The sequence below is a fragment of the Saccharothrix syringae genome (genome assembly GCF_009498035.1).
Taxonomy (GTDB): Bacteria; Actinomycetota; Actinomycetes; order Mycobacteriales; family Pseudonocardiaceae; genus Actinosynnema; species Actinosynnema syringae.
In genome coordinates, this window is record NZ_CP034550.1 from 9,176,578 (window position 1) to 9,234,248 (window position 57,671).

Annotated in this window: 42 protein-coding genes and 1 pseudogene (1 of these 43 running past the window's edge); 9 read left to right on the forward strand and 34 right to left on the reverse strand. The window is 73.6% G+C overall.

The window, feature by feature from the left end:
• Positions 1 to 23 precede the first annotated feature (23 nt).
• From EKG83_RS38325 to EKG83_RS38390, 14 genes are all read right to left on the reverse strand, one after another.
• Complete coding sequence (locus tag EKG83_RS38325) at positions 24 to 278, reverse strand: hypothetical protein (protein WP_033430635.1); 255 nt, start codon at positions 276 to 278, stop codon at positions 24 to 26.
• Complete coding sequence (locus tag EKG83_RS38330; protein WP_033430745.1) at positions 275 to 1,639, reverse strand: GH1 family beta-glucosidase; 1,365 nt, start codon at positions 1,637 to 1,639, stop codon at positions 275 to 277. The genes EKG83_RS38325 and EKG83_RS38330 overlap by 4 nt, the downstream gene beginning before the upstream one ends.
• 56 nt (positions 1,640 to 1,695) lie before the next feature.
• Entirely contained in the window at positions 1,696 to 2,559 is an 864-nt protein-coding gene (locus tag EKG83_RS38335; RefSeq protein WP_051765543.1) for a carbohydrate ABC transporter permease, read from the reverse strand.
• 5 nt (positions 2,560 to 2,564) lie between these two features.
• The gene (locus EKG83_RS38340; protein WP_084716331.1) at positions 2,565 to 3,545 is read right to left on the reverse strand and encodes a carbohydrate ABC transporter permease; all 981 of its coding nucleotides are present in this window, start codon (positions 3,543 to 3,545) and stop codon (positions 2,565 to 2,567) included.
• Positions 3,542 to 4,825: an extracellular solute-binding protein gene (locus tag EKG83_RS38345; RefSeq protein WP_051765545.1), complete on the reverse strand. Its 1,284-nt coding sequence runs from the start codon at positions 4,823 to 4,825 to the stop codon at positions 3,542 to 3,544. The genes EKG83_RS38340 and EKG83_RS38345 overlap by 4 nt, the downstream gene beginning before the upstream one ends.
• A gap of 627 nt (positions 4,826 to 5,452) precedes the next feature.
• Complete coding sequence (locus tag EKG83_RS38350; RefSeq protein WP_033430636.1) at positions 5,453 to 7,954, reverse strand: ABC transporter permease; 2,502 nt, start codon at positions 7,952 to 7,954, stop codon at positions 5,453 to 5,455.
• Between the two features lie 4 nt (positions 7,955 to 7,958).
• Positions 7,959 to 8,711: an ABC transporter ATP-binding protein gene (locus EKG83_RS38355; RefSeq protein ID WP_033430637.1), complete on the reverse strand. Its 753-nt coding sequence runs from the start codon at positions 8,709 to 8,711 to the stop codon at positions 7,959 to 7,961.
• A gap of 348 nt (positions 8,712 to 9,059) precedes the next feature.
• Positions 9,060 to 12,038: a helix-turn-helix transcriptional regulator gene (locus tag EKG83_RS38360; protein WP_033430638.1), complete on the reverse strand. Its 2,979-nt coding sequence runs from the start codon at positions 12,036 to 12,038 to the stop codon at positions 9,060 to 9,062.
• 11 nt (positions 12,039 to 12,049) lie between these two features.
• A complete protein-coding gene (locus EKG83_RS38365; RefSeq protein WP_153278709.1) occupies positions 12,050 to 12,223 on the reverse strand; it encodes a hypothetical protein in 174 nt (57 codons plus the stop codon).
• Between the two features lie 153 nt (positions 12,224 to 12,376).
• Positions 12,377 to 14,707, reverse strand: a complete 2,331-nt coding sequence (locus EKG83_RS38370; RefSeq protein ID WP_051765572.1) for a chitinase C-terminal domain-containing protein — start codon at positions 14,705 to 14,707, stop codon at positions 12,377 to 12,379.
• A gap of 173 nt (positions 14,708 to 14,880) precedes the next feature.
• Complete coding sequence (locus EKG83_RS38375) at positions 14,881 to 17,739, reverse strand: AfsR/SARP family transcriptional regulator (RefSeq protein WP_033430640.1); 2,859 nt, start codon at positions 17,737 to 17,739, stop codon at positions 14,881 to 14,883.
• Positions 17,740 to 18,271: 532 nt separating this feature from the next.
• On the reverse strand, positions 18,272 to 18,925 hold the full coding sequence (locus EKG83_RS38380; protein WP_033430641.1) for a DedA family protein: 654 nt from the start codon (positions 18,923 to 18,925) through the stop codon (positions 18,272 to 18,274).
• Positions 18,926 to 19,338: 413 nt separating this feature from the next.
• On the reverse strand, positions 19,339 to 19,530 hold the full coding sequence (locus EKG83_RS38385; protein ID WP_033430642.1) for a DUF397 domain-containing protein: 192 nt from the start codon (positions 19,528 to 19,530) through the stop codon (positions 19,339 to 19,341).
• Positions 19,531 to 19,547: 17 nt separating this feature from the next.
• Complete coding sequence (locus EKG83_RS38390; RefSeq protein ID WP_033430643.1) at positions 19,548 to 20,396, reverse strand: helix-turn-helix domain-containing protein; 849 nt, start codon at positions 20,394 to 20,396, stop codon at positions 19,548 to 19,550.
• A gap of 182 nt (positions 20,397 to 20,578) precedes the next feature.
• Here EKG83_RS38390 and EKG83_RS38395 point away from each other — a divergent pair, with 182 nt between their 5' ends.
• On the forward strand, positions 20,579 to 20,899 hold the full coding sequence (locus tag EKG83_RS38395) for a hypothetical protein (protein ID WP_051765547.1): 321 nt from the start codon (positions 20,579 to 20,581) through the stop codon (positions 20,897 to 20,899).
• A 168-nt stretch (positions 20,900 to 21,067) separates the two neighbouring features.
• Here EKG83_RS38395 and EKG83_RS38400 read toward each other — a convergent pair whose 3' ends face one another.
• The 3 genes from EKG83_RS38400 to gndA form a co-directional block, all read right to left on the reverse strand.
• Positions 21,068 to 23,272, reverse strand: coding sequence for a SulP family inorganic anion transporter (locus EKG83_RS38400; protein ID WP_033430644.1), 2,205 nt, complete (start codon positions 23,270 to 23,272; stop codon positions 21,068 to 21,070).
• 327 nt (positions 23,273 to 23,599) lie between these two features.
• The gene (locus EKG83_RS38405) at positions 23,600 to 24,208 is read right to left on the reverse strand and encodes a rhomboid-like protein (RefSeq protein ID WP_033430645.1); all 609 of its coding nucleotides are present in this window, start codon (positions 24,206 to 24,208) and stop codon (positions 23,600 to 23,602) included.
• A 24-nt stretch (positions 24,209 to 24,232) separates the two neighbouring features.
• The gene (gene gndA, locus EKG83_RS38410) at positions 24,233 to 25,672 is read right to left on the reverse strand and encodes an NADP-dependent phosphogluconate dehydrogenase (RefSeq protein WP_033430646.1); all 1,440 of its coding nucleotides are present in this window, start codon (positions 25,670 to 25,672) and stop codon (positions 24,233 to 24,235) included.
• Between the two features lie 135 nt (positions 25,673 to 25,807).
• On the opposite strand from gndA, the gene EKG83_RS38415 reads away from it, so the two are divergent.
• Both EKG83_RS38415 and EKG83_RS38420 read left to right on the forward strand, forming a co-directional pair.
• Entirely contained in the window at positions 25,808 to 26,815 is a 1,008-nt protein-coding gene (locus EKG83_RS38415; RefSeq protein ID WP_033430647.1) for a LacI family DNA-binding transcriptional regulator, read from the forward strand.
• 156 nt (positions 26,816 to 26,971) lie between these two features.
• Complete coding sequence (locus tag EKG83_RS38420) at positions 26,972 to 28,846, forward strand: ricin-type beta-trefoil lectin domain protein (RefSeq protein WP_051765548.1); 1,875 nt, start codon at positions 26,972 to 26,974, stop codon at positions 28,844 to 28,846.
• A 235-nt stretch (positions 28,847 to 29,081) separates the two neighbouring features.
• Here the strand turns inward: EKG83_RS38420 and EKG83_RS38425 are convergent, their stop codons facing one another.
• Entirely contained in the window at positions 29,082 to 30,938 is a 1,857-nt protein-coding gene (locus EKG83_RS38425; RefSeq protein WP_033430648.1) for a sigma-70 family RNA polymerase sigma factor, read from the reverse strand.
• A gap of 261 nt (positions 30,939 to 31,199) precedes the next feature.
• Between EKG83_RS38425 and EKG83_RS38430 the strand changes: the two genes are divergently transcribed.
• Positions 31,200 to 32,582: a pyridoxal phosphate-dependent decarboxylase family protein gene (locus EKG83_RS38430; protein WP_033430649.1), complete on the forward strand. Its 1,383-nt coding sequence runs from the start codon at positions 31,200 to 31,202 to the stop codon at positions 32,580 to 32,582.
• An 18-nt stretch (positions 32,583 to 32,600) separates the two neighbouring features.
• On the opposite strand, the gene tesB is transcribed toward EKG83_RS38430, so the two are convergent.
• On the reverse strand, positions 32,601 to 33,527 hold the full coding sequence (gene tesB / locus EKG83_RS38435) for an acyl-CoA thioesterase II (protein WP_033430650.1): 927 nt from the start codon (positions 33,525 to 33,527) through the stop codon (positions 32,601 to 32,603).
• An 8-nt stretch (positions 33,528 to 33,535) separates the two neighbouring features.
• A complete protein-coding gene (gene pyk, locus EKG83_RS38440) occupies positions 33,536 to 34,960 on the reverse strand; it encodes a pyruvate kinase (RefSeq protein ID WP_033430651.1) in 1,425 nt (474 codons plus the stop codon).
• Between the two features lie 82 nt (positions 34,961 to 35,042).
• Here pyk and EKG83_RS38445 point away from each other — a divergent pair, with 82 nt between their 5' ends.
• Positions 35,043 to 35,387, forward strand: coding sequence for a VanZ family protein (locus EKG83_RS38445; RefSeq protein WP_033430652.1), 345 nt, complete (start codon positions 35,043 to 35,045; stop codon positions 35,385 to 35,387).
• Here EKG83_RS38445 and EKG83_RS38450 read toward each other — a convergent pair.
• A complete protein-coding gene (locus tag EKG83_RS38450; RefSeq protein ID WP_033430653.1) occupies positions 35,365 to 36,018 on the reverse strand; it encodes a DUF2461 domain-containing protein in 654 nt (217 codons plus the stop codon). The genes EKG83_RS38445 and EKG83_RS38450 overlap by 23 nt on opposite strands.
• A 93-nt stretch (positions 36,019 to 36,111) precedes the next feature.
• Between EKG83_RS38450 and EKG83_RS38455 the strand changes: the two genes are divergently transcribed.
• Positions 36,112 to 38,064 (forward strand): helicase-associated domain-containing protein, encoded by a 1,953-nt coding sequence (locus EKG83_RS38455; protein ID WP_153278710.1) that lies wholly within the window; start codon positions 36,112 to 36,114, stop codon positions 38,062 to 38,064.
• 115 nt (positions 38,065 to 38,179) lie between these two features.
• On the opposite strand, the gene EKG83_RS38460 is transcribed toward EKG83_RS38455, so the two are convergent.
• Positions 38,180 to 38,560, reverse strand: a complete 381-nt coding sequence (locus tag EKG83_RS38460; RefSeq protein WP_033430655.1) for a carboxypeptidase-like regulatory domain-containing protein — start codon at positions 38,558 to 38,560, stop codon at positions 38,180 to 38,182.
• Positions 38,561 to 38,614: 54 nt separating this feature from the next.
• Entirely contained in the window at positions 38,615 to 39,586 is a 972-nt protein-coding gene (locus tag EKG83_RS38465; protein ID WP_170191823.1) for a trypsin-like serine peptidase, read from the reverse strand.
• 216 nt (positions 39,587 to 39,802) lie between these two features.
• Between EKG83_RS38465 and EKG83_RS38470 the strand changes: the two genes are divergently transcribed.
• Positions 39,803 to 40,567: a maleylpyruvate isomerase family mycothiol-dependent enzyme gene (locus EKG83_RS38470; RefSeq protein ID WP_033430656.1), complete on the forward strand. Its 765-nt coding sequence runs from the start codon at positions 39,803 to 39,805 to the stop codon at positions 40,565 to 40,567.
• 51 nt (positions 40,568 to 40,618) lie between these two features.
• Here the strand turns inward: EKG83_RS38470 and EKG83_RS38475 are convergent, their stop codons facing one another.
• The 3 genes from EKG83_RS38475 to dctA all read right to left on the reverse strand — a co-directional run bounded on the left by EKG83_RS38475 (position 40,619) and on the right by dctA (position 48,566).
• On the reverse strand, positions 40,619 to 42,124 hold the full coding sequence (locus EKG83_RS38475) for a glutamate synthase subunit beta (RefSeq protein WP_033430657.1): 1,506 nt from the start codon (positions 42,122 to 42,124) through the stop codon (positions 40,619 to 40,621).
• A complete protein-coding gene (gltB, locus tag EKG83_RS38480; protein WP_033430658.1) occupies positions 42,117 to 46,655 on the reverse strand; it encodes a glutamate synthase large subunit in 4,539 nt (1,512 codons plus the stop codon). Before gltB ends, EKG83_RS38475 begins: the two co-directional genes overlap by 8 nt.
• 531 nt (positions 46,656 to 47,186) lie before the next feature.
• Positions 47,187 to 48,566 carry a C4-dicarboxylate transporter DctA gene (gene dctA / locus EKG83_RS38485; RefSeq protein ID WP_033430659.1) on the reverse strand — a complete coding sequence of 460 codons (1,380 nt, stop codon included), beginning with the start codon at positions 48,564 to 48,566 and terminating at the stop codon, positions 47,187 to 47,189.
• 140 nt (positions 48,567 to 48,706) lie between these two features.
• Here dctA and EKG83_RS38490 point away from each other — a divergent pair, with 140 nt between their 5' ends.
• Positions 48,707 to 49,636: a TAXI family TRAP transporter solute-binding subunit gene (locus EKG83_RS38490; protein WP_228122367.1), complete on the forward strand. Its 930-nt coding sequence runs from the start codon at positions 48,707 to 48,709 to the stop codon at positions 49,634 to 49,636.
• 287 nt (positions 49,637 to 49,923) lie between these two features.
• On the opposite strand, the gene EKG83_RS38495 is transcribed toward EKG83_RS38490, so the two are convergent.
• Positions 49,924 to 51,294 (reverse strand): sensor histidine kinase, encoded by a 1,371-nt coding sequence (locus EKG83_RS38495; protein WP_033430660.1) that lies wholly within the window; start codon positions 51,292 to 51,294, stop codon positions 49,924 to 49,926.
• Positions 51,295 to 51,533: 239 nt separating this feature from the next.
• Between EKG83_RS38495 and EKG83_RS38500 the strand changes: the two genes are divergently transcribed.
• Positions 51,534 to 52,055 carry an AMIN-like domain-containing (lipo)protein gene (locus EKG83_RS38500; protein ID WP_033430661.1) on the forward strand — a complete coding sequence of 174 codons (522 nt, stop codon included), beginning with the start codon at positions 51,534 to 51,536 and terminating at the stop codon, positions 52,053 to 52,055.
• 70 nt (positions 52,056 to 52,125) lie between these two features.
• On the opposite strand, the gene EKG83_RS38505 is transcribed toward EKG83_RS38500, so the two are convergent.
• The 7 genes and pseudogenes from EKG83_RS38505 to EKG83_RS38535 form a co-directional block, all read right to left on the reverse strand.
• Positions 52,126 to 52,791: a response regulator transcription factor gene (locus EKG83_RS38505; RefSeq protein WP_033430662.1), complete on the reverse strand. Its 666-nt coding sequence runs from the start codon at positions 52,789 to 52,791 to the stop codon at positions 52,126 to 52,128.
• 4 nt (positions 52,792 to 52,795) lie between these two features.
• Positions 52,796 to 53,842: a prolipoprotein diacylglyceryl transferase gene (gene lgt, locus EKG83_RS38510; protein WP_033430753.1), complete on the reverse strand. Its 1,047-nt coding sequence runs from the start codon at positions 53,840 to 53,842 to the stop codon at positions 52,796 to 52,798.
• 34 nt (positions 53,843 to 53,876) lie between these two features.
• Positions 53,877 to 54,272 (reverse strand): annotated as a pseudogene (locus EKG83_RS38515) (Uma2 family endonuclease); the annotation flags it as partial.
• A 215-nt stretch (positions 54,273 to 54,487) separates the two neighbouring features.
• On the reverse strand, positions 54,488 to 55,273 hold the full coding sequence (gene trpA, locus EKG83_RS38520) for a tryptophan synthase subunit alpha (protein WP_033430663.1): 786 nt from the start codon (positions 55,271 to 55,273) through the stop codon (positions 54,488 to 54,490).
• Complete coding sequence (gene trpB / locus EKG83_RS38525) at positions 55,270 to 56,493, reverse strand: tryptophan synthase subunit beta (protein WP_033430664.1); 1,224 nt, start codon at positions 56,491 to 56,493, stop codon at positions 55,270 to 55,272. The genes trpA and trpB overlap by 4 nt, the downstream gene beginning before the upstream one ends.
• 8 nt (positions 56,494 to 56,501) lie before the next feature.
• Positions 56,502 to 57,314 (reverse strand): indole-3-glycerol phosphate synthase TrpC, encoded by an 813-nt coding sequence (trpC, locus tag EKG83_RS38530; protein WP_033430665.1) that lies wholly within the window; start codon positions 57,312 to 57,314, stop codon positions 56,502 to 56,504.
• 189 nt (positions 57,315 to 57,503) lie between these two features.
• A protein-coding gene (locus EKG83_RS38535; protein ID WP_228122368.1) for a Trp biosynthesis-associated membrane protein crosses the window boundary here: on the reverse strand, positions 57,504 to 57,671 show its 3' end. 411 nt of this gene lie beyond the right edge of the window; the window shows 168 of its 579 coding nt (coding positions 412-579); its start codon lies beyond the right edge, outside the window; the stop codon is at positions 57,504 to 57,506.

The following is a 57,671-nucleotide window of genomic DNA, read 5'->3' on the forward strand; positions in this document are numbered from 1 at the left end:
CCGGGCCGGGGCCTGCCCGCGGGTCAGCTCGTCGACAGCGACCGCTCCACCCGTTCGTGGGCGATCCTGATGGGGTTGCCCGCCCGGCCCTCGTGGACGCCGGCCTCGCGGGCGAGGCGCAGGAACGCGTCCTGCGGGTCGCGGGTCGCGGGTTCCGGGCCCGGGAGGAGGCGGTGGCGGAGGACTTCGACGGCCGGCGGCGCGTTCCGCGCCGGCCGGGTGCCACCGCGCGAGGGGGCCGCCCGGCCACCACCGGACGGCCCCCTCGCGGACCTCACCCCAGGTCGTACCCCTCCGCCGGCACCGCGTTGGCCGCGATGACCTTCGCCAGCGTGCGGCCGCTCCGCTTGACCGTCCGCACCTGCGTCCCGTAGTCCACGTGCACGACCCCGAACCGCTGGCTGTACCCCGCCGCCCACTCGAAGTTGTCCAGCAGCGACCACGCGAAGTACCCGCGCACGTCCACCCCCGCCTCGACGGCCCGGTGCACCGCGCGCAGGTGGTCGACCAGGTAGCGGGTCCGCTGCTCGTCCTCCACCTCGCCGTCCACCACGGTGTCCGGGAACGCCGACCCGTTCTCCGTGACCACCAGGGGCACGGCCACGTCCCGCCCCAGCCGCACGAGCAGGTCGGTGAACGCCGACGCCCGCACCTCCCAGCCGAACCCGGTCACCTCCCCCCGCGGCGGCAGGAACTCCACGCCCCGCAGGCCCGGGAACGGCCCGTCGGCCACCACCGACTCGGCAGCGGCCGCCACGCGGGTCGGGCTGTAGTAGTTCACGCCCATCCAGTCGATCGGGGTGGCGATGACCTCCAGGTCACCGGGCCGCACCACCGCCGCCCAGTCCCCCAGCCACGCGGTCTCGGCCAGCACGTCCTCCGGGTACCCCCGGCCGGCCAGCGGGTCGAGGAACAGCCGGTTCTGCAGGCCGTCGACCTTGCGGGCGGCCTCCTCGTCCTCCGCCAGCACCGCGCAGAAGTTGAGCACGATGGAGAACCGGTGCCCCGGCCGCGCCCGCGCGCGCATCGCCTGCAACGCCAGCCCGTGCCCGAGCAGCAGGTGGTGCGCCGCCTCCAGCGACCCCTTCGGGTCGACCACGCCCGGCGCGTGGATGCCGGTGGCGTAGCCCAGGAACGCCGAGCACCACGGCTCGTTGAGCGTGGTCCACTCCGCGACGCGGTCGCCCAGGCGCGCGTGCGCCAGCTCCGCGTACTCGGCGAACCGGTACGCGGTGTCGCGGTTGCGCCAACCGCCCGCGTCCTCCAGCGCCTGCGGCAGGTCCCAGTGGTACAGCGTCACCACCGGCTCGATGCCGCGCCCCAGCAGCTCGTCCACCAGCCGGTCGTAGAACGCCAGGCCGCGCGGCTCGACCGGGCCCGCGCCCGTCGGCCGGATGCGCGGCCACGCCAGCGAGAACCGGTACGAGCGCAGCCCCAGCCCCGCCATCAGCGCCACGTCCGAGGCGTAGCGGTGGTAGTGGTCGCACGCGGGCTCGCCCGTGTCACCCCCCAGCACGGCACCGGGCCTGGCCGCGAACGCGTCCCAGATGGACGGACCACGACCGTCCACAGTGGTCGCGCCCTCGATCTGGAACGCCGCCGTGGCCGCGCCCCACCGGAAGTCCGGCGGGAAGCGCAGCAGGCCGGTCCCGACCGCCGGGTCGGCGGTGGTCGGCGTCGAGTTCACCGAAGAATTCACCCCTTCACCGCGCCCTGCATGATCCCGCCGACGACCTGGCGGGCGAGCAGGACGAAGATCGCCACCACCGGCAGCACCGCGAGCGACGCGCCGGACAGCATCAGCGAGTAGTCCGTGTAGTAACCGCTGGCCAGCGCCGACAGCGCCACCTGGACGGTGGGGCTGTCGTTCGGGTCCAGCACGATGAGCGGCCAGAAGAAGTCGTTCCAGGCGGTCATGAACGTGAACATGCCCATCACCGCCGCCTGCGGCCGCACCGCCGGGAACGCCACGTGCCAGAACGTGCGCAGCACACCGCACCCGTCCACCCGCGCCGCCTCGACCAGCTCGTACGGCACCGACTCCTCGCACGCCTGGCGCATCCAGAACACCGAGAACGAGCCGATCAGCGCGGGCACGACCACCGCCTGGAGCGTGCCGTACCAGTCGAGGTCGGACATGAGCATGTAGAGCGGGACCACGCCGAGCTGCGTGGGCACCATCGCGGTGCCGACCACGACCAGGAACAGCGAGTCGCGCCCCCGGAAGCGCAGCCGCGCGAACGCGAAACCGGCCAGCGTGCCCAGCACGACGTTGCTGATCGCCACCGTGCCCGCGACCACCAGCGAGTTCTGCATGGCCAGCCAGAAGTCGACGGTGTCGAACACCCGGGCCAGGTTCGCCACCAGGTTCCCGCCCGGCACCAGCGACGGCACCGCCTCGCCCAGCGCCGAGTTGTCCTTGCTGGCGATCAGGAACGAGTAGTACAGCGGGAACACCGACGCGACCAGCACCACGACCAGCAGGGCGTAGGTGAACGGGCCCGCGTTCGCGACGGAGAAGCGCGAGGCGGACCGCCTGCGCGCCACCGCGGTCGTCATCCGCCTCACCCCTTCGACGCGATGCGCCGCGTCAGCGCGAAGTTGACCAGTGCCACCACCAGCACCAGCAGGAACAACATCCAGGCGATGGCCGAGGAGTAGCCCGCGTCGAACAACCGGAAGCCCTTCTCGTACAGGTACATCACCAGGGTCTGGAACTGCCGGTCGTTGCCGCCGGTGCCGGTGGCCGTGCCGCCCGGGTCGAACAGCTGCGGCTCGACGAACAGCTGCATGCCGCCGATGGTGGACACCACGACGGTGAACAGGATCGTGGGCCGGATGCTGGGCACGGTGATCGACCAGAACACCCGCCAGCGGGACGCGCCGTCGAGCATGGCCGACTCGTAGGTGTCCTTGGGCACCGACTGCATGGCCGCGAGGTAGATCAGCGCGTTGTAGCCGGTCCACCGCCACACCACCATCGAGCTGATGGCCAGGTGCGAGGCCCACGTCTCGGCGCGCCAGTCCACCGGGTCGATCCCCACCAGCCCGAGCAGGGAGTTGACCACGCCGAAGTCGCGGCCGAACAGCTGGGCGAACACCAGCGCGACCGCCGCGACCGAGATGACGTTGGGCAGCAGCACGCCGGCCCGCCAGAACGACCGGCCGCGCAGGCCGCGGTCGAGCAGGGCGGCCAGGCCGAGCGCGGCGAGCAGCTGCGGGACGGTGGAGAGCAGGAACAGGCTGATCGTGTTGACCAGCGCGTTCCAGAAGTTCTCGTCGGAGAGCAGCTCGGCGTAGTTGGCCAGGCCCACGAAGCGCTCGGCGCCGTCAACGAGCTGCCAGTCGTGCAGCGACACCCACGCGGTGTAGAGCAGCGGGTAGAGCCCGAACACGCCGAACACCACGAAGAACGGCGCGACGACCAGGTACGGCGTGTACCTGGTGTCCCACCGGTCGAGCCGGTCCCGCCACGGCGGCCGCCGCGCGGGCGGGACGGGGTCGACGCCCCGCCCCGCCCGCGCCCGTTCCGGTGCGACGGTCACTTGACCGCGTCCCCGGCCTCTTGCACGGCCTGGGCGAACGACTCGGCGGTGCCCTGCTTGCCGGTCTCCACGCGGGAGAGGGCGTTGTTGAACACCGGGGTCACCTTGGCGTCCTTGGTGCCGCGGTAGGTCGGCTTCAGGTTCTCCGCGGAGTTGCCGAAGATCTCGCCGACGGGCGCGGAGTTGAAGTACTCGTTCTTCGTCGCGGTGACCTCGGGGTCCTTGTACGCGGCGGGCTCGCTGGGCAGGTTGCCGGTCTCCTTGAAGATCCGCTTCTGCTGCTCGGGCGCGGTCAGCCACTTGGCCAGCTCGTAAGCCTCCTCGGGGTGCTTGCCCTGCTTGGGCACGGCCAGGAACGAGCCGCCCCAGTTGCCGCCGCCACCGGGCGCGGCGGCCACGTCCCACTTGCCCGCGGCCTCGTCGCCGGCACCGGCCTTGATCAGCGCGAGCGCCCACGCGGGGCACGTCGTGGTGGCGAAGGACGCCTGCTTGAGGGCGACGTTCCAGTCCTGGCTGAACGGGGTCAGCGCGCTGGTCTGCTTCTTCTCGCCCAGGCTCGCGGCCAGCTCGAAGGCGTCCGCCACCTTCTCGTTGGTGCCGGCGATGAACGAGTCGTCGGCCTTGGCGAAGTAGCCCTCCTCGGTCTGGTCGAGGATGGCCTTGTAGACGTTCTGGGCGGTGTCGACGAACTTCACGCCCGGCGTGGCCGCGGTGAAGGTGTCGGCGACCTTGAGGTAGTCCGCCCAGGTCGGCCACAGCTTGCCGACCTCGTCGCGCTCGGTGGGCAACCCGGCGGCCTGGAACAGGTCGCGGCGGTAGCACAGCGCGAGGCTGCCCATGTCGGTGCCCAGGCCGAGCACGAAGTTCCCGTCGTCGGTGGTGCCCTGGTTCCACTTCCAGGGCGCCCACCGGGACTCCAGCTCCTTGGCGCCGTGGTCCGCGAGGTTGACGAACTTGTCCTTGGACTGGCGGAACTGGGCGATGTTGCCCTCTTCAATGGCCACGATGTCCGCGGCACCGCGACCGCCGGCCAGCTGGGTGGCGAGCTGCGTGTGGTGCTGCTCCATCTTGACCGTGCGCTGCTCGACCTCGACGTTCGGGTGCGCGGCCTGGTACTCCTTGATCAGGTTGGTGAAGCCGAAGTCGGAGAAGACGCCGATCGACAGCTTGACCTTGTCGTCCCCGGCGCCACCTCCCCCGCCACCGCACGCGGTCACCAGCGCGGCTGCCACGGCGACCGCCGCGGCGGCCTTCGTCCGTCCGACCGGGGTCCTGCTCATCCGTCCTCCTCGACGTGCCCGCCGGCTCTCGCCCGACGTCATGAGAGCGCTCTCATGAGAGCGCTCTCACAGTCGGGGGGCCGGGCCGGGATGTCAACGGGGACCGGAACCAACGAGATCGTTCCGCAACTTTCTGAAGCGCTTTCGTACGCTCGCCGTCACCGGATTGTCACTTCACGTGAGGGGTTCGGCGGCCGGACGCGGCGTGGCCCGGCCCTCGCTCGGGCCACGCCGCACCTGGTTAGAGGGGAGGTGCGCGGGGTTATGACGCGCGCTCGGGATATTTTTTGTGACCCGCACCGCACCGGCCGGCCTGCCCCGTCCGCACACCCGCCGACGACACGCGCCCGGCACCGGAGCCGCTTTCGCCGTCGCCCGGATGCGCCACGACCCGCCTGTCGGGCAGGTTGTCGGGCGGCGCCCCGCGCCCGGTGCGGCCGGACGGGGTGACCGCCACCGCGTCGCCCGCACCCGGTGAGGCGTGGCGGTCGGTGGGCGCCGGGTTCGCGGGCGCGGTGCGTGATGGCGGCGTTCTGGCTGCTCCCGCTCCTGCCGGACCCGCCGACCCGAGCCACGCGCGCGGGCGGCCCGCTCCTCCCCCGAAGAGGAGCGGGCCGCCTCCCCCTGCTACGCCTCGGCGATCCCCGCGATCACCGAGGTCCGGGCGGCGCGCCGCGCGGGCAGCGCCGCCGCGAGCACCGCGGCCACCACGGCGGCCGCGAGCATCACGCCCAGCTGCCCGAAGGGCACCACCAGGTCGATCGACACGTCCTCGGTGGACACGGCCCGGTTGATCACCCAGCCGAACCCCACGCCCAGCGCCACCCCGATCACCGCGCCCATGAGCGCCATCAGGATCGACTCGACCACCAGCATCAGCCGCAACTGGCCGCGGGTCAGGCCGAGGGCCCTGAGCAGCGCCGACTCGCGGGTGCGCTCCAGCACCGACAGCGTCAGCGTGTTGGCGATGCCGAACAGGGCGATCACCACCGCCAGGCCGATCAGCGCCCAGATGAACGCGAGCACCTGGTTGAGCTGCTGGTCGAGCTGGTCCTTCGTCTCCGCCGCGCTGTCGAGCACGGCCAGCGGCGACGCGTCGGTGACCTCCTCCACGGCCGCCCGGCCGTCGACCGCGCCGTCGCGCAGCTTGATCAGGACGCTGTCGTAGCCCTCGCGGGCGCCGGGGAACCGCTGCGAGGTCTCCAGGGTCATCACGCCGTCGGCCATCCGGTTGCCGCTGACCACGGCCACCACCTTCAGCGCCTGCTCCGCGTCCCCCGCCTTGACGGTCACCGTCGAGCCGACCCCCAGGCCCTGCTCCTGCGCGTACTCCTGGCGCAGCGCGATCGTGCCCTCGGTGAGGTCGTCGAGCGAACCGCTGACCACCGCGGGCCGGAACAGGCTGCCCAGCGCGTCGCGGCCGATGCCGGTGAAGTACGCGCGGTCGCCGTACACGGTGGTGGTCGGCGCGACCTCGGCGACCTCGGGCAGGGCGGCCAGCTGCTCGGCCAGCTCGCGCGGCAGCGGCCGGTCGTAGAGGGCCGAGGTGACCGTGTAGTCGGCGGGCATCCGCTGCTCGACCTCGGCGGCGGCGGTCTCCCGGGCGCTGTTGGCGACCACGGTCACCATCGCCACGATGGTCACGCCGATCATCAGCGCGGCGGTCGTCGCGGCGGTGCGCCTGGGGTTGCGGCCCGCGTTGGCCGAGGCCAGCTTGGCGGGCACGCCGAACAGCGCCCGCGGCAGCGCGCCGAGCACGCCGTTGACCGGGCCGACGAGCAGCGGTCCGAGCACCACGACCGCGGCGAGCAGCGCCATCGTGCCCGCGCCGCTGAGGTAGGCGCCCATGTCCTCGCCGTTCATGCCCAGCCCGGCCACGACCAGGCCGACGCCGCCCGCCCCGAGCAGCGCGGCGGCCAGCACGCGCGGCACGCCGGTGCGCCGGACCTCCTCGCCGCTGTCGGGCTGGCTGCGCAGCGCGGCCACCGGTGCGACCCGGGTGGCCTTGCGGGCGGGCAGCACCGCGGCGAGCACGGTCACCAGCGTGCCGACGGCGAACGCGGCCAGCACCGTGGTCACCGACATGGGCAGGCGGACGCCGGTCGAGCCGTCCTCGAACGAGTTGATCACGACCTGGAGCAGCGCGGACACGCCGAGCCCGGCGAACAGGCCGATCACCGACGCCACCAGGCCCATCACCACGGCCTCGACCAGCACGCCCCGGAACACCTGGCCGCGGCTCGCGCCGACGCACCGCATCAGGGCCAGCTCGCGGGTCCGCTGGGCGACCAGGATGGTGAAGGTGTTGTAGATGACCATGGCCGCGACGACCAGCGCGATCAGCGCGAACGCCAGCAGCACCGAGGTGAACTCCGCGGCCTGCGAGCCGATCTGCGCCAACTGCTCCCGCGTCAGGTCCTCACCGGTCTGGAACCCGAACCCGGTGTCCCCGAGGGCGCGGCGCAGGTTCTCCACCAGCTGCTGCTGCGAGACGCCGGGTGCCGCGGCGACCACCACCTGGTAGGGCAGCAGGTCGGGTTCGACGGTCCGCAGCGCGCCGGTCGTGAGCGCCACGTGGTCGCCGCCGCCCAGCACGGCCTCGGTGCCGCCCTGCGTGTAGGTGCCGACGAGCTTGAACGTGTGGCGGGCGTCGTCCTCGCCGAGCAGGACCACGGTGCCGCCGACGGTGAGCTTGGCCGACTTGGCGGTGCGCTCGTCGACCGCGATCTCGTCGTCCGCGGTCGGGTGGCGGCCCTCGGCGACGTCGACCTCGCGCAGCTCCGGCGTGGTGGCCACGGACGCGGCCCACGCGGGCCGGGCCTTGCCGTCGGTGCCGATCAGCGGCACCTGCGTGCTGACGCGCGCGTCGGCCCCGGCCACGCCCGGTGCCCGCCGGACGGCCTCCAGCGCCTCCGGGGTGATGCCCCCGTCCCGGTCCGAGCCGGTGTAGGTGACGGAGGCGTCGACGTTGCGGGCGCCCCGGGCGAACTCGTCGTTCAGGCTCGCCTTCATCGCGTCGCCGAGCACGAGCGTGCCGGTGACGAACGCGACGCCGAGCGCGATGGCGACCGAGGACAGCACGAGTCGCGCGGTGCGGGCCCTGATGCCCGCGAGGATGGTGCGCAGCATCAGGTCACGCGCCCAGGTGCTTCAGGGCGGACAGCACGGAGTCAGCGGTGGGGTTGTCGATCTCGCCGGCCAGCCGGCCGTCGGCGAGCAGCACCACGCGGTCGGCGTAGGACGCGGCGACCGGGTCGTGCGTCACCATGATCACGGTCTGGCCGAGCTTGCGGACCGACATGCGCAGGAAGTCCAGCACCTCCGCGCCGGAGCGCGAGTCGAGGTTGCCGGTCGGTTCGTCGGCGAACACCACGTCGGGGCGGGCGACCAGGGCGCGGGCGCAGGCCACGCGCTGCTGCTGGCCGCCGGACAGCTCGCTGGGCTTGTGCCGGAGCCGGTCGCGCAGGCCCAGCACGTCGACGATGGTGTCGAACCACTCGCGGTCGGGCTTGCGGCCCGCCAGCTCCAGGCCGAGCAGGATGTTCTGCTCCGCGGAGAGCGTGGGCAGCAGGTTGAACGCCTGGAAGATGAACCCGACCCGGTCGCGGCGCAGCCTGGTCAGCTCCTTGTCGCCCAGCGAGGTGATCTCGGTGCCGCCGATCTGGACCGTGCCGCCGTCGACGCCGTCCAGCCCGGCCAGGCAGTGCATGAGCGTGGACTTGCCGGAGCCGGACGGGCCCATGATGGCGGTGAACCGGCCCGCCTGGAACGCGACGCTGACCCCGTCCAGCGCCCGGACGGCCGTGTCGCCGCTGCCGTACACCTTGACCAGGTTCGCGGCCGCGGCGGCGGTGCCGGTCCCGATGTCGGACACCAGTGCGGACATGCTCCCTCATTCCCTAGACCTGCCTGAACGGGAACGAACCTACGAGCGCCGCGCCTCACCGATCGTCACCTCACCGACCGAACCCCCCATCCACCGCCGGTATGACCCGCCTCCCCCTCCAGTCTGACCCCGCGCGAGTCATGCCCCCAGCCCCCGCGTGTCATGCACTCAAGCCCGGCGTGTCATGCACTCAAGCCCGGCGTGTCATGCACTCAGCACCCTCGAACTCGACATTTGACGCCGCTGCCGGGCCGCGAATGCAGAACTCATCGGGTCTGAGTGCATGACACGCGGGTGCTGAAGGCATGACACGCCGGGGCTGGAGGCATGACACGCGCGGAGGTGGGGTTATTCGGGGAGGTCGAGGAGACCTCGGTCGAAGGCGTTGGCGACGGCCTCGGCTCGGCGGCTCGCGCCCAGCTTGGACATGATCCGGCTCAGGTGGACGCTGACGGTCTTCTCCGAGATGTAGAGCTCCTCGCCGACCTGCCGGTTGGTGCGCCCCCGCGCCACCAGCTCCAGCACCGACCGCTCCCGCGGCGTGAACGGGTCCACCCGGTCGCGCGGCGCGGTGTCCCGCAACGCCACCCGCGCCCGCCGCGCCACCAGGTCCAGCGCCTCCCGCAACGGCTCCGCGCCCAGCCGGTCGGCCACCGCCGCGGCCGGCCGGAGCTGCGCCACCGCCTCCTCGCGCCGGTCGACGGCCAGCAGCGCCTCGGCCGCCCGCCACCGGCACACGGCCTGCTCGAACACCGCCCCGTAGCCGAACCCGTCGACCGCCGCCAGCCACGCACCCGGGTCCCCCGGCCCGGTCAGCCGCGACTCCTCCGCCGCCGCGCGCGCCAGCCACGCCAGGCCCTCCGGCCCCAGCCGGCCCGTGCGCGGCGTGCCCAGCTCGGCCGTGGTCCGCGCGTACGCCAGCAGCTCGCGGCCCGCCGCCACCGCCGCGTCCTCGGCCGGCCGGTCCCGCCGCCTGCGCGCCCGCGCGGCCAGGTCGGCGTACCCGGCGATGCCCAGCGCCGCGAGCCGGATGCCCGCCAGGGACCACTCGCGCTCCCGGCCGGACCACTCGATGGCGTCCGCGACCCGCTCCACGGCCACCTCCGGCTGCCCGCGCCACAGCGCCAGCTCGGCCCCGGTGCCGCCGGTGATCAGCGCGATCTGGAGGTCCCGGTGCCAGTCCGAGCGCAGCTCCCGGATCATCCGCTCGGCCTGCTCGAACTCGCCCCGGCTGACCGTCACGTGCGTGCCCGCCGCCGCGAGCCGCGCGGACACCGTGCTGGACACGCGCAGGCCGGGCGGTTCGGCGGCGGCCGCCGCACCGTCCCACCCGCCGGTGTAGTAGCCGGTCAACACGTGCAGGACGCGCAGCTCCAGGCCGTAGGAGCTCCAGGTCAGCCCGGTCTCCCTGGCCCGCGCCACGCCCTCGTCGAACACCCGCGCGGCCTCGGCCAGCTCGCCCAGGTCGTAGTGGTGCAGGCCGAGGAAGTACCGGGCGCGCAGCTCGGTGCCCGCCGCGTCGGCCTCCATCGCGCACGCCACCGCCGCGGTCAGGTGCTCCCGCGCCCGCGCCACCTCGCCCTCGGGCTCCTCCAGCAGGCCCAGCGTGGTCAGCGCGTCCGCCACCGCCGACTCCGCGCCGGACGCGCGGCCGTCCGCCACGGCCAGCTCGGCCCGCTCCCGCGCCTCGGCGTACTCGCGGTCCTGCCGCAGCGCCGCCGCCCACACCGCCAGCACCCACGCCCGCGCGTACGACGCCGGCCGTTCCCGCACCAGCCGCCACGCCTGCCGCACCGCGTCGTACATCTCGTCGTCGTTGCCGTCGAGCACCTGCAACGCCTGCGCGAAGCGCCGCCACACCTCGGCCGCGCCCTCGGGGTCCGACTCGTCGACGATCCGGGTGGCGGTCCGGGCGAACGCGATGGCCCGCTCCGGCTGCCCGGCCGTCCCGGCGGCCCAGGACGCCCGCCGCACCAGCACCAGCTCGGTCACGTCCGCAGGCCGCGCGTCCCCGGGCACCGCCGGCCACAGCTTGAGCGCCTGCTCCAGGTGCCGCAGCGCCTCGGCGGGCGCACCGGCCGCCTGCGCCTCCCGCGCCGCCTCCACCGACGCCCGCAGCGCCCGCGGCAGGTCGTGCGACTCCAGGCTGTGGTGGGCCAGCGCGGCGAACGTGCCCCGCCCGCCCGCGGACGCCAGCCGGTCGGCGTACGCGGCGTGCAGCCGCACCCGCTCGCCGGGCAGCAGGTCGCCGTGGACGGCCTCGCGCAGCAGCGCGTGCCGGAACGTGTAGACCTCGTCCCGCTGGACCAGCAGCACGTGGTGCTGCACCGCCTCGCGCAGCGCGCCGTCCAGCGCCACGTCGTCCAGCCCGGCCACGTCCCGCAGCAGGTCGTGCCGCACCGACCGGCCGCCGACCGACGCGACCCGCACCACGTGCTGCGCGTCCGCGCCCAGCCGCTCGATCCGGGCCAGCAGCACCTCGGCCAGCGTCCACGGCACCCGGCCGTCGCCGCAGGTGGCGACCGCGATCAGCTCCTCGGCGAAGAACGGGTTGCCGTCCGAGCGCTCGGCGACCTCCAGCACCACGTCGTCGGGCAGGTCGTCGGCCAGCGCCGCGACGAACGACCGCGAGTCGATCGCGCTCAGCGGGGTCAGGTCGAGCCGCTGCACGGCGGGCAGCCGCACCAGCTCGTTGAGCAGGGGCCGCAGCGGGTGGTTGCGGTGCAGGTCGTCCGACCGGTAGGTGGCGACCACCAGCAGCCGCTGCGCGCGCAGCCGGGACAGCAGGAACTGCAGCAGGTAGCGGGTGGAGGTGTCGGCCCAGTGCAGGTCCTCCAGGACCAGCAGCACCGGCCGCTGCTCGGCCAGCTCGCCGAGCAGCCCGTGCACCGCGTCGAACAGCCGGAGCTGGCCCACGTCCTGCTCGGGGCGGCGCCCGATCAGCACCGAGGGCAGGCCCGAGACGGCGCGGCCGCCGTCGGGTCCGACCGGCAGCGCCAGCTCCGGCAGCAGCAGCCCCAGGGCGGGCCGGGCGGCCACGTCCAGCAGGCCGGCCTCCCGCACCTGGCCCAGCGCCTCGGTGAAGGGCAGGTACGGCAGGCCGGTCTCGCCCACGTCCAGGCACCGCCCGGTGAGCACGAGCGCGTCACCCGCGACCGCGGCCAGCTCGTCCACCAGGCGGGTCTTGCCGACCCCGGCGTCGCCCGCGACCAGGACCGCGCCGGCCTGGCCGCGGGCGGCCTCGTCGAGGGCGACGCGCAGCCTGGTCAGCTCCCGGCCACGCGCCACCAGGGGGATTCCGGAACCGAGGCGTGCCACACCTGGCATGTTGTCACACCTCAGGCGGCCTCACGGCGACCATTTCGCGGCTCGGGCACCTCCGGGTGCCGGCGCCACCACGGGCGCTTCGACCGCGCGGGCCGCCGGGAGACGCGGTCGCGGGCGGCCTCCTCGCGCAGCGCGGCCTGCCGGTAGTCGATCTCCGCCTTCAGGGCCTCGGGCGTCCACTCCATGACTTCCTCCTCGTTTCGGTACCGAGGAGGTTCGCCCTGAGGCGCACGGCGGGACATCGGTGGTTCACGTGGTCCGGGAGGTGGATCCCCTTACCCGCCGGCGTAAGGGACCGCAGCCGGCGGGTAAGGGGTGCCTGAGGGCGCCGACGAGGGTCAGCAGGCGCCCAGGTCGCGCCACACGCCCCACTCGCCCGTGGTGCCGGGCTCCTCGCCCTGCGTCCACCACTTGGCCTGCCAGCGCTTGCCGCGGTGGGAGACCTCGTTGCCGCCGCCGTATGCCTTGGCGCGGTCCCAGGCGGGCGCGGTGCAGTTCGGCTGCTGGCTGGTGGTCGTGGTGGTCGTGGTGGTCGTGGTACCGGTGGGGTCGGGGCCGCCGGTGCCGCCGCGCGGGTGGTCGGAGGCGATGGCGTAGGACTTGCCGCCGAAGGTGAGCTTGAAGTTCGACGGCGAGGCGATGGGCAGCTGGTAGCTCAGCGCGACGTCCACCGAGGCGCCCGGCGCCAGCGGCTGCCACGTGGGCAGGGTCAGCTCGACGTGCTGGAAGTCGCCCCTCAGGCCGCCGACGTTGGAGCCGGAGTGGCCCTTGGCGGTGACCCGCAGCCCGAACCCGGACTGGTCGGCCATGCCGCCCGGCGCGCTGGTGCCGTAGTCGAACTCGATCCTCGTGCCGCCCGGCAGGGTGGTGGTCGAGTTGTTGGTGAGCTTCAGCTTGGGCGTGATCGGGTAGTTGTTGTCGCCGAGCGCGAACCCGGAGACGGTGGCGGAGACGTCGAGCACGTCGGACGGCGTGGGCCCGGCGGCCTTGCGGCTGCCGTACGGCGCGGCGCCGCGCAGGCCGTCGTTGATCTTGGTGAGCAGCGTGTCGCCGACGGTGTACTGGCCCCTGGCGGCGTCGAAGCGGTAGTCGCCGGCCAGCTCCCAGATCATCACGCCGCCGATGCCCTTGTCCGCCACGTACTTCGCCTTCGCGGCGATGGACTGCTCGTCCTCAGTGGACAGGAACACCTTCTTGTCGGCGTTCCACAGCCACGGCGCGGTGAGCGTGCTGTCGTAGAACCGCTTGTAGGTGCCGGTGAGCCGGTCGGTCGGGTCGTTGACCGGGTCGAGGCCGTGCTTCGCCAGGTAGTCCGGCGTGATGCCGTTCTCCAGGTTCTTGGCGTGCCACAGGGGGTTCACGCCGCTGGGCACCTCCGCGCCGCCGGCGGTGGAGTCGTGCCACAGGTTGTCGATGCCGACCGCGCCGTTGCCGCACGGGGTGGTGCTGCCGACGCTGGAGCCGGTGCCGGCCGGGCACCTGGTCTGGTCGGGCAGCGCGGCCCGGCCCCACAACCCGTTGGTGCCACCGGTGACGCCCTGCCAGCCGCGGCTGTAGAACGGGACGCCGATGTTGATCCGCCCGGCCTGCATGGCGCCGCGGTAGTAGTGGTAGGCCCAGTCGGTGTTCAGGTAGCCCATGCCCTCGTACTGCGGCGCGGTGTAGACGCCGCCCGCGGCCAGCTCGCCGTCCTTGCCGTCGTCGTACAGGGCGGCGTTGGGGCCGACGAAGTGGTTCCACGAGCCGTGCAGGTCGTAGGACATGATGTTGACGTAGTCCAGGTACCGGGTGACCTGGTACGCCTCCTGGCCGCGCAGCAGCCAGCCCGACGCGGGCACGGCGGCGGTGAGCAGGTAGTGCCTGCCGTCCTCGGCCGAGGCGCGGTCCAGCTTCTCGCGCAGCGCCTTCATGATCTTCTCGTAGCCGGCCCACAGCGTGCCGCGGTTGGCGTTGGAGATCCAGAAGTCGTCCGGGTTGCCGGCGTGGTTGTTCGAGGTGGCGTACTCGTAGTCGATGTCGACGCCGTTGAAGCCGTAGGCGCGGATGAACCGCACGGCCGAGTCGGCGAACGCGTCGACGGTCGCCTGGGGCTGCGCGCCGAGCTTGTAGAAGCCGCCGCTGGCGTTGCGCGTGCCGTCGGGGTTGAAGAAGCCGCCGGTCTCGGCCCAGCCGCCCACGGAGATCAGCGTCTTGACGTTCGGGTGCTGCTTCTTGTGCTTGGTCAGGAGGTTGAAGTGACCCTTGTACGGCAGGGACGGGTCGAGGTCGACGCCCGGCCAGGTCATGCCGGTGGCCGGGTTGTCCGGGCCGTCGGCGCCGACGGACACGCGGTACTGCGCGTCCAGGTGGGCGAAGGCGTAGTTCAGGTGCGTGACCTTGGTCCACGGGATGTCGGGCACCAGGTAGGCGGGGGCGCCGTTGCCACCGGTCCGCCAGCTCGTGAAGTAGCCGATGACGCGGCGGGAGTGGTCGGGACCCAGCGACTCCCGGCCCTCGGTGTCGTAGACCGAGCAGTAGGGGACGGCGACGCCGGGGGTCTGGTAGAGGCCGTCGGGGCGGCACTCCTCCCCCGCGGCGGCGTTGGACGTGGACGGGGCGACGACCGCCACCGCGAGACCGACCGCCGTGGCGATCGTCGCGAGCAGCGGCAGGAACCTTCTTCGGGACACCACCGGGTACCTCCTGCACCAGGCGGCGGCCTCGACGCAGCCACCGAAACGTAAATAGGTCTAGACCTTGGTGTCAATAGGTCCAGACCACTCAACCGATCACGTGGGTGGGCGGGTGCCGCGTCCGGGGGTGAGGTCGGCAGAGGGGCAAGGGCGGGGCGGGGTCCGGCGGCTCAGACCGCGGTGGCCGCCCGCGCCCGCGCCAACCGCGCCCGCACCTGATCGGCCTCCGGCGCGTTCAACTCGGTGAACAGCGCCAGCGCCCGCTGCCAGTGCGCCACCGCACCCGGCAACCCCTGCCGCTCGAACACGATCGCCAACCGGTCGTGCGCGACCGCCAGGTGGTACGGGCTGGCCGCCGCCGAGGCGACCGACAGCGCGGTGCGCGCCGAGGTCACCGCCTCCGCGTGCTCCCCCGACTCCAGCAGCACCATGGCCAGGTCCGCGTGGCACGTCGACTCACCGCACTGCTCGCCCACCTCGCGGTACATCCCGACCGCCGCCCGCAGCCACGTCCCCGCCTCGCCGTACCGCCGCGTGGCCAGGTGCAGCAGCCCGAGGTTGTGGTGCGCGTTCGCCTCGGCCCACCGCGACCCGGCCAGCCTGCTGGCCTCCAGCGCCTCCCGGTAGGACGCCTCCGACTCGTCGACCCGCCCCAGCCCCTGCAGCATGTCCGCGACCGTGGTCAGCGCCCGTGCCTGCGCGTTCACGTCCCCGGACGCGCGCGCCACCTCCAGCGCCTCGCGGTGCCGCACCAGCGACTCGTCCACCCGCCCGACCTGCGCCAGCGCGATCCCGGAGTTGAACAGCATCACGAACCGCGCCTCGGGGTCGCCCAGCTCCGCCGCCGCCTTCAGCGCGGTCTCGGTCATGCGCAGCCACGTCGACCGGTCGGCGCGCAGCCAGAAGAACCGCGACAGCGCGTACGGCAACTGCCAGGCGTGCACCAGCCACGCCCGCTCACCGCCCTCGGCGGCCAGCTCGGCGGCGGCGATGATGTTGCCCTGCTCGGCCTCCAGCCACGCGATCGCCTCGGCCGAACCGGTCAGCTTCGGCACCTCGGCGGGCTTGTGCTCGGGCGCCACCCGCACGCTGTTGCCCCGCGCCACGGGCAGCTGCCCGTCCGCCAGGTCCGCGCAGTGCAGGTAGTAGTCGAGCATCAGGCTGGTGGCCGACCCGCGCTCGTCCGGCGCCAGCTCGGCGGCCAGCGTCCGGGTGTAGACGCGCACCAGGTCGTGCGCGCCGTAGCGGCCGGTCTCGTTGAGCGAGAGCAGGTTGGCCGCGGTCAGCGCGTCCAGCGCGCGCTGCGCCTCCGACACGCGCACCCGCGCCATGGCGGCGACCACGAACGCGGTGACGTCCGGCCCGGGGTGCAGGCCCAGCAGCGCCAGCAGCCGCGCGGGCAGCGGTGACAGGGCCCGCCGCGAGGCGTCCAGCGCCGCTCGCACCGTGGAGTCCTCGTCCTCCAGGCCGAGCGCGGCGAGCCTGCCGTGCTCGTCGTCCAGCTCGGCGACCAGCTCCGCCACCTTCAGCGTCGGCGACACCGCCAGCCGGGCGGCGGCGATCCGCAGCGCCAGCGGCAGCCCGTCGCACAGCACGGCCAGCCGGCGCAGCGCGGCCGACTCCGTGCCGTCCCGGCCGGCCACCCGGCCCACCACGGCCACCGCCGCGTCCAGGTCCAGCATGTCCAGCTCGACCAGCCGCGCCTCGGCGTGCGCCACCAGGCCGACCAGCCGCCGCCGGGACGTGACCACCACGCACGACGGCGGGCCGGGCAGCAGCGGCAGCAGCTCGGTGGAGCCGCGCGCGTTGTCCAGCATCACGATCATCCGCCGGTCCGCGATGAGCGTGCGGAACAGCGCCGACCGCTCCTCCACGGTGACCGGGATGTCCGGCGACGGCACGCCCAGCGTGCGCAGGAACCGGTTGAGCACCTCACCCGCGCCCAGCGGCTCCTGGTTGGGGTCGTAGCCGTGCAGGTCGACGTAGAGCTGGCCGTCCGGGAAGTCCTCGCGCACCCGGTTCGCCCAGTGCAGCGCCAGCGCCGTCTTGCCCACGCCCGCGGGACCGGTGACCACGAGCACCAGCCCGCCGTCGGGGTGGTCCGCCAGCAGGCCGTCGAGCCGCTCCAGCTCCCCGTCGCGCCCGATGAGGGTGACCGAGGCGCGCGGGAGCTGCGCGGGCGTGATGGGCGAGGGCGGCACCGGTTCCGCGCCGGCGGGCAGCGCCATCGGCCGGGTCGGCGGCTCCGGCTCGGGGTTGTCCCCGGCCAGCACGGCCTGGTGCAGCTTGCGCAGCTCCGGGCCGGGCTCCACGCCCAGCTCCTCCACCAGCACGGCGCGCGCCTCGCGGTAGGCGGCCAGCGCCTCGGCCTGCCGCCCGGCCTGGCACAGCGCCCGCATCAGCAGGCCGTGCCCGCGCTCGCGCAGCGGGTGCTCACCGACCAGCGAGGTCAGCGACGGCACCAGCTCCGCGCCGCGCCCGATCAGCAGCATCAGCTCGGCCCGGTCCTCCAGCACGGCCAGCCGCCGCTCGACCAGCCGGCCGCGCTCGACCTCGGCGAACAGGCCGACCACGCCGCCCAGCGGCTCACCGCGCCACAGCTCCAGCGCCCCGTCCAGCTCCGCGGCGGCCGAGACCGGGTCGCCCGAGGCGCGCAGCCGGGCCGCCGCCGCGACGCGGCGCTCGAAGTCCTCCAGGTCGACCGCGTTGCGCTCGACCCGCAGCAGGTAGCCGTCGCCGACGGAGGTCAGCAGCTCGGCCGGGGCGCGGCGGGCGCGGCTGGGCTCCAGCGCGCGGCGCAGGCCGGCCACGTAGGTCTGCACGAGGTTGACCGCGCTGCTGGGCGGGTGGTCGCCCCACACCGCCTCGATGATCTGGTCCCGGCTCACCGGGGTGTTGCGGGCCAGCAGCAGCACCGCCAGGACGGCGCGCTGCTTGGCGGCGCCGAGGTCGACCTCCTCGCCACCGCGCACCGCCCGGAGCAGGCCCAGCACCTCGAACCGCAGGTGCTCCCCGCCGTGCTTGTCCACCGACCGATCCCCCGCCGAAGGTCCCTCGCTCACGACCAAGCCTAGGAGATCACTTCAGTCCGGCTCCAGTCGTCCTGTAGCCGCATTCTTACGCTAAGCGTGTCCGACCAACCACACAGGGCGAACCCCGGTGGGGGAGGTTGGACCGGACAGCGGATCACCCGCTGCTCCCCCAGAACGACGAGGGCAGGCCGGCGTGCAAGGGGCATCCAGCCCGCGGCGGCGGAACGCCGGCCCGCCCTCGTCCCTGAACCACCGGAGTCGGGCCACCCGGTAGGGGGTGGTCCTCCTCCCTTGCCCTCCCCCCAGTGAACGGGCCGCGGTCGGGATCCGAACCCCCGACCGCGGCCCATTCGCGCTGCTCAGGCGGGTTGTTCACGGGCGTTGCGCGGCCTGTCGGCCAAGGCGTCGCCAGGCATGTTGCCGGGGCATTGCCGGGCATGTTGCCGGGGCGATGCCGGGCATGTTGCCCGAGGCGTTGCCAGACACGCGGCCCAAGCGCGTCACCCCGAGGCGTCGCCAGGCGGGTCGCTCAGGCGACCTCTTCCAGCTCCGGCTCCGGCAGCCGCCCCTGCCGCGCCGCGGCCTTGCGCCGGCGCAGCACCACCACCGCGCCGACCACGACGGCGAGCCCGAGCAGGACCCACATCACGCCGTTGAACACGGACTCGATGTACTTCGCCGAGGCCCCGGCCGCCGAACCGATGCCGATGTGCAGCGCCGACCAGCTCACCGCGCCCGCGATCGAGGCGGGCAGGAACCGGCGGTACTCCAGCTTGGAGGCACCGGCGCTGGCGGGCACCAGGGTCCGCACCACCGGCATGAACCGGGCGACCAGCACCGCCCACGCGCCGCGGCGGCGCAGCAGCTCGCCGGCCCGGTCCCAGTGCTCCTGGCCGAGCTTGCGGACCACCTTGCTGTCGCGCAGCCGGTCGCCGTACCGGCGGCCGAGGAAGTAGCCGACGCTGTCGCCGACCGCGGCGCAGACCGACACCACCAGCCACATGACCAGGAACCTCGGCACCGAGGTCACCGTGGTGGAGGCCAGCAGCAGGGCGCTCTCGCCCGGTGCGATGAAGCCCACGCCGAGCGTGCACTCCGCCAGCGTCAGCGCGCCCGTCACCGCCAGCACGGCGGGTTGGGGCAGACCGGCCAGCCCCTCCAGGGCGTCGGTCAGCAAGGCCATGGTTCGTCCCCCGGGATTTCGTCGTGGTCGCGCGCCGCCCGACGGCGGCCGTCGCGCAGGGTAGGGCTGCCGGGTTGCGGCGGTTCGAACGGCCCGGGTCCAGCACGCACTCGTCGTGTGTCACCCGTTCCGGGGAGATCTCACCGAACCGGGTGAGGCGAGCGCATCGGACCACGGTCGGACGACGAACCAGACTTCGGTCGTACCGGGGGTGGCCGAGAGTCAGGGGTGGCCGAGGGGCAGGGGCGGGCGCGGTGCGGGGGCGCACCCTCGGGCACGCCCCCGCACCGGGCCTTTCGGCGCACTGCGCCTTTCAGCCCAGCATTACTTCTTCCAGCCGAGCATTACGCCCTTCAGCCGAACATCACACCTTTCAGTCCAGCACTACACCCTTCAGCCCGGCATTACGTCCTTCAGCCCAGGTCGAACGCGCCGTCCTTCACCGTCGCGACGAAGCGCGCCCACTGCGCGGCCCCGAAGTCCAGCTCGCCGCCGCTTCGGTCCTTCGAATCGCGCACGCCCGCGCCCGAGGCGCCGAGCGCGATTTCCACGCACTCCGGCCCGCCCGCGGACGACCGGCTGCTCTTCCGCCACTCTCGCTGCATGGCAGTTCACTCCTGGTTCAGGTGAGCTCGCGCGCCACCTGCTCGATCAGGTCGGCCGACATCACCGGGTCGAGTGATTCAGCGCAGAGCCGCGCGAACGTGTTGGAATACCTGGCGACGTCGGAAGGCTGTTCCAAATAGACGTCGCTTCGTGAGCTTTCGATGTATACCACGTCCGGGTCCAGTTTCTCCGGAAAGGTCAGTATGACGAAGGGGCCGTCCATCGCGGCGTGGCTGCCCGCGGTGAAAGGGGCCACCTGGAGGGTGACGTTGGGGAGTTCACCGATGGCGTTCAGCCGGTGCGCCTGCTCCGCCATCACCTCGCGGCCGCCGACCAGTCGGCGCAGCGCGGCCTCGTCCACGACGACGTGCAGGCGCAGCGGGTCGTCCTCGGTGAGCAGGGCCTGGCGGGCCTTGCGCAGCTTGACCCGGCGGTCGACCTCGGCCGGTGAGGCGCCGGGCAGGACGTCGCGGATCAGCGCCCTGGTGTACGCCTCGGACTGGAGCAGGCCGGGCACCATCAGCCCCTGGTAGGTGCGCACCGACTCGGCGTCGGCCTCGAAGCCGACGTAGCGGCCGGGCGCGATGTCGCCGAACTCGTCCCACCACGCCTTGCGGCGGGCCTCGCGGGCCAGCTGCACCAGCTCGTCGCACGTGTCGGGGTCGGCGCCGTAGGCCATCAGCATGTCGCGGACGTCACGCGGCGTGACGCCGACCCGGCCGGTCTCGATGCGGCTGATCTTGGACGCGGAGCACTCCAGGCGCTCGCCCACCTCCTCGATGGTCAGCTCGGCCGCCTCGCGCAGTCGGCGCAGCTCGCCGACCAGCCGGCGCCTGCGCAGCGTCGGACTGCTGCCCCGTGGCATCGGCACCTCCTCCTGCTCCTGGGGTGATCGGTTCCCAGTTTGTGGCGGTGCGCAGATGGAGCAAAGGCAGGTCATCCGTTCGTGTACTGCAACTTGCAGATGGCTGTGGGCCGGACGGAGGCTGCTGGGGCACACGCCCCGCACCGCTGGAACCCCACGACAGCCGGGAAGGAGCGCTGAAGGTGTCCGGCACCGTCTTCAGCCAGCTCGACAAGTCCCTCCGCGAACACCTGGCCACGCTGGTCCACCTGGCCTCGACCGGCGACGACGAGACGGCGGCCGACCTGGCCCGCAGCGAAATGCCGCGCGTCGTGGCCGCCGTGAAGGCCCTCCTGGACGAGCACACCCCCGACGAGCACGGCCGCTGCCGCACCTGCCGCACGCGCTGGTGGAGCCGCCGCCTCCCCGCCCCCTGCCGCGCCTACCTCACCACCCAGCTCTGCCTGACCACCTTCGACGACGACCCCACCGACACCCGCACACACCTACACCGAGTCAGCTGACCCCGCGCGAGTCGAACCTCCAGACCCCGCGAGTCGAACCTCCCGACCACCCGAGTTCCACGTTCGCGCACCCCCGCCCGGCTCCGAACGTGGAGTTCACCGGTCCTGAGCGTTGAACTCGGGGGTCCTGGGGGTTCGACACGCGGGGCTTGGGCGTTCGACTCGCGGTCAGGTGTGGACCGGGCGGAGGGCGGCCTGGGTCGGGTCCACCAGGTAGACGCGCGCCGCGGAGATGTCGAAGTACATGCCCACCAGGTGGAGGGCGCCCGCCGAGACGGCCTCGCGCACGCTGGGGTAGGTCATCAGGTTGTCCAGCTGCTGGGCGACGTTGGCCACGGCCAGGTGCTCGACCGCGGGCAGCTCCGACGAGGCCGCGTGGAAGCGGATCAGGCTCGGCTCGGCGGCGCGCAGCCACTCGTGCAGCCGGGAGCCCGGCCGGGCCGAGCCGTTGACCAGGGCCTTCATCGCGCCGCAGTCGGAGTGGCCGCACACCGCGATGGTCTTGACCGCCAGCACCTCCACCGCGTACTCGATCGCGGCGCCGACGGAGGCGTCGCCGTCCAGCGGCACCAGGTTGCCGATGTTGCGCACGCAGAACAGGTCGCCGGGCCCGCTGGTGGTGATCAGGTTCGGCACCACGCGCGAGTCGGCGCACGTGATGAACAGCTGCCGCGGCCGCTGGCCGCGCGCCGCCAGCTCCGCCAGGAACGGCCGCACCAGCGGCGCCGTGGTCCGCTCGAACTCGTGCATGCCGCGGATCATCGGGTCGGCGTCCTCGCGCTGCCGCGGCACGGTCACCGCGCGCTGCCGCTGCCAGTGCGACCACGGCGCGAACCACCTCGGCGGCGGCGACATCGGCGTCTTGCGCAGCGCCGGGATGCCGCGGGTGGCCTTGCTGAACCACGTGTCGTGCACCTCGTCGACCTCGACCTGCCCGCCCAGCCGCTCGTAGCCGGTGCGCCACTCGTCGATCGCCTCGTACGCGCCGTGGTCGAGGAAGTCGATGTGCAGCTCCAGCACGACGCGCTGCCCGAGCGGCACCGACCGCAGCCCGCGCACCAGCCGCCCGGCGCCGAGGAACACCAGCGAACCGCGGATCACCACCCGGCAGCCGTCCGGCTCGGGCTCCACGCGCACCGACGTGCGGGTCAGCCGGTGCAGCGACCGCACCGCCGCCGCGGCCACGCCCAGCAGCACGCCCTCCACCAGCCCGAGCGCCACCACGCCCAGCGCGGTGACCGCGTAGGCGGTGAACTCGCCGTGCCGCCACAGCGCCCGCATCCGCGGCACGCTCACCAGCCGCAGCCCGACCACCAGCAGCACGCCCGCCAGCGCGGCCAGCGGGATCAGCTCCAGCACCGACCCGAGCGCCAGCGCGAACAGCGCGATCCACAGGCCGTGCAGCACGGTCGACGCGCGGCTGCGCGCACCCGCGGCCACGTTGGTGGAGCTGCGCGCGATCGCCGCGGACACCGGCAGCCCGCCCAGCACGCCCGCCACCGCGTTGGCCGCGCCCTGGGCGACCAGCTCGCGGTCGAGGTCGGCGCGCGGCCCGTCGTGCAGCTTGTCCAGCGCGACCGCCGACAGCAGCGAGTCCATGCTCACCACCACGGCCACGACCAGCACCGCGAGCACCACGCCGCCCAGGTCGCCGGACGGCAGCTGCGGCAGCGCCAGCCCGGCCAGCGGGTCGTCGGGCAGGTCGACGCGCGCCACGTCCAGCCCGCCGGTGGCCAGGGTCGCGGCGAGCACGGCCACCAGCGGCGCGGGCAGCAGCGCGGTGCGCGGCAGGCGCGGCCACAGCAGCAGCACCGCGACGGTCAGCGCGCCGACCAGCACGGCGGCCCAGCTCACCTCGGTGGTGAGCGCGCGGGCGAGGTTGTCGAGCACGGAGGTGGCCGCCGTGCCGCCGAGGACGACGGCGAACTGGCCGACGGCGATGCTCAGGCCGACCCCGGCGAGCATCCCGTGCACCACGGCCGGGGACAGCGACAGCGCCAGCCGCCCCAGCTTGAGCAGGCCGAGCACCACCTGGACGAGGCCGGCGGCGAGGGTGATGGCGGCGGTGGCGGCCCAGCCGTGCTCGGCGATGACCCCCGCGATGACCACCACCATGCCCGCGGACGGCCCGCTGACCGACAGCGGCGACCCGCTGAGCGCGCCCGCGACGACGCCGCCGACGGCCGCGGAGACGAGCCCCGCCATCAGCGGCGCGCCGGTCGCGGCGGCGACGCCCAGCGACAGCGGGACCGCGATCAGGAACACCACCACCGAGGCGGGCAGGTCGTGGCGCAGCACGCCGGCGAGGCCGCCCGGCGGGCCGGCCGTGGTGTGCTCGCCGGCGTGGGACTTGTTGGGGCGTGGTCGGTTCACGGGGGTCCTCTCGGGCAGCACGGGGTCGACGCCCCGCGCGCGTCGGGGCGCGGGGCGGGGAAGGTGGGTGGGGCCTTCAGCGCGTGGCTAAGGGCAGCGTGAGCCGCGGCCAGGAGAATGCGGGTCGGCACTCGGCCCCGGCGCGGTGGTGGGCGGTCGCCACGGTGGCACCTCCGTGTCGGCACACTGGACGTGTCGGCACAGCCGCGTCGCTTGAGGTCGCGTCCCCACCATCATGAACGACGAGGTGGCCGGCCTGACAGTCGTTCCACCCGGTCGTGTTGATCAACGGGGTGACCGTCACTGCTGGTGACGAGCCGCGGAACCTCAGCGGCCGGCGAAGGCCCGCCGCACCGCGAGGGCGCCGCCCGCCGCGCCCAGGACGGCCGCCGAGACGTGCCCGACCGCCTCGGAGCCGGGCACCGCGCCGTACCACTGCGCGCCGATCAGGGGGCAGGTCACCACCAGGGCCAGCCACGGCGCGCGCAGCACCGGCGGCACCAGCGCGGTCACCGCGCCGGCCGCCGCGAGGGCCACGTCGTCGACCCCGACGGCCACCACGGCGGACAGGTCGGTCGGGTAGGCGCCCGAGGAGGTGGCGGCCGCGGCCGCCAGGGCCGCGCCGACGTGCCCGACCGCGGCCACCGCCCCCGCCCGCCACGGGCCGACCTCGCGCTCGAAGCGCCCCAGGCACACCGCCGCGGCCGCGAGCACGAGCGCGGTGCGCAGCGCACCGGCGCCGGGGTCGAGCACGAACGCGCTGCCCAGCAGGGCGGTCGCCGGGTGGTCGGCGAGGTTGTCGGTGTTGGCGCTGAGCGACTCGTGGATCTGCGCCGACATCCCGTCGTCGAACACGAACCGCATCAGCAGCGCGAGCCCCGCCACGGCCGACAGGTAGCCGGCCGCGACGGGGTTCCGCCGGAAGCGCTCACGCACCCGGCCATGATCCCGAGCCGGGGATCAAGCGTCCACTTGGGACCTGTCACCCGACCAGAGGGTGTGGAAGCTGCCCTCGCGGTCGGTGCGCCGGTAGGTGTGCGCGCCGAAGAAGTCGCGCAGGCCCTGGACGAGCGACGCGGGCAGCCGCTCCGAGCGCAGGGCGTCGTAGTAGGCCAGCGCGGAGACGAACCCGGGCGCGGGCACGCCGGCGGACACCGCCTTCACCACGACCCGCCGCCACGCCTCCTCCGCCGACTTCACCGCGTCCCGGAAGTACTCGTCGACCAGCAGCGACGGCAGGTCCGGGTTCTTGTCGTAAGCCTCGCGGATGCGGTCGAGGAAGCGGGCGCGGATGATGCAGCCGCCGCGCCAGATGGTGGCCATCGCGCCCAGGTCCAGGTCCCAGCCGTACTCGGCGCCGGCCGCGCGCATCTGGTCGAAGCCCTGCGCGTAGGCGACCACCTTGGACGCGTACAGCGCCCGCCGCACGTCCTCCACCAGCGACTCGTCGGGCTGCGGGGTGACCTCGGCGGCACCCAGCGCCTCGCGCGCGGCGCGCCGCTGGTCTACCCGGCCGGACAGCGACCGGGCGAACACCGCCTCGGCGATGCCGGTCACCGGCACGCCCAGCTCCAGCGCCTCCTGCACGGTCCAGCGGCCGGTGCCCTTCTGCTCGGCCTCGTCGGCGATGACGTCCACCAGCGCCGAGCCGGTGTCGGCGTCGACGTGCCCCAGCACCTCGGCGGTGATCTCGACCAGGTAGGACTCCAGGTCGCCGGAGTTCCAGCCGCGGAAGACCTCGGCGATCCGGGCGGGCGTCTGGCCGCCGACGCGGTGCAGCAGGTCGTACGCCTCGGCGATGAGCTGCATGTCGGCGTACTCGATGCCGTTGTGCACCATCTTGACGAAGTGCCCGGCGCCGTCCGGTCCGACGTGGACGCAGCACGGCACGCCGTCCACCTTGGCGGCGATGTCCTCCAGCACCGGCCCGAGGTGCTTGTAGGACTCGGGCGACCCGCCGGGCATGATCGACGGGCCGTTGAGCGCGCCCTCCTCGCCGCCGGAGATGCCGGCGCCGACGAAGTGCAGCCCGGCCTCCTTCAGCCTCGCCTCGCGGCGGCGGGTGTCGGCGTAGTGGGCGTTGCCGCCGTCGATGACCATGTCGCCGGGCTCCAGCAGGGGCACCAGCTCGTCGATCACGGCGTCCGTGGGGGCGCCGGCCTTGACCATGATGATGATCTGGCGCGGGGTCTGGAGGCTCGCGACCAGCTCCTCCAGGGTCTCGGCCGGGACGAAGTCGCCCTCGTGGCCGTGCTCCTCGACGAGCGCCTTGGTGCGGGCGTGGCTGCGGTTGTGCACGGCGACGCGGTAGCCGTGCCGGGCGAGGTTGCGCGCCAGGTTGCTGCCCATGACGGCGAGCCCGGTGACGGCGATCCGCGCGGGTGCCTCGGAGGTGTTCATGGGACCCAAGATTGCCGAAAACCGCGCCCGCGCGCACGCACGCGCGCCCATTGCGCGCTCACTGCCCCAGATCGACTTCGGACCTCCACGGCGGGTCTGTAACATCGTGAAACAAATGTGGAACCGGGGGTGCGCATGAGCAGGGCGACGGTGCGGGACGTGGCGCGGGCGACGGGGCTGTCGATCGCCACGGTCTCGCGGGTGCTCAACGGCCAGGCCAACGTCGCCCAGCACACCCGCGAGGCGGTGCTGCGGGCCGTGGACCAGCTCGGCGCGCGGGCGCCGAGGCCGCGGGGCGCCAAGCCCACCGGCTCGATCTACGTGCGCTGCCCGTACCTGCTCACCGACTACTTCGGCCTGATCGTGTCCTCGGTCGCCGAGACGCTGGCCCTGCACGGCCACCAGGTGGTGCTCAGCGCGGGCACCTCGGCGCAGCGGGCGCGGGTGCTGCCGGACCTCGCGGGCCGGGCCGACGTGGGCGGCGCGGTGCTGATCCTGCCGCCGGAGCCGGCCGAGGAGCTGGTGCGGCTGCGCGACCGGCGGTTCCCGTTCGTGGTGGTGGACCCGCGCACGGAGCTGCCGCGCGACGTGGCGTCGGTGTCCGCGGCGCACTTCGCGGGCGCGCGGCGGCTGATGGCGCACCTGGTGGAGCTGGGGCACCGGCGGATCGGCGTGCTGGGCGGGCCCCGGGACTGGCAGGCGAGCGACGGGCGGCTGGCCGGGTACGCGGCGGCGCTGTCGGACGTGGGCGTGCTGCCCTCGCCGGAGCTGCTGCGGCACGTGGACGAGCCGACCGACGAGCAGGGCCACCGGGTCGCGGGCGAGCTGCTGGACCTGCCCGAGCGGCCGACCGCGCTGGTGGCGTTCAACGACAAGATGGCCGTGGGCGCGTTGCGGGCGGCCCGGGAGCGCGGGCTGTCCGTGCCCGGCGACGTGTCGGTGGCCGGTTTCGACGACCTGGACCTGAGCCGGGCCACCCGGCCGGAGCTGACCACGGTGCGGCAGCCGTTGCAGGAGATGGGCCGGATGGCCGTGACCCTGCTGGTGCGCCTCCTGGACCGGCACGAGCTGGAGGCGTTGCACGTGGAGCTGGCCACGGAACTGGTGGTCAGGGCGTCGACGGGGCCCGTGCCGCACCGCTGAGCGGGTGGTTTTTCCGGTATTTACCGGGCTCGCGGCGCGGTCTTGACACCCGTACGGGGTCATTGTTTCCTTTTCCGTGCGGATGTGTTCCATGAAATTTTCAGTTGTTACAGCCGCCGACGCTCCCTGCCCACAACGTCGTGAAAGGAGTCCGGGGTGCCCTCTTCCCGCCTTCGGGCCTTCACCAGCGCCACCGCGGTCGCGCTGACCGCGGCCGCCGCCGTCACGGCCGCCTCCCCGCCCCTGGCAGTCGCCGCGGGCGAGACGGTCAACGTGTACCTGACGACCACCTCCGACAGCGGCGGCCGGGTCGTCACCCGGGGCCTCCAGCAGCAGAGCCCGGTCGCGTTCGGCACCGGCGGCGGCTCCGCCACCCACACCATCACCGTCAACGAGGGCGTCACCTACCAGCAGTTCGAGGGCGGCGGCGCGTCCATCACCGACACCACCGCGTACCTGCTGCGCGGCGGCCCGGTCTCCGCGGCCACCCGGGACGCGGTGATGCGCAGGCTCTTCCACCCGGTCGACGGCATCGGCCTGTCGTTCGTGCGCAACCCCATCGGCGCCTCGGACCTGTCCCGGCCCGGCATGGTGTCGCTCGACGACACGTGCTGCGACCTCAACGACTGGGGCGCCAACGGCTATGACACGAACGTGCGGTTGTTGACCCAGCAGGCCAAGCAGCTCAACCCGCAGCTGCGGGTCAAGGGCGTGCCGTGGAGCGCGCCGGGCTGGATGAAGGACAACGGCCGCATGGACCAGATGGGCTGGCTGAAGTGGGAGCACTACCCCACCTACGCCCAGTACCTGGTCAAGTACGTGCAGAGCTACCAGGCCGCCGGCGTGCCGGTCGACTACATCTCCGTGCAGAACGAGCCGAACTGCTGCCAGGCGTCCAACCCGACCGCGATGAACTACCCCGGCATGAGCTGGAACCCCTCCGGGCTGGTCGAGTTCACCAAGAACCACGTCTACCCGGCGTTCCGCGCGGCGGGCATCACCACGAAGGTGCTGGTCCACGACTGGAACTACGGCGACTACGCCAACTTCGGCGCGGCCGTGCTCGGTGACGCGGGCGTGCGCAACGACCCGCTGTTCGGCGGCATCGCCTGGCACGGCTACTTCGGCGACCCGGCCGTGGGCACGCAGGTGCACGACCAGTACCCGGGCGTGAAGCAGTTCAGCACCGAGCACTCCGGCGGCACGTGGATCTCGAACCAGCACAACGAGGACATGGCCGACATCGTCAACTACGCCCGCAACTGGAGCTCCAGCCTGGTCAAGTGGAGCCTGGCGCTGAACCAGAACATGGGCCCGCACAACGGCGGCTGCGGCACGTGCACCGGCCTGATCACGGTGCAGGAGGGCGGGTCGCGGGCCGGCCAGGTGGATTACACGATCGAGTACTACACGACCGGGCACCTGACCAAGTTCGTGAAGCCGGGCGCGCACCGGATCGACTCGACGGCCAACGGCACCGTGCAGAACGTGGCCTACCGCAACCCCGACGGCTCCAAGGCGCTCATCGCGCACAACGGCGGCACCTCGGCGCAGTCGGTCCGGGTGAACTGGGGCACCCAGTCGTTCACCTACAGCCTGCCCGCGCGCACCACCGCCACGTTCACCTGGCAGGGCACCCCGGGCAGCGCGCCCGGCGGCTCGATCACCGGCCTGGCGGGCAAGTGCGTCGACGTGGCGGGCGGCAGCTCGGCCGACGGCACGCCCGTGCAGCTCCACACCTGCAACGGCAGCGCGGCCCAGCAGTGGTCGCGCCCCGGCGACGGCACCGTGCGCGCGCTGGGCAAGTGCCTGGACGTGAAGGACCGCGCCACCGGCGACGGCGCGCAGCTCCAGCTGTGGAGCTGCGGGGGCACCGCGAACCAGCAGTGGACCTACACGGCGGGCCGCGACCTGGTGAACCCGGCGGCGAACAAGTGCCTCGACGTCACCGGCAACACCAGCGCGGACGGCACCAGGCTCCAGCTGTGGACCTGCACGGGCGCGGCGAACCAGAAGTGGAACGTCGGCTGACCCCGGACCGCCCCGCGGGGTGATCCCGCCGGGGCCCGGACCGGGGGTCCCGACCGCCCCACCCACGGCGGCGGCCGGGTGGTCGGGCCCCCGGCCCGTCAGGTGACCGGCCCGCCCGCCGCGACCGCACGACCGGTCGTGGCGGGCGGGCCGATCCCCGTCACCGCCGCACGACCGGCGGCGACGGGAGCCTCGTCCCCGTCATCGGTGGCGACGGGAACCCGGTGACCGCGCGTCACCCGGTGGCGCGGTACGCCTCACCCGCCGGGTTCGGGGTGCCGCCGGGCGCGTACAGGCCCGTGCCGGGCTTGTCGGCCGGCAGCGCGAACCACGCGTAGCGCTCCAGGTAGGGCAGGCCCTCCAGCATCCGCGACGAGGCGCCCGCGAAGTCGGCCAGCTCCCGCGCGCCCGGGTAGCGCACGCCGCCGCCCGAGAAGTCCATCAACGAGTACTCGGTCAGCCAGATCGGCAGGCCGTACCGGGCGTGCACGGCGTCCAGGTAGCCCTTGAGGTGGCCGACGGCGGCCGGGCCGAAGTCCGAGCCGTACCAGTGCAGCGCGATGAAGTCGACGCGCAGGCCGCGGGCGCGGGCGCCGGCCAGGAACCGGTCGAGCCAGCCGCCCTCCCGGTCGGCGCCGTACGCCACGGCCGGGCTGCCCAGGCGCATCCCCGTCGCCTGGAGGCCCGGCCACAGGTCCAGCGCCCGCTCCACGGTCATGTTCGCCTGCTCGGCCAGGTCCGGTTCGTTGAAGCCGAGCAGGGTGGTGCCCTGGCCGCGGACGGCGTCCAGGTTGGCCCGGGTCGCGGTCTTCTCGCCCCAGATCATCGGCACGTACTCCACGCCGGGCGGCGCCTGCACGTCCTCCGGGGTGGTGGCCCAGTTGTAGAACCAGCCCGCGCCGACGTCGGACAGCGCCCGGGTCACGCCGTCGAAGCGCCAGGTGCTGACGCCCTTCTTGGTCGACTTGGCCGCCGGGAGGGGTGCGGGTGGTGCCTCTACGGTCGGTTGGGCGGTGGTCGTGGTCGTCGTGGTCGTGGTGGTGGTCGTCGTCGCGGGGGCGCTCGACGCGGTGGCGGGCACGAGGGTGGTGGTCGTGGCGGCGATCGGCGCGGCCACCGGGACCGGCCGCGGTGCCGGGTCGGGCGGCAGCAGGGCGACCGCGCCCGCCACCGCCGCCACGGTGGCCGCCGCGACCAGCGGCTTGGCGGCCGCGTGCGCCCAGAAGCCGGACTTGACCGGGGTTGCGCCGGGGGCGGTCGGGTCGGGTGCCGCCGGGTGGGGTGCCGTCGGGTCGGGGTCGGCCAGGTCGGGGTGGACCGCGGCGGGGTTGGCCAGGGCGAACCCCGCGGGCAGCGGCACCAGCGGGATGCGGGCCACCAGGCCGTCCACGGCGGCCAGGTCGTCGAACCCGCGACCGCACCGGCGGCACTCGCGGGCGTGCCGGACGATGCGCTTGCGCCACAGCGCGCTCGGCCTGCCGTCCCAGTCGGCGAGCACGTCGGTCAGCTCGCCGCACCGGGGCGCGGCCAGCACGCGCACGACCACGCGGGCCGCGTCGAGCTGCGCCTTCATCCGCTGCACCCGCACGGCGGCGTGCTGCGGGGTGATGCCGAGGGCCGCGGCCAGCTCGGCGCGCGTGACCCGGCCGACCTGCTCCAGCCACCACAGCGACAGCAGCTCGCGCTCGTCGTCGGAGATCCAGCGGGTGGCGGCCAGGACCTCCCGGCGCTGGCCGGTCAGGTGCAGGCGCGTGATGGCGAGGTCGGCGAAGTCGGCGCCGGGGTCCGCCCGGTCCAGCAGCTCGTGGTCGACCGGGAGCGGCTGGTTGCGCCGGTGGCGGTCGCGGACCTGGTTCAGGGCGATGACCAGCAGCCACGACCGGAACGACTCGGGCCGCTCCAGGCGGGACAGGCCGTCCACGGCGCGGAGCATGGTCTCCTGGACCACGTCGTCGGTGTCGGGGTGGCCGCCGAGGGCGTGCCCGACGACGTTGTAGACCAGCGGCAGGTAGGCCGCCACCAGCGCGTCCAGCGCGCCCGGCTCACCGCGCTGGGCGGCCGTGACCGCCGCGGCGTCCCCTGGTGTGCGCATACCGATCCTCTCGGCCGAGTTGGGCTTACCCACCGGAGACGGTCAGTGGGCGACACGATAACCAGAACTTCGCCGCGGTTCGCCCGGCGCGGGGGCTGAGCGTTGAACTCGAGGGTGCCGAACGTTGAACTCGGGGGTGCTGAGCGTTCGACACGACGGGTCTGAGCGTTCGACTCGCGCGGTCTGGGTGGAGGACTCGCGGTGTCTGGGTGGAGGACACGCGCGGGTGGGTGGGGTGGGGGCGTCGGTTAGCGTGCGGGTATGGATCCTGAGGAGTTCCGGCGGGTCGGGCACGAGGTGGTCGACTGGATCGCCGACTACCGGGCGCGCGTGGAGGGGTTCCCGGTCCGGTCGCGGGTGGAGCCGGGGTGGGTGCGCGAGCGGCTGGCCGGGCTCGCCGAGGAGGGCGAGGACTTCGCCGGGCTGCTCGGCGACCTGGAGCGGGTGGTGCTGCCCGGCACGACGCACTGGCAGCACCCGGGGTTCTACGGCTACTTCCCGTCCAACGCGTCGCTGCCGTCGGTGCTCGGCGACCTGCTGTCCTCGGGGCTGGGCGTGCAGGGGATGCTGTGGTCCACCTCGCCCGCGGCCACCGAGGTCGAGCAGCACCTGCTGGACGAGCTGGTGGGCGCCATGGACCTGCCGCGGTCCTTCCTCGGCGGCGGCGTCATCCAGGACACCGCGTCGTCCGCCGCGCTGCTCGCGGTGCTGGCCGCGCTGCACCGGTCGTCCGGCGGCAAGTGGCGGCAGTCCGGCGTGGACGGCTCGGAGACCGTCTACGTGTCCGCGCAGACCCACTCGTCGGTCGAGCGCGCCGCCCGCATCGCCGGGCTGGGCGAGCAGGCCGTGCGGTCGGTCCCCGTCGACCCGGTGACGCAGGCGATGGACGTCGGCGCCCTGGCCGCGCGGCTGCGGTCCGACCTGGACGCCGGCCGGCGGCCGGTGCTCGTGTGCGCGTCCGTCGGCACCACCGGCACGGGCGCGGTGGACCCGGTGCGGGAGGTCGCGGAGCTGTGCGCGCGGCACGGCGCCTGGCTGCACGTGGACGCGGCGTGGGCCGGGCCGGCGGCGCTGTGCCCGGAGTTCCGCCCCCTGTTCGACGGCGTCGAGCGGGCCGACTCGCTCACCGTGAACGCCCACAAGTGGATGCTGACCGCGTTCGACCTGTCGCTGTTCTGGACCGCCCACCCGGACGTGCTGGTGGACGCCCTGGCGATCCTGCCGGAGTACCTGCGCAACACCGCGACGGAGTCGGGCGCCGTGGTCGACTACCGCGACTGGCAGGTCCCGCTCGGCCGCCGGTTCCGGGCGCTGAAGCTGTGGTCGGTGCTGCGCTGGTACGGGCTGTCGGGCGTGCGGGCCCACCTGCGCCGGCACGTGGCGCTGGCGGAGCTGCTGGAGTCGTGGGTCCGGGCCGACGGCGGGTGGGAGCTGGTCGCGCCGCGGACGCTGTCCCTGGTCGTCCTCGCCCACCGCGGCGGTGACGAGGTGACGCGGGCCGCGATGGAGCGGGTCAACGCGAGCGGCGGGGCCTTCGTCACGCACACCACCGTGAACGGCCGCTTCGCCGTTCGGGTCGCGATCGGGGCGGAGGCCACGGAGGAGCGGCACGTGCGGGCGCTGTGGGAGGCGTTGCGGGACTGACGGGCGCGGGAGGGGCCGCTAGGGCAGGACCCGGATCAGCCCCTCCTGCACCACGGTGGCCACCAGGCCGCCGTCCTGGGCGTAGAAGCGGCCCGTCGCCAGGCCGCGCGCCCCGGACGCCGACGGCGAGGCGCAGTCGTACAGGAACCACTCGTCGGCGCGGAAGCGGCGGTGGAACCACATGGCGTGGTCCAGGCTCGCGCCCAGCACCTTGTCCGTCCCCCAGTACACCCCGTGCCGGACCAGGACCGAGTCGAGCAGGGTCATGTCCGACGCGTAGGCCAGCACGCACACGTGCAGCAGGTCGTCGTCGGGCAGCTTGCCGTCCGCGCGCATCCACACCCGGCTGCGCGCCTCGCCCGGCCCGTCGTCCCGCGCCTGCCACGGCGGCCGGCTCACGTACCGGATGTCGATCGGCCGGGGCAGCCTGGCCATGCCGACCTTGTCCAGGTACCCGGCCGCCGACTCGGCGTAGGTCGGCAGCGACGTCGGGTCGGGCACCTCCGGCATCGGGTCCTGGTGCTCCAGGCCCGGCTCGTCGAGCTGGAAGGACGCCGACAGGGCGAAGATGGCCTTGCCGTGCTGCACCGCCACCACCCGGCGGGTGGTGAACGACCGGCCGTCGCGGATGCGGTCGACCTCGTACACGATCGGGACCGTCGGGTCACCGCCCCGGATGAAGTACGAGTGCAGCGAGTGCACGCGCCGCTCCGGCGGCACGGTCCTGCCGGCGGCCACCAGGGCCTGGCCCGCGACCTGCCCGCCGAACACCCGCACGGGCGATTCGGCGGGCGACACCCCGCGGAAGATGTTCTCCTCGATGCGCTCCAGGTCCAGCAGCGCGACGAGGCGGTCGAGCACGGGCTGCCCGTGCGGCACGCCGTCGGCGTCCAGCGGAACGTCCGAGAACCCGGCGGAAGCCGCGGCGCGGGCAGCCTCGGTCACGTCATCTCCTAAGCGTGGTCTTCCTCCCCCAGGCGGTGCACCCGGATGAGGTTGGTCGAGCCGACGGTGCCGGGCGGCGAACCGGCCACGACGACCATCAGGTCGCCGGGCTGGTAGCGCCCGATGGACAGCATCGACTGGTCCACCTGCCGGACCATCCCGTCGGTGGAGTCCACCTTAGGCACCAGGAACGTCTCGGTGCCCCAGGTGAGAGCAAGCTGACTGCGCACGCTCTGCTCCGGCGTGAACGCCAGCAGCGGCAGGTGGGTGTGCAGGCGGGCCAGCCGCCGCACCGTGTCACCGGACTGGGTGAACGCCACCAGCGCCTTCGCGTTCAGCCGCTCGCCGATGTCGCGCGCCGCGTAGGAGATGACGCCGCGCTTGGTGCGCGGGACGTGGGACAGCGGCGGGACCTGCACGGACTCGGTCTCCACGGCCTCGATGATGCGGCCCATGGTCTTGACCGACTCGATCGCGTAGCGGCCGACCGAGGTCTCGCCGGACAGCATCAGCGCGTCCGCGCCGTCGAGCACGGCGTTGGCCACGTCGGAGGTCTCGGCGCGGGTCGGCCGGGAGTTGGTGATCATGGAGTCGAGCATCTGCGTGGCCACGATCACGGGCTTGGCGTTCTCGCGGGCGATCTGGATCGCGCGCTTCTGCACCAGCGGCACGTACTCCAGCGGCAGCTCAACGCCGAGGTCGCCGCGGGCGACCATGACACCGTCGAAGGCCAGCACGATGGCTTCGAGGTTGTCCACCGCCTCGGGCTTCTCGATCTTGGCGATGACCGGCAGCCTGCCGTGGCCGACCCGGTCCATCACCTGGTGCACCAGGTCGATGTCGGCGGGCGAGCGGACGAAGGACAGGGCGATGAAGTCCACGCCCAGCCGGAGGGCGAACTCCAGGTCCTCGATGTCCTTCTCCGACAGCGCCGGCACGGACACGTCCATGCCGGGCAGCGACAGGCCCTTGTTGTTGCTGACCGGGCCGCCCTCGGTGACCTCGCAGACCACGTCCGGCCCGTCGACGTCCACGACGACCAGGCCGACCTTGCCGTCGTCCACCAGCAGCCGGTCGCCGACCTTGGCGTCGTGCGCGAGCTGCTTGTAGGTGGTGGAGACCCGGTCGTGGGTGCCCTCGACGTCCTCGACGGTCACCCGGACGACGTCACCGGTGCGCCACTCGACCGGGCCGTGGGCGAACCGGCCGAGGCGGATCTTGGGGCCCTGGAGGTCCGCCAGGATGCCCACCGCGCGGCCCGAGGTGTCGGCAGCGGCGCGGACCAGGTCGTAGACCTGCTTGTGGTCGGCATGGCTGCCGTGGCTGAAGTTCATCCGGGCCACGTCCATACCGGCCGCCACCAGCTCGTTGACCTTGTCCTCGGTCGCCGTGGCGGGGCCCAGCGTACAGACGATCTTCGCGCGTCGACTCACGTTTGAGCAGAGTAGTCCCTGTCACTGGACCGATCAGGATGTACCCGTCGGTAATCTGCGTGAAACCGGCACAATCTGCCTGGTGGGCGTCAAAATCCTTCCCTTCGTGGTCACGGCGTTGCTCAGCGTCATCGTGCTGTTCACCCCGCAGTCAGGTGTGCCCGACTCGCCGCCGGGCACCGACAAGGTCGTCCACCTGCTGCTGTTCGCCCTGCTCACGGCCACCGGGCGGCACGCGCGGCTGCCCGTCGCGGGGCTCGTCGCGGGCCTGGTTGGTTACGCCGCGGTCTCGGAAGTGTTGCAGTGGCTCATCACCGCGCTGGGCCGCGGGGGTGACGTCCTCGACGCGCTGGTGGACGTCGCCGGCATCGGCCTCGGGCTGCTCGCCCACCGGCTGCTCCCGGTCAGCGGAAGCCGACCTCGCTGAGCCCGACGTGGTCGGCGCACCAGTCGACCAGCGGGGTCACCTGGCGCCAGGCGGTGCGGACCCGGTCCAGGCACCCGGGCTCGTGCAGCACGTCGTCCGGTGGCCACACCTTCGACACGTAGATGCGCTTGTGCTTGAGCAGCTCGACCCGGGGGTGCCCGGGGTCCAGGCCGCGCGGGGCGCGCTTGAGCTTGTCGCCGCGCAGCTCCCAGCCCTGCCGGGCGAGCCTGGCCAGGACCTTCTCCAGGGCCCTGCCGCGCAGGTCGTCGGCGACCGACTCGCGGTACCGGGCCACCTGGTCGGGGGCCATGGCGAACGAACCGCCGGCGACGAGCAGGCCCTCCGGACCGATCTGGACGTAGTGGGCACCGCCGCCGCGGCCGAGTTCCACCACGCCGCCGCAGTGGTCCTTGTAGGGGGTCTTGTCCTTGCTGAACCGCACGTCGCGGTAGGGCCGGAAGACCTTTCCCTTCCCGAATTCCGGCTCCAGGGCGGCGAGCAGCGCTTCCATCGGCGCGCGCACGTCGGCGTGGTAGAGGTGCTTGTTGTCCTCCCAATACGCCTTCGAGTTGTCGACCACGAGACCGTCGTAGAAGTCGATGGCGTACTCGCCGAAGCCGGTGAATTCCACGGCACCCAGCTTACGTTCGTCCGTTCGTGCCTCATTCGCCCGCGGGGTCGCGATGCATCACCGAGTCGTCACCTCGTGTGCATAATCAGCCGAGTGGGTAGGAAAGCTGCGCTCGCGGACTGGTTGCGGGAACTCGACGTGCGGGACCTGCGGGAAGTGCTGGCCACGCGCGAGGACGCCGCCGAGTCCCACCCCCACTCGCTGCGCGCGCTGGCCGACGAGCTGACCTCGGCCGCGTCGCTGCGGACCGCCGTGGAGGGTCTGGACCAGGCGTGCCGGGACGTGCTGGACACCGCGGTGCGGCTGGGCGACGAGGCGGGCGTGGAGGCCCTGGCCGACCGGTTGCGCTGCAACGGGAAGGCGGCGCGCGCCGAGCTGAAGCGGACGTTGGCGCGGCTGCGCGCCCACGCGCTGGCGTGGCCGGCGGGCGACGGCCTGCTCACCTCGCCGGGCCTGCGGCCGCTGCTGGACGCGCCGGCGCGCCGGATCACGCCCGCGCCGCGCGCGCCGCGCCGGGTCCGGCAGCACCGCGGTTTCGCCGACCGGGCGGGCATCCCGCCCGCGACATCCACAGTGGACGGCGTGGCGCGGCTGGTGGAGTTCTGCGACACCGAGCTGGTGTCCTGCCGCAGCGGCCTGGGCCTGCGCGAGCTGCGCCGCGTCGCCGGGGTGCTGCGCGCCGACGAGCAGCGGGTGCGGCTGTGGGCGGAGCTGGCGGTGGAGGCGCGGCTGCTGGCCGCGGAGGGCGGGTGGCTGCTGCCCACCGCCCGCGCGGACACCTGGCGCGCCGCGCCGACGGACCACCGGCTGGCCGTGCTGGTCGAGGCGTGGCCGCGGATGACGTGGGTGCCGGGCAGGCAGCGGCAGGCGGTGGCCGAACCGTCCTCGTCGGACACCGGCGACCGGACGCGGCACGGCGTGCTGTCGCGGTACGCGCGGCTCGCGCCCGACGAGGCGTTCGAGCACCGGCACGAGGTGGTGGCCGAGCTGGTCTGGTCGCGGCCCGCCGTGCACGGTCCCGCCGCGACCGAGGCGGCGCTGGTGGAGGCCGAGTCGCTGGGGCTGGTGGCGCTGGGCGCGCCGACCGAGCTGGGCCGGGCCGTGCTGGAGGGCCGCGCGGCGGAGGTGGCCGGCCGGTTCGTGCCGCCCGCGGCGACCACCGCGCACCTGCGGTCGGACCTGACCGCCTCGGTGGCGGGCCCGCCGGACCGGGAGCTGGGCGCGGTGCTGGGCCTGGTCGCCGACGACGCGGGCGAGGGGTGGCGGTTCACCGCCGCCGGGGTGCGGCGGGCGCTGGACGCGGGCCACGAGCCGGAGGCGCTGCTGGCCCGGCTGGCGTCGGTGGCCGCGCACGGGGTGCCGCCCGCGCTGGAGCGGCTGGTGCGGGAGGTGGCGCGGCAGCACGGGCGGATCACCGTGGTGCCGGTGGCGTGCTGCGTGCGGACCGCGGACCCCGGGCTGCTGTCGGAGATCGCCGGGCACCGGTCGCTGGCGCCGCTGGCGCTGCAGCCGCTCGGCCCGACCGTGCTGGCCTCGGCCAAGCCGGCGACGGAGACGCTGGCCCTGCTGCGCGCGGCCGGCTACGCCCCGACCACGTCGGCCGCCGACGGCACGTCGGTGGTCGAGCGGGTGCCCCGGCGGCGGGCCACCCCGCCGCCCGTGCGCCGCATCCCGGCCGCCCGGCGCGCCCCGCTGTCCGAACCGGAGCTGGACCGGCTGGCCGTGGCGCTGGTCGACCGGGAGCGCCCGCGCGCCCGCTACGCGACCCCGCGCGTGGAGTCGAGCCGGATGAGCACCGTGCGGCTGCTGCGCGACCAGTCGCTGGTGCTGCGCGACTCGGAGGTGCTGCTGCTGGCCGAGGCGCTGGTGACCCGGACGGCGGTGGAGGTCGCCGTGGCCAGCGGTCCGCGCACCGCGGTCAAGCACGTGATCACGCCGGTCAACCACGCGGCGGGCAACCTGACCGCGGCCTGCGAGCCGCGCGGCGAGCAGCGGGAGTTCCTGGTCAGCGCCATCCGCTCGGTCCGCGCGGTGGCCCGGGTCTGACGCGCACGTGAGCCCCGACCCGGGGCGTGCCGGACCGGGGCTCGTGCACAGGGCCCGGCCGCGGCGTGGCCGGGGGCGTCTCGTCGGGGTCGGAGGTGATCGCCCAAGGGCCTGGTCAGGGCAGGCGGAGCGGTACTTCCCGGGCGGCGTCCACGGTGCCGGGCGCGGCGACGACCTCCGCCGGCACCCCGGTCCGCTCACCCTTGAGCGCGGTGAACTCGTAGCGCCCGGCGGCCAGGCGCCACTCGTAGCGGCCGTCCGGGCCGGACATCACGGCCAGCTCGGGCACCGCCAGCGGCGGTTCGTCGAGCGACCTGGGCTGCACCAGCGCGCCCTCGACCGGCCGGCCGGCGTCGTCCACCACCGTGCCGGCGATGACGACCAGGTCGGTCGGGTTCCCGGCGGACGTCCCCCCGTCCGAGGTCGTGCCCGCCTCCCGACCGCACCCGCCGAGCACGAGCAGGCCCACCAGCAGCACCGCCTTGACGTGTCCCACGATCGACTCCCTCCGGTCACGTCACCAGGACGGGACCACCGGCGCGCCCGGTTGTCAGCGCCAGCCGGCGATGAGGTTGAACCGGCTCTCGGTGATGCGCGGCCCGCTGTTGTGCGTGCTGCTGCCCACGCCGTACGCGTGGATGGCCAGCGAGCACCGGCCCGAGCAGCCCGAGGAGCCCGCCGCGCGGACGGTGTAGACCGAGCTGCCGCTGTTGCCGCCGACGGTGTCGTTGTCGTAGTACAGGCGCAGCGAGCCGTTCTGGCGGACCTGGTCGCTGTGGATCCACTGCTGCGAGCCCTTGTCACCGGGGTAGCCCTGGATCGTGGTGGCCGTGCCCAGCAGCGACGCGGTCGTCCAGTACGCGCCGTACCAGCCGGTGGTGTTGCCGATGGTGCAGTTGAGGGTGGCCGCGCCGTAGTCGGCGTCGGCGCTGCCGTCGACCGTCCAGCCGGTGTTCGACCGGAGCGTGGTCGCCGAGCAGGAGCCGTACGGGTAGCTGCCCGCGCCGTTGGCGCCCGGGTAGAAGCGGAGCCGGCCGGTGTACCAGCCGGTGCTCTGGTCGTAGACGCAGTGGCCCGCGGTGACCACCAGGTCGTCGCTGAACATCCAGCCCGTGCAGTGCTGGGACTCCACGCCGTTGACCGTCCGGGTGATCAGCACCGTGGCGCGGGCCGGGAACGACGTGGTCGGGTCGACCCGCGTGCGGTTGTCGGCGCCGATGATCGACTGGACGCCGACGTCGTCACCGGTCGGCGACCGGTAGCCCTGGATGCGGTGCCCCGCCGGGACGGGCTCGGCGCCGTAGGCGGTGACGTCCTTCGGCACGCCCGTGCCCTCGTGGCTGTCGAGGCCGCGCAGGCCGGTCGACGCCGCCGCCGAGAGGCTGACGCCCCCGGTGTCGGTGACCGCCAGTTCGGCGTTCTCCGCGGCGCCCGCCGAAGCCGTCGGCGACAGCACCACCACGACCAGCAGCGCGCCCGATAACAGCGTTCCGGCGCGGAGGGTGGATCTATTTGCGTTCACAGTATTCCCATCTGTCAACTCGTACCGACTCCCCTGTGTCGCGGCGGCGACCGCGGTGATACGCGACCGTTGCGAATTGGGGCCGGCCGGCCGCAAAAGATGGGCACAACGGCGGGCGCGGAGCTTCCTTGTCGAAACAAGCGGGGCCGCGCGGCCCGGAATCGTTCCCCCGTCCGTGCACCGACGCACCGCGGCCGGCGGCGTTACCGTGGCCGGATGACGGGATTGGGCTTCGACGACCACGCCGCCGAGGTCGTCCGGCAGACCGAGCTGCTGGTGTCCTGCGCGGACGGCGCCGACCCGGCGACCCCGGTGCCGACCACGCCCGGCTGGGACCTGGCGCGGCTGCTGCACCACGTGGGCAGCGGCCACCGGCGGGTCGAGGAGGTCGTGCGCACCCGGGCCACCGAGCCGCCGGCGGGCGAACCGCCGCGCGTGCCCGCCGACGAGCACCCCGCCGACTGGGGCACGTGGCTCGTGGAGGGCGCCCGGGAGCTGGCCGACGCGCTGGTGGAGGCGGGGCCGGACGCCGAGCTGTGGACCGTCGTGCCCGGCGGGAGGACCGCGTTCTGGGCCCGCCGGGCCGCCCACGAGACCCTGGTCCACCGGGCCGACGCGGCGCTGGCGCTGGGCAGGCCGTTCGAGGTGCCCGCCGGGCTCGCGGTCGACGCCCTGGACGAGTGGCTGGAACTGGCCTCGCTGCCGGAGGTGTTCGAGCTGCAACCGGCGCGGCGGGAGCTGCTGGGCCCCGGCCGGACCCTGCACCTGCACGCCACCGACGTCCGCGCGGAGTGGCTGGTCGACCTCACCGGGGACGCCCTGACCTGGCGGCACGCCCACGAGGAGGCGGCCGTGGCCGTGCGGGGACCCGCGGCGGACCTGCTGCTGGTCGTCTACGGCCGCGAGGCACCCGACCGGGTGGACGTCCGCGGCGACCGGGACCTGCTGGACTTCCTGCTGCCGCGCTTCAGCTTCGGCTGAGCGGGCGGGGTCGCCCCCGACGCCGTTGTCGGGGGCAACCGGTGCGGGGCATCACACCACGGCGAGCGGGAGCTGGTTGGGGATCACCGGGGACGGCAGGTCCGAGGACCCGGTCAGGTAGGTGTCCACCGCGTTGGCCACCGAGCGGCCCTCCGCGATGGCCCACACCACCAGGGACGCGCCCCGGTGGGCGTCACCGCAGACGAACACGCCGGGCGCCTGCGTCTGCCAGTCGGAGCCGCACGAGATGGTGCCGCGGGAGGTCAGCGGGACGCCGAGCCCGTCGAGCAGCGGCATGTGCTCCACGCCCTCGAAGCCGATGGCCAGCAGCACCAGGTCCGCGGGCAGCAGCTCGACCTCCTCGGAGGTCGGCACCACCACGCGCCGGCCGGTGGCGTCCTTCTCCACCCGCACCTTGCGCAGCCTGATCTGCCGCACGTGCCCCTGCTCGTCGCCGACGAACTCCTCCACGGCCACGGCGAAGCGCCGCTCGCCGCCCTCCTCGTGCGCCGGGTAGGTGCGCAGCACCCACGGCCACACCGGCCACGGCGAGCGCTCGTCGTCGCGCCGGGTCGGCGGCATCGGGTACTGGTCGAGCTGGAGCACCGACGCCGCGCCCTGGCGCACCGCCGTGCCGTAGCAGTCCGCGCCGGTGTCGCCGCCGCCGATGATGACCACGTGCTTGCCCGCCGCGTCGATCGCCGACGGCCCGTCGCCCTCGCAGGCCCGGTTCGCGGGCACCAGGTGCTCCATGGCCAGGTGGATGCCGTCGAGCTCGCGGCCCGGCGTGGTCCGGTCGTCGCGGCCGCGCAGCGCGCCCACCGCGAGCACCACCGCGTCGAACCGCTCGCGCAGCTGCTCCACGGTCAGGTCCACGCCGACCTCGCAGCCGGTGACGAACTTCGTGCCCTCGTTGCGCAGCTGCGCCAGCCGCCGGTCGAGGTACTTCTTCTCCATCTTGAACTCGGGGATGCCGTAGCGCAGCAGCCCGCCGAGCCGGTCGTCCCGCTCGAACACGGTGACCTCGTGGCCGGCGCGGGTCAGCTGCTGGGCCGCGGCCAGCCCGGCCGGGCCGGAGCCGACCACCGCGACCCGGCGGCCCGACGCCACGTGCGCCTGGGAGGGCTGCACGAGCCCCTGCTCCCACGACACGTCCGCGATGGTCTGCTCCACGCGCTTGATGGCCACCGGGCCGCCGGCGTCGGAGCTGATCGACAGCACGCACGCCGCCTCGCACGGCGCGGGGCACAGCCGCCCGGTGAACTCCGGGAAGTTGTTGGTCGCGTGCAGCCGCTCCGAGGCCAGCGCCCAGTCGCCGCGGCGGACCAGGTCGTTCCACTCGGGGATCAGGTTGCCCAGCGGGCAGCCGGCCGAACCCGAGTGGCAGAACGGGATGCCGCAGTCCATGCAGCGCGCCGCCTGCGTGCGCACCTGCCGGTCGCGGACCTCCGGCCCGAGGTCGGCGTAGACCTCGCCCCAGTCGCCGGCGCGGTCGGCGACCGGCCGCTTCTCGCCGTCCTGCCGGGGGTGCTTGAGGAAACCGTACGGGTCAGCCACGGGATGCCTCCATGATCGCCTGGTCGACGTCCCTGCCCTCCGCGCGGGCGAGCCTCATCGCTTCGAGCACGCGCTGGTAGTCGCCGGGCATGACCTTGGTGAACGCGGCGGATCGCCGGGGCCAGTCGCCGAGCAGCGACGCGGCCACCGCGGATCCGGTGAGCTTGTGGTGCTTCTCCACCACCTCGCGCAGCCAGCGCAGGTCCTCCGCGCCGGGCCGCTGCAGCTCGACCTGGGCGGTGTTGACCGCCGCCGGGTCGAGGTCGAGCACGTAGGCGATGCCGCCGGACATGCCCGCGGCCAGGTTGCGGCCGGTCGGCCCGAGCACCACGGCCCGGCCGCCGGTCATGTACTCGAACGCGTGGTCGCCCACGCCCTCGGACACCGCGAGCGCGCCGGAGTTGCGCACGCAGAACCGCTCGCCGACCCGCCCGCGCAGGAAGATCTCGCCGGACGTGGCGCCGTAGCCGATCACGTTGCCCGCGATGACCTGCCGCTCGGCCGCGAACGGCGCGTCCGGGTGCGGGCGGACGATGATCCGGCCGCCGGACAGGCCCTTGCCGACGTAGTCGTTGGCGTCGCCGATCAGCTCCAGCGTGATGCCGCGCGGCACGAACGCGCCCAGCGACTGGCCGGCCGAGCCGGTGAACGTCACGTGGATGGTGTCGTCGGGCAGGCCGTCACCGCCGAAGCGGCGCGTCACCTCCGCGCCGAGCAGGGTGCCGACGGTGCGGTTGACGTTGCGCACCGGCAGCTCCAGGCGCACCGGGTGCGCGTCCTCCAGCGCCGCCTCGGCGAGCTGGATGAGCGTGCGGTCCAGGGCCTGCGCCAGGCCGTGGTCCTGCTCGCGGACCTTGCGCTTGGCCGTGCGGTAGGGCGTCTCGGGCACCTCGAACACCGGCGACAGGTCCAGGCCCTTGGCCTTCCAGTGCTCGATCGCCCGGTCGGTCTCCAGCAGCTCGGCGTGGCCGACGGCCTCGTCGATGGTGCGGAAGCCCAGCGCGGCCAGGTGCTCGCGCACCTCCTGCGCGACGAACTCGAAGAAGTTCACCACGTGCTCGGCCTTGCCGGTGAAGCGCTTGCGCAGCTCCGGGTTCTGCGTGGCGATGCCCACCGGGCAGGTGTCGAGGTGGCAGACGCGCATCATCACGCAGCCCTCGACGATCAGCGGCGCGGTGGCGAAGCCGAACTCCTCCGCGCCCAGCAGCGCGGCCACCACCACGTCGCGGCCGGTGCGCATGGCGCCGTCCACCTGCACGGTGATCCGGTCGCGCAGGCCGTTGAGCAGCAGCGTCTGCTGGGTCTCGGCCAGGCCCACCTCCCACGGCGTGCCGGCGTGCTTGAGCGAGTTGAGCGGGGACGCGCCGGTGCCGCCGTCGTGGCCGGAGATCAGCACGACGTCCGCGTGCGCCTTGGCCACGCCCGCCGCGACCGTGCCGACGCCGACCTCGCTGACCAGCTTGACGTGCACGCGGGCCTGCTCGTTGGCGTTCTTCAGGTCGTGGATGAGCTGCGCCAGGTCCTCGATCGAGTAGATGTCGTGGTGCGGCGGCGGCGAGATCAGGCCCACGCCCGGCGTGGAGTGCCGGGTGCGCGCGATCCACGGGTAGACCTTGTAGCCGGGCAGCTGGCCGCCCTCGCCGGGCTTGGCGCCCTGCGCCATCTTGATCTGGATGTCGCTGGCGTTGACCAGGTACTCGCTGGTCACGCCGAACCGGCCGGACGCGACCTGCTTGACCGCGCTGCGCCGCTGCGGGTCGTACAGGCGCTCGGGGTCCTCGCCGCCCTCGCCGCTGTTGGACCGGCCGCCGAGCCGGTTCATCGCGATGGCCAGCGTCTCGTGCGCCTCGGCCGAGATGGAGCCGTAGGACATGGCGCCGGTGTTGAAGCGCTTGACGATCGAGGAGACCGGCTCGACCTCGTCGATCGGGATCGGCGCGCGGCCCTCGGTGCGGATGGTGAACAGGCCGCGCAGGGTGCCGCCCTGGCGGGCCAGCTCCTCCACCTCGGCGGTGTAGCGGCGGTAGACGTCCTGCCTGCCGGTCTTGGTGGCGTGCTGGAGCAGGAACACCGTCTCCGGCGTGAACAGGTGCAGCTCGCCCTCGCGGCGGTAGGCGTACTCGCCGCCCACCTCCAGCCGGCGGTGGACGCGGTCGGTCGGGTTGTCCGGGTGGGCGCGGCGGTGGCGCAGGGCCACCTCCTCGGCCAGCACGTCCAGGCCCGCGCCGCCGAGCTTGGACACCGTGCCGGTGAAGTACTCGTCCAGCAGCTCCTTGGACAGGCCGACGGCCTCGAAGACCTGGGCGGCGGTGTACGCGCCGACCGTGGAGATGCCCATCTTGGACATGATCTTCAGGGTGCCCTTGACCAGGGCCGTCACGTAGTTGCGGACGGCCTTGCGCGGCTCGATGCCGGTGATGGCGCCCTGGCTGATCAGGTCCTCGATGGTCTCGAAGGCCAGGTAGGGGTTCACCGCGGCGGCGCCGTAGCTCAGCAGCGCGGCGATGTGGTGCACCTCGCGGGCGTCACCGGTCTCCACCACCAGCGCCACGCGCAGCCGCTCCTTGGTGCGCACCAGGTGGTGGTGCACCGCGGAGACCAGCAGCAGCGACGGGATCGGCGCCATCCGGTGGTCGGAGTCCCGGTCGGACAGCACCAGGGTGCGGGCGCCGTTGGCGATGGCCTCGGACGCCTCGCGGCGCACCCGCTCCACCGCCGCCGCCAGCGCCGGGCCGCCACCGTCCACCTCGTACAGTCCGGACAGGACGGTGCAGGCGAAGCCGGGCAGGTCGCCGTCGTCGTTGATGTGGATGAGCTTGGCCAGCTCGTCGTTGTCGATGACCGGGTAGGTCAGCTTGATGTGGCGGCAGCTCGCGGCGCCGGGCTCCAGCAGGTTCTGCTCCGGGCCCATCACCCGGGACACGCTGGTGACGATCTCCTCGCGGATCGCGTCCAGCGGCGGGTTGGTGACCTGGGCGAAGGTCTGCGCGAAGTAGTCGTAGAGCAGGCGCGAGCGCTGGGAGAGCGCGGCGACCGGGGTGTCGGTGCCCATCGAGCCCAGCGGCTCCATGCCGCCCACGGCCATCGGGGCGAGCAGGATGCGCAGCTCCTCCTCGGTGTAGCCGAAGGTGAGCTGGCGGCGCACCACGGACTCGTGGCTCTGCACCACGTGCTCGCGGTCGGCCAGGTCGTCCAGCTCCAGCAGGCCCGCGTGCAGCCACTCGTCGTAGGGCAGCTCCTCGGCCAGCCCGGACTTGACCTCGTCGTCCTCGACCAGGCGGCCCTGCACGGTGTCCACCAGGAACATGCGGCCCGGCTGGAGGCGGCCCTTGGCCACCACCTGGTCGGGCGCGACGTCGAGCACGCCGGTCTCGCTGGCCAGCACCACGCGGCCGTCGGCGGTCTGCCACCAGCGGGCCGGGCGCAGGCCGTTGCGGTCGAGCACCGCGCCGACCAGGGAGCCGTCGGTGAAGGTGACGCAGGCCGGGCCGTCCCACGGCTCCATCAGGCTGGCGTGGAACTCGTAGAACGCGCGGCGCTTGGGGTCCATCGACGCGTGGTTCTCCCACGCCTCGGGGATCATCATCAGCACCGCGTGGGGCAGGCTGCGGCCGCCCAGGTGCAGCAGCTCCAGCACCTCGTCGAAGCTCGCCGAGTCCGACCCCTCCGGGTGGCAGATCGGGAACAGCCGGGTCAGGTCGCCCGGGATGAGGTCGGAGGCCAGCAGCGCCTCGCGGGCCCGCATGCGGTTGCGGTTGCCGCGGACGGTGTTGATCTCGCCGTTGTGCGCCACGTAGCGGAACGGGTGGGCCAGCGGCCACGACGGGAAGGTGTTGGTGGAGAAGCGCGAGTGGACCAGGGCGATGGCCGTGGCCAGGCGCTCGTCGCGCAGGTCCGGGAAGAACGCGGGCAGCTGGCCGGTGGTCAGCATGCCCTTGTAGACCAGGGTCCGGGCGGACAGCGACGGGAAGTAGGTGCCCGCGCCCGCGGCCACCGACTCGTGCTCGACCCGCTTGCGCAGGGCGAAGGTGAGGCGGTCCAGCCCGATGCCGCTCTCGCCGCCCTCGCCCTTGACGAAGAGCATGGCGAAGTGCGGCATCACCGAGCGGGCGGTGGGGCCCACGTCGGCGGCGTCGGGGTCGGTGGGCACCTCGCGCCAGCCCAGGACCTCCAGGCCCTCCTCGGCGGCGACGCGCTCGGCGAGCGCGACGGCCCTGGCGCGCTCGTCGGCGCCCGCGGGCAGGAAGGCGATGCCGGCCGCGTACGCGCCGGCCTCGGGCAGCTCGAACCCGACCGCGGCCCGCAGGAACGCGTCGGGGGTCTGGAGCAGGATGCCCGCGCCGTCGCCGCTGGTCGGCTCGGCGCCCGCGGCGCCGCGGTGCTCCAGGTTGGCCAGCGCGGTGAGCGCGTCGACGACGATGTCGTGCGACCGGCGGCCCTTGATGTCGGCGACCATCGCCACGCCGCACGCGTCGCGCTCGGCCGTGGGGTCGTAGAGTCCCTGCGGGGACGGGATGGCGGAGAAGATCACTTCGCAGACCTCCTTCGTCTCGTCGTCCTGGCTGACGAACTAGTCCTCGTGTCCAGGTCCTGGAATCCGGGTGCTGGGCACGGGACGACGATGGCCCGCGTGTTGACGCGACTTTAACAGTCGCGAAACCGAACCACACTATCCTGAATGTGATCTCGGTCATTCACACGTAACGATTCGACCCCCTGGAACGACACTGGGGCCGACGTTGTTACGCGTTGTTAAGCATAGCTCGCGCAGGCCCCTCGCGCGCCTCGCTGAGACGCTGCCGACACCCCCTCCCCCCGCGCGTGTCCTCCGTTCAGACACCGCGAGTCCTCCACTCGGACACCGCGAGTCCTCCGCTCAGACACCGCGTGTCCTCCACTCCGTCACCGCGTGCGTCCAATTGGACACGCTGCGTCGACCACTCCGGCGCACGGGAAAACCTCCACCCGAGCGCCGGTGAAAGCGCCCGAGCGGAGGTCTCGTCGTGTCCGAGTGGAGGACACGCGGTGTCCCAGTGGAGGACACGCGCGGTTTGAGGGGGTCTCAGGTGGTGGCGGGGGCGGGTTCGCGGGGGTCGGTGGCGGTCGGCTCGTCGTCGTCGCCGTGCCGGCGGTCCATCAGGGCGTCCACGTCGACGTCGGCCGGGTTGTCGAGCACCCGCTTGAGCTGGTCGCGGTCGAGCTGGCCCTGCCAGCGGGCCACGACCAGGGTGCCCACGCCGTTGCCGATGACGTTGGTGATGGCCCGCGCCTCGGACATGAACCGGTCGATGCCCACGATCAGGGCGATGCCCACCGCCGGGATGGCGCTGTTGGCCTCGAACGCGGTCAGCGACGCCGCCAGCGTGACCAGCCCGGCGCCCGTCACGCCCGCCGCGCCCTTGCTGGCCAGCAGCATGAACAGCAGCAGGCCGACCTGGGTGCCCAGCCCGACGTCGTGGCCGGTGGCCTGGGCGATGAAGATCGCGCCCATGGTCAGGTAGATGCAGGTGCCGTCCAGGTTGAACGAGTAGCCGGTCGGGATGGTCAGGCCCACCACCGACTTGTCCGCGCCCGCCGCCTCCAGCTTGACCAGCATCCGGGGCAGCACCGACTCGCTGGACGACGTGCCCAGCACGATCAGCAGCTCGTCCTTGATGTAGCGCAGGAACTTGAAGATCGAGAACCCGGCGTAGAGCGCCACCCCGCCCAGCACCACGAGGACGAACAGCAGGCACGTCGCGTAGAACGACCCCATCAGCCACGCCAGCTTGCCCAGGATCGTGCCGCCGAACTTGCCGATCGTGTAGGCGATGCCGCCGAACGCGCCGATCGGCGCCGCGTACATGACGATCTTGATGACGCCGAACATCACCTTGGCCACGGTGTCCAGCGCCTGCACGACCCGCTCGCCGCGCCTGCCCATGCCCGCCACGGCCACCGCGACCAGGATCGCCACCAGCAGCACCTGGATCAGCTGCCCGTCGGTGAACGCGCCGACGAAGGACTTGGGCACCAGGCTGAGGATGAACCCGGTGACGCCGGTCTCCGCGGTCTTGGCGTCGGCGAGCGTCTTCTCCGCGGCCCCGTCGTTGATCGGGATCGGCGGGCCGTGGTGGCCGGGCTGCACCACGTTCACCACGAGCAGGCCGATCGCCAGCGCGACCGTGGTCATGGCGGTGAAGTACAGGATGGTCCGCAGCGCCAGGCCGCCCGCCTTGGCCAGGTTGCCCAGGCCGGCGATGCCCACCACGACGGTGCAGAAGATGGTCGGCGCGATGACGACCTTGACCAGCGCGACGAAGAAGTCGGCCAGCCACTTCATGCCGGACGCCTGCTCGGGGAAGGCGTACCCGACGACCACGCCGAGCACGATCGACACCAGCACCCAGAAGTACAGGTGCTTGTAGATCGGTTTGCGCTCACGGGCTGGTGCGCTGACCACGTCTCCTCCAGGGGCTTCGGGCGGTCCGTTGGCTGGTGATCCTGAGCACAGCCCGGAGCCGCGACAAGGAGGCCGCCCGAAACTTCAGGTCCCTCTGACGTAACACGTGGTTCACCCGCCCGTGGCACTAGTCTGCGGGCGTGCAGGTGTCCCGGCGCTCGGTGCTGCTCGCCGCCCTCGCGGCGGGGGTGCCCGGCTGCACCGCCACCGACGCGCCGGCCGTCGACGAGCTGGTGCTGGCCACCGGCCCGGACGGCGCGGTGTTCCAGGAGATCGGCCGCGCGCTCGCCACCGCCCTGGCCGACCAGCTGCCCGCCACGCGCGTGGTCGCCCGGCCGAGCAACGCGTCGGTGGAGAACGTCCGGCTGCTGCGCCAGGCCGAGGTCCACCTGGGACTGTCGTCGTTGGACCCCCTCGACGGCGCCCTGCTCAGCGCCGAGGACCCCGGCGGCATCAGCGCCGTCGGCCGGCTCTACGACAGCTTCCTGCAGGTCGCCGTGCCCGCGTCGAGCCCGGTGCGCACCCTGGCCGACCTGGCCGGCCGCGTGGTGTCGTTCGGCCCGGTGGAGTCGGGCTCGGAGTTCACCGCGTCGAGGCTGCTGGACCTGCTGGGCATCCGGGTGGACGCGCGCAACATGGGGCACGACGAGGCGGCGCGCAGGCTGGCCGCGGGCGGGATCGACGCCCTGCTCGCGCTGACCGGCATCCCCACCCCGGCGATCACCCACGCGCAGGCCGGAGTCCCGATCCGCCTGCTCGACCTGCCCGACGAGGCGGTGCGCCTGGCGGAGGCATACCCGGGCCCGTACGTGCCGGCCACCATCCCGGCCACCACTTACGGCGACCTGGGTCCGGTGCACACGTTCGCCGTGCCCAACCTGCTGCTCGCGCGGACGTCGCTGGACGACGACCTGGTCGAGGTGGTCACGCGGACGGTGTTCACCGAGTCCGAGCGCATCGCCGCCGGGCACCCGGAGGCGAGCCGGATCAACGTGCGGACGGGTATCGCGACCGGCCAGGTGCCCCTGCACCACGGCGCGGCGCGGTGGTTCCGGGCGAACAAGCGGTGAGGGGTTCCGCGGACGGGGTCGGTGCGGCCGGCGGCGCGTTCGGGGACGGCCGGGTGGTGTCGGCGGGGCGGTGTCGGCGGGGCGGTAGCCGGGCAGGTGGTGGCAGGCGCCGGCGAGGCCGTAACCGGTCAGGCTGTGGCAGGCGCCGGCGGGTGTCGGCGAGGCGGTAGCCGGTCGGGTGCCGGCGGGTGCCGGCGAGGCGGTAGCCCGGCAAGTGGCGGCGGGTGCCTGCGGGACCGTGGCCGGTCGGGTGGTGGCGGACCGCGTGCGGCCGCGCCGCCGGGGCGCTACGGCTCGTGGTCGGCGGGCGCGAGCCTGACCACGGCGTCCAGGCCGTGCGGGTCGGCCGGGCGCAGCAGGAGTTCGCCGCCCGCCGACTCGACCAGTTCGGCGCAGATGGACAGGCCCAGGCCCGTGCCGGGGACGTTCTGGTGCCTCGGCGCCCGCCAGAAGCGGCTGAGGGCGGCGGTCCGCTCGTCCGGGGTCAGGCCGGTGCCGTTGTCGGTGACGTGCAGTTCCACGTGGTCGCCGGTGCGCTCGGCCCACAGCCTGACGCGCGTGGCACCGGACAGGCGGACGGCGTTGCCGACCAGTTCGTCCAGCACGCTGCCCAGCCCGCCGGGCGGGGCCAGGACCCTCAGGGCCGGCGGGACGTCGAGGTCCAGGGCGATCCCGCCGGCCAGGGCGCGCCAGCCGGGGACGCGCGTGGTCAGCAGGCCGTCGACGTCGACCGGTTCGGCGGCCGAGGCGCTGTCCAGGCGGGTGGCGGCCAGCAGGGCGTCCAGGACGCGGCCCATCTCCTCGGCCTCCTCGGCGGCGATGCGCTGGGCCTCGCGGCCCGCCTCGTCGGTCACGTGCGGCGCGACGTTGTCGACCGCCAGGCGGAGGCTGGCCAGGGGGTTGCGCAGCTGGTGGGAGGCGTCGGCGACGAACGCGCGCTGGCGGCGCAGGGCCCGGCCGACGACGTCGACCATGGCGTTGAAGCTCGCGGCCAGGCGGCGCAGCTCCGGCGGGCCGCCGACCTCGTCGACCCGCGCGTCCAGCTCGCCGCCCGCCACCGCGGCGGTGACCTCGTCCAGGCGGCGGACCGGGCGCAGCACCCACCGCGACATCGGCCAGGCGCCCGCCACCACCGCCAGCAGCGGGACCAGGCCGATCAGGGCCAGCACGCCCCACTGGCGCAGGATCGCCGAGCGCAGCGACCCGGTGGGCGAGACGGTCACCACGGCGGCCACGACCTCGCTGTCCCGGCCGACCGGTTCGACCACGACCAGGTCCACCCGCTCCCACGGCCAGATGAACTGGTCCGGCTCGCCCCGGTAGCCGCTGAAGGCGGTCTTCAGGCCGGCGGCCACCTCCGGGTCGTCCAGGTCGAACTCCTGCCGGGACGCCGCGACGACGTCGTGGTCGGTGCCGACCAGGGCGGCGGCTATGCCGTAAAGCTCGTCGTAGCGGACCAGCTCCTCGCGCAGCGCGGTCAGGCGGTCCGAGGCCAGGGCGTTCTCGGCCAGCGAGGCGAAGCGGCCCGCGTCGGCCAGGCGGTCGAGGTAGGTCTCCTGGCTCTCCCGCTGCGCGACGGCGAACCCCAGCGGCACGCCCAGCGCGGCGACCAGGGCCACCAGCAGCGGGACGAGCAGGACCAGCAGGCGGCGCAGCACGTTCGCACCCTCCCGGAAGTGACCCGCCCCGCGCGGGCCGTCGTGACCGCGGGAACCCGGATGCTACGCAGGTCGGCGGCGGTGCTCGGGTCGGCGGTACCACGCCGGGCATGTCTCCGGGTGGTCCACGACTCGTGGGGTGCGGGGGCGGTCGGTCTTGCCGGAAGCCCCCTTCCCGGCGGGTCGGCGCGGCATACTCGCCGGGCGGGTCGCGTGAGCCCGCGCAAGGGGGAATTCTCATGGTGCGCAAGGTTGCGGCTTTACTGGCGGCGGTCGTGGCGGCGGTGCTGGTCGCGCCTGCGACGGCGTCGGCCGCGGTGTGCGAGACCGGGTGGGGAACCGGTCCGAAGTCGGCCTGGCCGACGAGCAGGGGTGCGCTGGTCGACGTCCGGGCGGGTCAGCACGAGTGCTACGACCGGCTGGTGTTCGACTTCACCGGGGTGAACGACGGTTACTCGGTGTCGTACGTGCCCGAGGTCGTGCACGAGGGCTCGGGCAAGCCGGTGCCGCTGCGCGGTGCCGGGAAGTTGCAGATCACCGTCGACTCGCCCGCGTACGACGAGGCGGGCAACCCGACCTACGTGCCGGCCAACCGGGCCGAGCTGGTCGACGTGACCGGGTACCGGACGTTCCGGCAGGTGGCCTGGGCCGGGTCGTTCGAGGGCCAGACTTCGGTGGGGTTGGGCGTGCGCGAGGTGCTGCCGTTCCGCGTGTTCGCGCTGACCGGCCGCGTCGTGGTGGACGTCGCGCACACCGCGTGAGCCGCTGATCGGGCGTGGGCCGCCACCCGGTGGCCCACGCCGCGTCCCGGCCCGGTGCGAACCGCCCCGGTCAGGCGTGGGCCGCCGCCCGGTAGCCCACGCCCCGGATCGTCTCGATCCGGACGGCGTCGCCGAGCTTGCCGCGCAGGGCCGCGATGTGGGTGTCGAGCGTGCGCGACGGCGCCTCCCAGTGCGCCTGCCACACCTGGTCCACGATCAGGTCGCGGCTGACCACCGTGCCCGCCCGCGCCACCAGCAGCGCCAGCAGGTCGAACTCCTTGCGCGTCAGCGGCACCGGCACGCCGTCCACGCGGGCCTCCCGGCCCTCCGGGTCCAGGGTCAGCGGACCCAGCGTGACCACCTGCTCCCGCTCGGCCGCGCGGGCGGAGCGGGTGCGGCGCAGGACCGCCTCGATGCGCGCCAGCAGCTCGGCGGTGCCGAACGGCTTGACCACGTAGTCGTCCGCGCCCAGGCGCAGGCCGAGCACCCGTTCCCGCTCCTCGCCGCGCGCGGTGACGGTGATGATCGCCGTGCCGGTGCGGTGGCGCAGCTCGCGCAGCACGTCCAGGCCGTCGCCGTCGGGCAGGCCCAGGTCGAGCAGCACGACGTCCGCCGGTTGGGCGGTCAGCGCCGCGGCGGCCGTGGCCGCCCGGTGGACCTCGTACCCCGCGTGCCGCAGCGCGGTGAGCAGACCACGCGCCACCCGGTCGTCGTCTTCGACGACGAGGATGCGCATGCCGCTACCGGCTCGGCTGGTCGCCGGGGTCCGCGGGCTTGGCGCCGGGGTCGGCGGCGTCGGGCTTGGCCTCGGGCACGGTGGTGACCTCGCTCCGCTCGGCCTCCGCCGGGTGGGCACCGCCCGTCCCGGGCTCGGCGGAACCGGTGGCCTCGGACGGCTCGGGGTCCTGGTCCGGTCGGGCGTCCGGCTGGGGGCGCACGATGACCTCGCGCTCGCCCTTGCGCGCCGCCAGCAGGAAGTAGACGACCGCGCCGAGGAACACCAGCACGGAGGTGAACACGTTGATCCGGACGCCGAACACCTCGGTGGCCGGGTCGGTGCGCATCAGCTCGATCCAGAACCGGCCCGCCGTGTAGCCCGCGACGTAGAGCGCGAACACCCGGCCGTGGCCCAGCCGGAACCTGCGGTCCAGCCACACGATCAGCAGCGCGACGCCGAGGTTCCACAGCAGCTCGTAGAGGAACGTCGGGTGCACGATCTCCAGCGGGGTGTGGTCCAGCGCCACGCCGCCCAGGTCGTCCTTGAAGCCGGTGGCCGGGTCGACCCGCTCGTAGATCTCCAGGCCCCACGGCAGGGTGGTGGGACCGCCGTAGAGCTCCTGGTTGAAGTAGTTGCCGAGCCGGCCGATCGCCTGGGCGGTGACGATGCCCGGCGCCAGGGCGTCCGCCATCGCGGGCAGCGGGATGCCCTTGCGGCGGCAGCCGATCCACGCGCCGACGCCACCCAGCGCGATGGCGCCCCAGATGCCCAGGCCGCCGTTCCAGATGGCCAGCGCGTCCAGCGGGTTGCGGCCCTCGCCGAAGTACTTGTGGTAGTCGGTCGCCACGTGGTAGAGCCGGCCGCCGACCAGGCCGAACGGGACCGCGAACACGGCGATGTCGGTGACCTCGCCCTTCAGCCCGCCGCGGGCGACCCAGCGCCGCTCGCCCCACCAGATCGCCACGATGATGCCGAGGATGATGCACAGCGCGTAGGCGCGGAGCGGGATCGGTCCCAGGTGCCACACGCCCTGGTCCGGGCTCGGGATCGTCGCCAGGTAAGTCGTCACCACGGCACCACCGTAGTGGGTGGTCCGATCGGCTCTACCGCGACAGCTCGATTGTTACCGGGAAGGGTCGTTCGAGTTCGAGCACGCCGCCACCGCTGCGCGCCGCCTCCGCGTGCTCCCCGGCTTCGAGCTCGAACACCGTCGCGACGGGCACCGCGCCCTTCGGGTCCACGACCAGGTAGAACGGCACCCCGGCCTCGGCGTGCAGCGCGGGTTTGAGGCACTGGTCGACCACCCTCGTGTCCGGGGACAGCACTTCGGCCACGAGCAAGGCGGCGGCCGGCACGGGGCACTCGTCGGCACCGGACGAACCGACCAGGAGGTCCGGCCTGAGCAGGGCGCCGGAAAGTCGGACCGGGGTGCCGAGCAGCACGTCGACCCCGGGCGGGCAGGCGGCCACCAGCGGCCCGACCAGGCGCGCGAGCACGCGCTGGTGGACGAGGCCGGGCCGTCACCACCCGGCACCCACCGGTCCACTCCACGACCTGGGTCCGGTCGCCGGGCAGCGCGGGAGCCGTGCGGGTTGCGATCTCTTCGAGGTGGACCTCGTCGGTGTGCGTGATCATGGCTCCACCATGCCCGCGCCCACCGACGTTTTCCAGCCCCAGACTCCCCCGAACGGCCTACGTCACTCGAACGTATGCACTATGCCGGAGCGGCCACCTGGCGCACCCCGCGAGCCAGCTCCTCGGTCAGCGCGGCCACCCCGTCGTCCTCCACGGCCGACACGAACGCCGACCCCACGATGACCCCGTCGGCCACCGCGGCCAGCTCCGCCGCCTGCGCCCCGTTGCGCACCCCGAGCCCCACGCCCACCGGCATGTCGGTGTGCTCGCGCACCCTCTTGACCAGCGCCGGGGCCGCCGACGACACGACGTCGCGCGCGCCCGTCACGCCCATCACCGACGTCGCGTACAAAAAGCCCCGCGACGACCGGGCCGCCATCCGGATGCGCTCCGCGCTCGACGACGGCGCGACCAGGAAGATCCGGTCCAGGTCGTGCGCCTCGGTCGCCGCGATCCACTCCGCGCCCTCGTCCGGCACCAGGTCGGGCGTGATGACGCCCAGCCCTCCCGCCGCGGCCAGGTCGCGCGCGAACCGGTCCACCCCGTAGGCCAGCACGGGGTTCCAGTACGTCATGACCACCGCGCGCCCGCCGGCCGACGCCACCGACTCGACCACGCCGAACAGGTCCCGCACCCGGAACCCGCCGCGCAGGGCGGTCTCGGCCGCGCGCTGGATGGTCGGTCCGTCCATCACCGGGTCGGAGAACGGCAGCCCCACCTCGACCACGTCGCAGCCGGACGACACCATCGTCCGCAGCACGTCCTTCGAGCCCTCGACGGTCGGGAAGCCGGCGGGCAGGTACCCGATCAGCGCCGCCCGCGACTGCGCCCGGCACTCCTCGAAGACCTCGCCCAGCCTGCTCACGAGTCCACCCCCAGCCCGAACCACTTGATCGCGGTGTCCATGTCCTTGTCACCGCGGCCGGACAGGTTGACCAGGATCAACCCGTCGGGCCCCAGCTCGCGGCCGAGCTTGAGCGCGCCGGCCAGCGCGTGCGCCGACTCGACCGCCGGGATGATGCCCTCGGTCCGCGACAGCAGCGCGAACGCCTCCATCGCCTGCGCGTCGGTCACCGGCCGGTACTCGGCGCGCCCGGTGTCCTTCAGGTGCGCGTGCTCCGGCCCGACCCCGGGGTAGTCCAGCCCGGCCGAGATGGAGTGCGCCTCGGCGATCTGCCCGTCCTCGTCCTGGAGCACGTACGACATCGCGCCGTGCAGGGAGCCGGGGGTGCCCGCGGTCAGCGTGGCGCCGTGCCGGGCCGTGTCGATGCCGTCGCCGCCGGGCTCCAGGCCGACCAGCCGCACCGACGGGTCGTCGATGAAGCCGTGGAAGATGCCGATGGCGTTGGACCCGCCGCCGACGCACGCGGCCACCACGTCGGGCAGCCGGCCCGCCTTGTCCAGGATCTGCTGCCTGGCCTCCACGCCGATGACGCGGTGGAAGTCGCGCACGAGCACCGGGAACGGGTGCGGCCCCGCCGCGGTGCCCAGCAGGTAGTGGGTGTCGTCGACGTTGGCGACCCAGTCGCGCAGCGCCTCGTTGATGGCGTCCTTGAGCGTGCGCGACCCGGTCTTGACCGGGATCACCCTGGCGCCCAGCAGCCGCATCCGGGCCACGTTGAGCGCCTGCCGCTCGGTGTCGACCTCGCCCATGTAGATGACGCAGTCCAGGCCCATGAGCGCGCACGCGGTGGCCGTGGCCACGCCGTGCTGGCCCGCGCCGGTCTCGGCGATGACCCGCTTCTTGCCCATGCGCTTGGTCAGCAGCGCCTGGCCCAGCACGTTGTTGATCTTGTGCGAGCCGGTGTGGTTGAGGTCCTCGCGCTTGAGGAAGATCCGCGCGCCGCCCGCGTGCTCGGCGAACTTCGGCGCCTCGGTGAGCAGCGAGGGCCGACCGGCGAAGTCGCGCAGCAGCCTGGCGAACTCGTCCAGGAACTCCGGATCGACCCGCGCCTTCTCGTAGAACGCGGCGAGCTCGTCCACCGCGCCGATGAGGGCTTCCGGCATGAACCGGCCGCCCCACGGCCCGAAGTGGCCCCGCTCGTCCGGGTCGTGTGGTGTCGGAGCCAACTGGCCGCGCGACATGCGCCCTCCTACCGGCTCGGCCGGGGACACGCGGGGTGCGAACCCGCCGTCACCAGCTTGTTCACCGCGACCTTGGGGTCGCCGCTCGTGACCAGGCTCTCGCCGACCAGCACCGCGTCGGCGCCCGCGCCCGCGTACGCCATCAGGTCACCCGGTCCGGTGACGCCGGACTCGGCGACCTTGATGGTGTCGAAGGGCAGGCCCGGCGCGATCCGCCCGAACACGTCCTTGTCGACTTCCAGGGTGTGCAGGTTGCGGGCGTTGACGCCGATGACGCTCGCGCCCGCCTCCAGCGCGCGGTCGGCCTCCTCGGCCGTGTGCACCTCGACCAGGGCCGTCATGCCCAGCGACTCGACCCGGTCCAGCAGCGAGACCAGCGCGTTCTGCTCCAGCGCGGCCACGATCAGCAGCACCAGGTCCGCGCCGTGCAGGCGCGCCTCGTGCACCTGGTAGGGGCTGACGATGAAGTCCTTGCGCAGCAGGGGGACCCGCACCGCCGCGCGCACCGCGTCGAAGTCGGCCAGCGAACCGCCGAACCGGCGCTGCTCGGTCAGCACGCTGATGCAGCGCGCGCCGCCCAGCTCGTACTGCACCGCCAGCTCCGCGGGCTCGGGGATGTCGGCCAGCTCCCCCTTCGACGGGCTCTTCCGCTTGACCTCGGCGATGACGCCGACCCCCGGGGCGCGCAGCGCGGACATCACGTCCTGCGGCGGCGGCACCTTGGCCGCCTGCTCCCTGAGCACGTCGAAGGGCAATGCGGCCTCACGCTGGGCGAGGTCTTCCCGGACGCCCTCGATGATCGCCTCAAGCACGGTAGTCATCCGAGCACCTCGCTCGACTCCGTCAGACCTTCCGGTTCAGTCGCAAGCTCCCGCACGTCACGCTCCCCTTCCCGCCACGAGGATGCTAACCCCGTCACGCGACCCCTTCGGCCACCGGGGTGGCGCTGGTTCGGGCCGCTGATCGGGGTTTCCCCGTGCCGACGTGCGCCGATCCACGCCCCCGGTGGGTCAGTCGCGGGCGGTCGGGTCGTCGCCGCGCTCCAGGGAGTTCCACAGCTCGCGCTCGGGGTCCGCGGTCCGCCTGGCCGCGCCCGGCGTCTGGTAGCCGCCGCCCAGCCTCGGCATGGCCGCGCCGCGCACGAGCAGCAGCGCACCGGCCGCGACCACCAGGGCCGC

Excerpts from the sequence above, each read along its gene's own strand:
- EKG83_RS38365 (WP_153278709.1), bottom strand. The coding sequence starts at position 12,223 with ATGGAGTGGACGCCCGAGGCCCTGAAGGCGGAGATCGACTACCGGCAG.
- EKG83_RS38355 (WP_033430637.1), bottom strand. The coding sequence starts at position 8,711 with ATGTCCGCACTGGTGTCCGACATCGGGACCGGCACCGCCGCCGCGGCC.
- EKG83_RS38335 (WP_051765543.1), bottom strand. The coding sequence starts at position 2,559 with ATGACGACCGCGGTGGCGCGCAGGCGGTCCGCCTCGCGCTTCTCCGTC.
- EKG83_RS38385 (WP_033430642.1), bottom strand. The coding sequence starts at position 19,530 with ATGCAGCGAGAGTGGCGGAAGAGCAGCCGGTCGTCCGCGGGCGGGCCG.
- EKG83_RS38415 (WP_033430647.1), top strand. The coding sequence starts at position 25,808 with ATGAGCAGGGCGACGGTGCGGGACGTGGCGCGGGCGACGGGGCTGTCG.
- EKG83_RS38505 (WP_033430662.1), bottom strand. The coding sequence starts at position 52,791 with ATGCGCATCCTCGTCGTCGAAGACGACGACCGGGTGGCGCGTGGTCTG.
- EKG83_RS38390 (WP_033430643.1), bottom strand. The coding sequence starts at position 20,396 with ATGCCACGGGGCAGCAGTCCGACGCTGCGCAGGCGCCGGCTGGTCGGC.
- EKG83_RS38425 (WP_033430648.1), bottom strand. The coding sequence starts at position 30,938 with ATGCGCACACCAGGGGACGCCGCGGCGGTCACGGCCGCCCAGCGCGGT.
- EKG83_RS38345 (WP_051765545.1), bottom strand. The coding sequence starts at position 4,825 with ATGAGCAGGACCCCGGTCGGACGGACGAAGGCCGCCGCGGCGGTCGCC.
- EKG83_RS38470 (WP_033430656.1), top strand. The coding sequence starts at position 39,803 with ATGACGGGATTGGGCTTCGACGACCACGCCGCCGAGGTCGTCCGGCAG.
- EKG83_RS38500 (WP_033430661.1), top strand. The coding sequence starts at position 51,534 with ATGGTGCGCAAGGTTGCGGCTTTACTGGCGGCGGTCGTGGCGGCGGTG.
- gndA (WP_033430646.1), bottom strand. The coding sequence starts at position 25,672 with ATGAACACCTCCGAGGCACCCGCGCGGATCGCCGTCACCGGGCTCGCC.
- EKG83_RS38430 (WP_033430649.1), top strand. The coding sequence starts at position 31,200 with ATGGATCCTGAGGAGTTCCGGCGGGTCGGGCACGAGGTGGTCGACTGG.
- EKG83_RS38350 (WP_033430636.1), bottom strand. The coding sequence starts at position 7,954 with ATGCTGCGCACCATCCTCGCGGGCATCAGGGCCCGCACCGCGCGACTC.
- EKG83_RS38380 (WP_033430641.1), bottom strand. The coding sequence starts at position 18,925 with ATGGCCTTGCTGACCGACGCCCTGGAGGGGCTGGCCGGTCTGCCCCAA.
- trpB (WP_033430664.1), bottom strand. The coding sequence starts at position 56,493 with ATGTCGCGCGGCCAGTTGGCTCCGACACCACACGACCCGGACGAGCGG.
- trpC (WP_033430665.1), bottom strand. The coding sequence starts at position 57,314 with ATGACTACCGTGCTTGAGGCGATCATCGAGGGCGTCCGGGAAGACCTC.
- EKG83_RS38360 (WP_033430638.1), bottom strand. The coding sequence starts at position 12,038 with ATGCCAGGTGTGGCACGCCTCGGTTCCGGAATCCCCCTGGTGGCGCGT.